The following is a 56182-nucleotide window of genomic DNA, read 5'->3' as shown; positions in this document are numbered from 1 at the left end:
AGAAATCAGTGGTGTAGGGGAAGCGAAAGTAACCTTTATCGCTAAGATTACAAAAGAAGATGCAGGTACCATTGAGAACGTGGCAATTGTAACGGATCCAAAGGATCCAGAGAATCCACATAAACCAAAAGTGCCAGTGGATGTGGAGCCTAAAGGTAAAATTGAAGCTGCGAAATTAGCGGATAAAAAAGTAGTACAACCAGGAGAGAAAGTAACGTATACAATCGTTGCGAGAAATGTAGTTGATAAGACTACAGTGAACAATGTAGTAATTGAAGATACGTTGCCAGAAGGTTTAGAGCTAGATGCATCAAGCATTCAGTTAGATGGCAAAAAGGTAGATGCAGAAGTAAACGGTAACTACTTTAAAGTAGTTGTTCCAGAAATCAGTGGTGTAGGGGAAGCGAAAGTAACCTTTATCGCTAAGATTACAAAAGAAGATGCAGGTACCATTGAGAACGTGGCAATTGTAGCGGATCCAAAGGATCCAGAGAATCCGCATAAACCAAAAGTACCAGTAGATGTGGAGCCGAAGGATCCAATTGAACCAAAAGATCCAATTGAACCAAAAGATCCAATTGAGCCAAAAGATCCAGTAGAACCAAAAGATCCAATTGAGCCAAAAGATCCAGTAGAACCAAAAGATCCAATTGAACCAAAAGATCCAGTAGAACCAAAAGATCCAATTGAGCCAAAAGATCCAGTAGAACCAAAAGATCCAGAAAATCAAAACCCAAGTCTTCCTAAAACAGGTGGTTTTAATGAAATAAATGGTTCGTTGACATCTTTAGGGATGATTTTAATTAGTTTAGGAGGAGCGCTCATATTTTTCAATAAACGCAAAAAGAAAAACAGTAAAAATCATATTTGATAATAAAAAATAATTATTTAAGAGTACGAGTGTACATGGGGATTTTTCATGAATTTCTAAGTGCATACGTACTCTTTCTATAATATCAGGAACTAGTACGTTTTTTTACTCGCTGCTTCTCCATCTTCTTTTTGCATTTATAATAGAGAACAATTTTATATAAAGTGCATACTTTTAGACTTTTCTATCAAGACGATGGCTACAAAAGTTATTTACTTGAAATACCCAAATGGTTTAGCAATGTATGTATTAATTCACCTTCGTTTTTAAACTGATTAAAAAGGAGAATAAGAAATGAAGAAATTTGAATATAGAATGATTGATTTTCAAAAATTATTAAAACCAGACGGTGTTGATATTGATGTCAGTAAATTAAATAATTTACTGTATGAGGGTTGGAATTTAGTAATGATAAATAGTGGAGAATGCGTATTTAGAAGAGAAGTTAGTTAGAAATAAAATTGAAGAGATGGTGGAGTTACTCCAAAGATAACAATGATTTTTTCTGCTTCCAATCAACTACGTAGTTGCCTCGATGAGGTATGGGCAATATTTTGGCTTAATCAAACACATAGAGAAACTAAAATCTTGTGCACGATATTTTCTTTGGACAGACTTAGCCTACTGACTAATCCACGGCATGTGGTGACATAAAAAAACGCTATTCTTTTCGTATCTTTTTACAAAAAGAATGGCGTTTTTTTCTTATATGGACACAAATTCTCTTTGACTTTATGGTGATGTAAAAATACCTCTACAAAATATTTTTAGCCACCAATTTAATATGTTCTGGGGCAATAATTTCTTGGATTGTCTCCTTTAAATCTTCAACTACCATTTCTTCTACGTGTTCCAAAGGAACTTCAAAACGCATACATTCTAAATTATTAATATTAATTAATGAGTAATTTTCACTTTTTTTTATAACTAAGTAGTGATTTTCCTTTGTTATTAATAAAGAACCTCGTTGAATTCCTAACATACGCTTGTCTTCGAATTTCATAGAATGATACCTCTTTATAAAATTTATTGAAACAACCCATATATCATATAAGATTATACAGTTTTATACAATAGCATAAATACAAGATTAAGATAACCGCTTCACCAGTAATTTTTACAAGTGAAATGTTATGCTTTTTCACAACTTCAGGAAGACATTTACCACAAGATCCTAAGGCTTTCGTGCATCCTTTAACTTCTTCAAAGTTGTCACTAGAAATATAGTCTAGAATAAATGGTGTTTTTAACGCAAGAAAATCCCTCAACAGAAAACCATTATTTTTAGTTAGTTTAAATTTTCATTGAAAATTCTAAGCTCTAGAAGTATCATATACATATTCAAACATTTGAAGATGTATATGATACTTTTCAAATTTAAAATACAAATAAATATTAGAGGTGTTTTAATGGGAACCGAAATGCAACAGTTTAAAGCAGATTTCTTTAAAGCTTTATCTCATCCTTTACGAATAGGTATTTTGGAAGTTCTATCAGAAGGTGAAAAAAGTGTAAATGAAATTCAAAGCATTCTTAAAAAAGAAGGTTCTGCTGTTTCTCAACAATTAAGTGTATTACGCGCTAAAAATATTGTTGTCGGCACTAAAGATGGAAAACGAGTATTATACTCCCTTCGAGATCCTATGATCATGAATTTATTAGTCGTTACACGAAAAATTTTCAATAATCATTTAATTGATACAATTTCAATGTTAGAAGAGTTAGATGAGGCAGAAAGTGAAGTAATGAAGGAGGGATAAATTGAGTCTCGAGGTTAAAAAAGAAGATGTCATCCAACATGGAATTGAGATATTTCACTCTATAGGAGCTTATCATGTTTGTAATGTTTGCATTAAAAGTGGATATTCTTGTTGTTTTTCATGTCAACATTTACAGGATGGTATTGGATGTCAAAAAAGGAATACAGCTTGCACAGCCTGGTTATGTGGCATTCAGAACTTTTTATTTGATCAAATTGGATTATTAGAAGAATGGAATCGTTTTTGGACTGATATTCCGGGACAGATGTTTCGTAGAGATATTACTCCAGATAAAGTAAAAATCACGTCGTTTATTGATACAAAGAAGCTAGATAGTCGGGCTGGAGAACTTCTAGCGGAAAGATTAAAGTTCCATGTACAACAAGGTGGAGATATAGGAAGATTAGAACGTCATTTAAGCAAAACTTATAGTAAGTATTAGGATGTCGTTCTCTTTTATAAAAATTAAATCCTCCTGTATAAGCGAATGCGAAACATATTTGTAATCTGGGTTTATTAAAAAGAGAAAAGAAGGGTTTGTAATGAGAGGTTTATTTACGGGAAGGTTTGAAGGATATTCATTAGGGCATTTTCAAAAAGATCTTCTTTCAGGACTGATTGTTGGAGTTGTTGCGATTCCTCTTGCTATGTCTTTTGCCATAGCTTCTGGTGTAAACCCAGAGTATGGAATTTATACAACGTGTATTGCCGGGATACTTATTTCTCTATTTGGTGGTTCAAGGTATCAAATTGGAGGACCTACAGGGGCTTTTGTTCCTATTCTTTTAGGAATTGTCATTACTTATGGGTATGAAAATTTACTGCTCGCTGGTTTGATGGCTGGAATTATCTTATGCCTTATGGGAATTTTTAAATTAGGTTCGTTAATTAAGTTCATACCACGTCCTGTAACAATTGGTTTTACTTCAGGTATAGCTGTTATTATATTCACTGGACAAATTGCTAGTTTTTTAGGTTTAACAGGTATTAAAAAACATGAGGACTTTTTAGCAAACTTGAAAGAAATATTTACTCATATCGGTACCACTAATTTTTATAATGTAGTAACTGCTTTGATTTGTTTTTTCGTTATACTCGTAACACCAAAAATTATGCCAAAAGTACCGGGTTCATTAGTAGGTGTTTTGATTTCAACTATAATTTCAACTATATTTTTCTCAGGTCATGTACCTACTATTGGTACAGCATATGGTACGATTCCAAATACACTACCTCAGTTTGATATTCCAGAGATCACAGTAGAGCGTATCCAACATTTAATTGGTCCTGCATTTGTTATTGCTATGTTAGGTGGTATTGAGTCTCTTTTATCTGCTGTCGTCGCGGATGGGATGACAAATAGTAAACATAACAGTAATAAAGAGCTTATTGGGCAAGGAATTGCTAATATTGTTACCCCGTTATTTGGAGGAATTCCGGCGACTGGAGCAATTGCTCGAACAGCAACTAATATCAAAAGTGGAGCTGTTACCCCCTTGTCCGGTGTGATTCACGGAGTATTTGTGTTATTTACACTTCTACTGTTAGCTCCATACGCTTCGCACATCCCACTTGCTAGTATGGCTCCTATTTTAATGGTGGTAGCGTGGAACATGAGTGAGCAACAGCATTTTGTTCATATACTTAAAATGAAGACCGGAGATTCTCTTGTATTATTAGTAACATTTTCCCTTACTGTATTTACAAGTTTGACAACGGCTGTGGAAATCGGTCTTATTTTAGCTATTATTTTGTTTACAACTCGTATGAGTAATATGCTTGTCATGTCAAAAGTTCTTCCTGATCATACAACAAAGAATGAAAAATTATTACCACATGTGGTAAATAAAGCTCATGATTGCCCACAAATTAGTATTTATACAATAGAAGGGCCCTTATTTTTTGGAGCTGCACAAACATTTGAACAAAATATTTTAGCGACAATTCATTATAAACCAAAAGTTTTAATTTTACGTATGGGTAAGGTTCCCTTTATTGACACAACAGGCGAGGCTTACTTTAGGAATATTATCCAACATTATAAAAATCAGGGTGGCGTCCTCCTTATTTCAGGGGCTCAATCAGATTTGAAAACAACTCTAACTAAAAATGGATTATACGCTGAGATTGGAATAGAGAACTTTTTTGAACATACAGGCGAAGCAATTAACTGTGCTCTAAAACACTTGAATAAGGGAAAATGTTTAGGTTGTAAGCATTTTGCTTTTCATGAATGTGCCCATCTCTCCCAGCAATGCCAGGAAGTTAATACAATAAAAAAGAAATCAAAGGCATTAGAATTTTAAAAAATATATTTCATATACAAAGTAAGTTCTCAAAACATTTATAAAAAAGTTTTAAAAGACTATATACAATAAATAACAACGCGTGGAGGAATTATAAATATGTCTAATTTACCTAATTGCCCAAAATGTAACTCAGAATACACCTACGAAGATGGAAATCTTTTTGTTTGCCCAGAATGTGCCCATGAGTGGACTCTAGAAGCAGAAATTGAAAATAGTGAAGATACAAAGACAATTAAAGATGCAAACGGGAATGTCTTAAAAGATGGTGATTCTATAACAGTAATTAAGGATCTTAAAGTAAAAGGAACGTCATCGGTAGTGAAAATTGGGACAAAAGTAAAAAATATCCGTTTAGTAGGTGGAGACCATGATATTGATTGTAAAATTGATGGGTTTGGAGCTATGAAATTAAAATCAGAATTTGTAAAAAAAGTTTAAACGTGGGATGTATACAATAAAACTAATTTTGGTTAATTGTTTTCGAGCAATAAATATACAATGTTTTTAAGATAATAATTGAATAACTTTAAAAATGGAAAGACCTCTCTCAAAAATATTTTTGTACAAGAAGTCTTTCTATTTTTATACTGACTCGAACTTATTCTTATATAACTAGTAGCTCTTTTTCATAAGAAGTAATTGCCGCATTTGAAACATAGTAGAAGACCAGAGTAGAATGGCAATTAGTTGCCCATACAAATGGCATTCCAATCTTTCTCGTTTTATCTTTTTGCAATGATGAATATGAAAGAATGATTTTCACGTATCAAATACAATTTCGATTTGATACGTGAAATATAAAATGTTACTTTTTTACAGTTTTTCATAAGAATTCAGCTCATCTTTTCTTCTTTGGAGTCTTTATTTTTCTTAAGTTGATGGATATGGGGTGACAACTTTGTAATCTTCTTGTAAGAAAAATAGATATTTGGAATTTTCTATCTATTGTATAGTGAAAGAGCACAATGTTAACTTTACCCCGTATTAACGAGCAGCAAGACGCACACTGATTATGTTTTTACTTAATTGTTGACTTTTTTTATTGGTAGAGAGGATAACTGTGTGGTTTGTATGAAACAGCAAGCATCTAAACAATATGAATAGAGGAGCAGAATATCTTATGAAAACACGTAGTCGAATTACATTTGCAAGTCTTGCCCTATTAATAGCTGGAAGTTCCCTGTTATACTCAACACCAACCTCAATTGTAAAAGCGGAGTCCACTCAAAATGTATCTAGTTCGTTACAAACAAGCACTCAACGAGATCGTAATTCTGTCAAACAAGCAATGCGGGATACATTACAACTTGGATACCCGGGGATACTTGCTAAAACTTCCGAAGGCGGGAAAACGTGGGGGTATGCCACTGGAATAGCGGATCTCAGAACCAAGAAACCAATGAGAACGGATTTTCGCTTTCGTATTGGCAGCGTGACAAAAACGTTTGTTGCAACAGTTCTACTTCAATTAGCTGGAGAGAATCGTTTGAATCTAGACGATTCCATTGAAAAATGGTTGCCTGGTGTCATTCGAGGGAACGGATATGATGGTAAACAGATTACCATCCGGCAAGTATTGAATCATACAAGTGGTATCGCTGATTACATACAATCAACAGACTTTGACATTATGGATACAAAAAAATCGTATACGGCTGAAGAATTTGTAAAGATGGGGATTTCTCTTCCCCCAGATTTTGCCCCAGGGAAGGGCTGGTCTTATTCAAATACAGGATATGTATTACTGGGTATTCTTATTGAAAAAGTAACCGGCAACAGCTATTCGGAAGAAATTGAAGACAGGATTATTGAGCCGCTTGAATTGTCGAATACATTTCTACCTGGTAATTCAAGCGTTATTCCAGGTACAAAGCATGCCCGTGGATATGTCCAGCCAGACAAAGCAAGTGAGCTAATAGACGTTACCTATTCTAACCCAGGTAGCTCGGATGGAGAAATGATTTCTACTGCTGATGATTTAAATAAATTTTTCTCTTATTTGCTCGGTGGTAAACTACTGAAAGAACAGCAACTAAAACAAATGCTTACTACAGTTCCTACAGGAAGAGATGGAATGGATGGATATGGTCTTGGAATCTTTGAAACCAAACTTCCAAACGGTGTCTCGATATGGGGACACACAGGTGGTGCTCTAGGGTTTACTACTCTTGTTGGAGCTAAACGTGGAGGTAAGCATACATTGGTAGTCAATTGGAACAGTTTGGGTAGAGCGGACAGCCCTAGTCCTTATAAAAATATTTTACTTGCTGAATTTAGTAAGTAAAAAGGGTGTGCAATTTCTGCGTGAATTTTTATTATATATGCGAAAAAAGCATGCACAATTTTTGTACATGCATAATAGAAAGCTATGTCTTGTCTATGTAAATATATGCTTGTTTTATACAAAATGTGAGTGTTTTAAATAAAAATTTAATGATAAATGTGTAGAGCGTCTAGAGAAGAAGACGCTCTGAAGGTGAATATACAGTAACGACTATTCATCTCAATATATGTAATTTATGGGAAATTGGGAACAACTTAAACAAAACGGCTTGTTTCGTAAAATGGACTAATACCCAGAAAATAATAAAGGGCTCCCTGGAAGGTGCCCCATGGTTAATACTGAGGTGACTATGCATATTGTATGTATCTTAGTAGATAAGGTGAATAAAAGGCTCACTTGTTGTTAAGTGTCCCTGAAAACAAGATGAATCTTGCTGGCAAAGAGTACACTATATTATATGTAAGCTTTTTGAGATACAAAACATGTTATAAAAAATCATTCTTTAAAAACGTCTGTTGTGAGGGTAGGTCTTCGGGGTAAAAAATTAATTGTAGAGTTTAAGTTGAGGTTACTTATAGGATACTAAGTACAATTCGTTAATTCTCTATGCTGAATGTTGAAAAAGAATTATGTGTACTAAAAAAGCACCTTACACAAGTGCTCTTTTTAAGGATAAGTGGAAATAAGCTATTTAAAAAGAAACGAGGAGTTAAAGTAAGTTAACTCCTCAATACAGAAAAGAGAAGATATAGTATGCGTTTACTATTTAGAATTATTCAGGTATGCCTCAATGAAAAAGAGGACCTTTGAACCGTACTTTTTCTAGGATTAAATAGTCAAACAAACTGATAAAGAGAAATATATTATAAAAATCCCTATACACAATCTTCTACTGTATATAAAAGGAACTCAATTTAAAAAGCAACTAGCAAAGCTAGTTGCTTTTCTAAAAGAAAATTTAAGAAGGAACTTTGTAAATTAAGTGGATATATAGTATGGACAAGATTTAAGAATCTATACAAAGAGGCATAGAGAATATCTACTAATTGGAACAGAAACAAAAGCGTTATTTTAACTAAAAGAGCATCCAGTCATTAGTTGGACGCTCCTTGAGCTTAATTTCAGATGTATCTCTAACTGAATAGTTTTCACTAAAATTTACAATAGCAGAAATTTTTTTCTTTTTATTATTTGCGACATGTCCGTATAAGTGGATTTCATGTGTTCTATATTCTTTTGATGGATTAATTTTGTCAACTACAATATCAAGATTCATATCTCTTTTAAAATAGCCAATAGTTACTAGTTCAGCAGTTTTTTTAACTTCTGGCCATTCTTCACTGTATTCTTTTGGAATGAAGTGAGATGAAACAAAGTGTATAAATAAAATGGGAATAGTAATAAAAGCTATAATCACGATGCCGTAACGTAATAAGTTTCTTTCCATAAAGTGTCACCTGCCGATGATGTTTTGTTTAATCAAGTTAACAATCTATATGTTAAACCAATATTAACCAGATTTTTATTCATTAAAGTGACACTAGCCTTACAAATTTGTAAGGTTTATTAGAAAGATTAGCTTAATGGAAAATCAAACAAAATCTTTATTTAGAATAAATTTATTTCTGAAAATAAAAAAGCCCCTTCAGAAAATAAAGGGACTCATATTATTTTACCTCTGATCGCTAATTACAGCACTGCTATTATTAGAAGATAAATTTGTTAATGGATCATATGGAGAACCTGATATAGTACCAACCAACAAGGCTATATCAACTGCATTAATTGGACTCCCCCACGAATTTCCGGAAAATTGGAAGACAGCCTGATCAACAACAAATCCTCGTGTATTGTACACGACATTATCAACAATATAACCAGTAGTATTTGGGTTTAAATAAGCAGGTTGGCGTAGAGAATAGAAAATATTATTTTGAGCTAATAAATTAGTCATATTGCTAATTTGAGTCACAAATCCTCGGTTTATAACCCAACCGGTAGAAGGACCAGCTTGCGGAGGGCCAAAGATAACATTGTTAATGATGCGATGATTAGTTCCGCCGATTTGAATGAATTCAACAGGATATGGATTATCACTAGTCATTGTTAAGCCATCAATAGTAACTCCATTACCGATTACTGTAAAAGGGATTGTTGAGGCTTGTAAGTTAATGAGTGTACCAGGATAGCCTTTTAGGGTGACACCTGCTTTGTTAATCAATATTGTTGTTAAAATTGAATATGTTCCTGGTAATACATGAACAGTTCCGGTCGGTGATACAGCTGCTATTCCCTGCTGGATTGTTCCAAATGGATTAGTTTGTGTGCCATCTCCACCAATCGCTCCTGATTGAACATATATTTCAAAAGGATTCGGTTGAATAGAACCAGTAGGACCTGTGTTGCCGGTAGGCCCTGTATCTCCGGTAGGCCCTGTGTCTCCGGTAGGCCCTGTGTCTCCAGTAGGGCCTGTATTGCCAGTAGGGCCAGTAGGGCCAGTAGGTCCAATCGGCCCGCCTGATGGTCCAGTTGCCCCAGTAGGTCCTGTGTCACCAGTAGATCCTGTATCTCCGGTAGGCCCTGTATCTCCAGTAGGGCCTGTATCTCCGGTAGGCCCTGTGTCTCCGGTAGATCCTGTATCTCCGGTAGGCCCTGTATCTCCGGTAGGCCCTGTATCTCCAGTAGGGCCTGTATCTCCGGTAGATCCTGTATCTCCGGTAGGCCCTGTATCTCCAGTAGGGCCTGTATCTCCGGTAGGCCCTGTGTCTCCGGTAGGCCCTGTGTCTCCGGTAGGCCCTGTGTCTCCGGTAGGCCCTGTGTCTCCGGTAAGACCTGTGTCTCCAGTAGGTCCTGTGTCTCCGGTAGGCCCTGTGTCACCACTAGGTCCTGTATTGCCAGTAGGTCCAATCGGCCCACCTGATGGTCCAGTTGCCCCAGTAGGTCCTGTACTACCAGTAGGTCCTGTACTACCAGTAGGTCCTGTACTACCAGTAGGTCCTGTACTACCAGTAGGTATTGTAAATGTCGGAGTAGGAGAGAAAGTAGGGCCAATTAGACTCGGGTCTAATGTAGATCCAGTTAAGGAGTCATCTGAATTAAATTGGTCTCCTTTTGACATAATCCACCTCCTATTATTAACTCTTTACTAATAGATGCGGATAGAAAATAGATTATGCAAATAAATAATTAATAATATGGAGGACTGCCTTTTTTCAATGATTCCATATGGTACTGTATATAATTTATAAGGAAGGTGTCGGGATCAAAGCTTAATCATTAAATAAGGGCGCAAGTACATAGCGCCCTTATTTAATGATTTGTATCTAATTGATTCGTTTTCAATACATAAATTTAAGCAGAACAACTCTTTCAAAAATAAAAAATGAATGATTTCTGAAAAGGTTATAGGATATAATCCTATTTTTATAATAAAATTGACAAACCCAGGTTATATAAGGAAGGACTGACTATATTTGTATGCAGAATTATTGAGAAAGTTATATTTAGGAGGATCAAATATTAGCGAATCATTGTGTAAATCATAAAGATTATAGCTGTAATATAGAACGTTGCACAAAGGAAGATTAAAAAACAATTAAATATCGCATTCATTTTAACACCGCTATAGTAGAAAAAATTGATTCTTAATGTGACATGTGAAGAACGATATCATTATACATGGAAAGAGCAGCCGAGAAAATTTGAACAGATAAATGAGTTCTAGCTTATCTCCTATGCATAATATTAGCGTAACATTCGAATTCTTCCGTCATTATAAAATAAAAAGAGCACCTTTAAACAGCGCTCTTCCTCGAAGTGATTAATCAAATGTACAGATAACAGAAAGCCCAATGGAGGTATATTGAAAAGTGTTCTATATATGATATGTATCTCTAAATAAAAAGGTGATGAAAGATAAAAGGGGCAGCTTGCAAAAGCTGGCTGCTCCAATAAGGGATGAAACTTTAAATGTAATTATAGTATGAGCGGAATATTGAATTTTATTCAGGGGAGTAGAGTTAAATAAATAAATTTAGGCTGTTCCAACTTGGTTTTGGTCTGCAACATCAGCATCAAATGTGTTTGTCGCGCTAACACCGTTAAAAGTATTTACGACAAATCCGACATTAGAAGAGCCAGATCCATTATAAGCTTTCGTATTTTCTTTCGGAGATACGTTATAAAAATCCCCTAGATTGAAAGCACCATTACTGTTTTGAACGACCAGATTTCCAACAATAGAAGGCATAGTATCCACCTGCTTTCCTAGAAGGTATTTAAATTAGCATATGGTGTATTCGTCTAGAGGTTCATTTGGTCTAAGATTTCAAAGTTATTGCTCGTGAAAATTTTAATAAAATAATCTTTTGCGCGACACGTTTCCTTATAGGTGTGTAAACAAAAAATGGAAGGGGCATCAATTTGATAACAACAACGGATTGAGTGAATGTAAGAATGAAAGCCGTCAGGTTGAGCTAGTGCCAATTGATTTATACCAAAGGGTACATTAAGAATAGTAAGTAGCTATTTTAAATGCCCCTCTCTGTTGGTGTGGGAATCTCACCATCCGTATCAGATTCTAAAATAAAGCAAAAGAGTAGTTTTATAAAAAAATGTTGTCTGATAATATAGGTAGATTATTATGTATTGATTTTTAAATTTATACATGTTAGTGTAAATATACACCTTTTCTTATTTATCTATGAGTAGTGTCTGTAGAACGAATAGAATAAATTAAAAAAATCCCCTTTTGCACCCAAATGCAGAAGGGGATTTTTGATAGAAGAATAAAAGAACTATAATATTGTAAAGAAAAATAAGACCTTCAATTATTTAGAAAGAAATGAAACTCTCTTTTCTTGAATCATTATTATAAAGTATTTCATTCGGAATATAAGAAAAACAGTTATCACGATTTTATCGACACGTTTCGATATAGAATTGGTCGTCAGAATCATAGTGATTTGAAATTATATCACTTTCTTAATGCAAATAGATGTTACATTGTTAAAACATATTAGAAAGGAAACCCAACGTATTTTATGAGATTTAGAGTTATTAAGTAGAAATCAAATTGAATAAATAGAAGGGAAACGACATCTACTGTTTCCCTTCTTGTTGAAAATATATTATTTAAGCAAAAAACCGAACAGAGGACCAATTAAATCTTTAGCTGATGAGCCAGTTGATAAGAGGATGTTAATTTTATCAATAATATTAAAGATATTTTTAACATTTTCATCATGGGCTACAGGAATAATGATTTCGTTATTTATAAATAGTGAACCAATTGATTGTTCAAGCGCAACTCTCATTCCTTCAGTGCCAGAAATTTTATAAGAATTTAGTGAAAATCTTATTGCATTTAGATTTTTTAATAATAATATTTTAACATCCTCTGCTAAAGTGGAATCAGTTATATTTTCTATTAAAATATCAATATCTTTAATTAAATTAGCAATCTCTATACTGTTAATTTCGCTCTCATGGAGGTTATATATAAAATTCATATGATCACTGATAAAGGATAGTGCAGTCAACGTTTCGCTATTAATATGACTTTTAAATGTGCTCATATCACCATCAAAGTTCATTGAAGAAAGGGCTTGTTCAATATTAGATAAGAAATTAAGATTTCTCTCATTATTTAATATTTCATTTGCCTTTATATACTCCTGTGTAGTTAAAAAAAGATTTAGCATGGAATTCATCGAAGTTAGTAGTGCAGACCTATCATTTGGGTCAATTTTAAACACTTTTGACCAGGTTTCCTTAAAAGAAGTATCAAAAGTTTTAATTGTTCTACAATCATCATAAGCTTCCTTTAAAAGCGTATGTAGTTTATTTGCTGGATTCTCCATTTAAAAATCCCCCTTGTTTAGTTTTTATTATTTTATTAGGACAAATAGGAAAAAGACCATTGAAATTAAGTTAATCATTATTTGTTCGACAGGCTGAAAGACTATCAGAAATCAAAAGAGAATATTGCATGCTTAGATTACAACTTAGACAAAACATAAAATGAATTCAATGTATGAGTTATTAAAATTAAAGGCGGAGAAAATAAAATGGGAAAAATGAAGTGTGTGGACGGAATAACATTAGAACAAATAGCTGAAGATATAAATTACAGTTCTGGTTATCCCTATAAGAAGCATGCTCAAATAATAATAATAAGAATAAAGTTCATTGAAGAACTTGCACCTTACTGTCACACGGTTTTATGAATGTTAACTCTTGAAATATGATTTATAGTAATAACATAAGAAATTGACGATAGATCAACCGTAGACCCGGCTGATCTTTTTGATTATTTAGTTAAAAGGTATTATATGATTTCTTTAATGTGTTTAGATTGCGGATGTGTATTAGTAGTTGTATTAACGAATGAAAACGGTAATTTTCATTTTCTAGATACCTATATCCAATAGAAAGTAATAATAATTTAGCCCTAATCAATCTTGGAATTGATTAGGGTACAAATACTGAATTTAATATGCCAGACTTATCAGCTATAACAAAGAAGACCACATGGAAATACACTTGCCCTAAATAGAGTGTCATCGTACAATCTACGAAACCCCACATTCATATTAAATGTAGGGACTGTAATCAAACATTAATCGATGAAGATGAATAATTATCTCCCTAAACCACCATTTTTTCTTTATTCTGATAATTATCATGATATACTATATATACGCGAGATTCATAACATTAATCAAAAAACGTACATTTTTAATTAAATGTACGTTTTTTGATTAAAAATCTTTTATACTATTTAAAAATAAGATGGAGGGAGAAAATGATGTCAAACTATACAAGTATTCCTCGAATTGATTTAGTAGAAAGATTTGATTTTATTACAATTGATTTGGAAAATAAATTTTTTTATATTCAAGTCCTTGATGTAAAAAGTAATAATATACTATTAAGAATAACTATGAATTTAGAGAAAGATACAACAAAAGTGGCCGGGAATGGACGTGTAAAGAAGTATACTGATGAAGAAATAAAACATCTACTAATAGGTTTGAAAATAACAGCACAGTCTTGTATAGATAATAATTCGTATAATGCTTATGAACTTAAAAAATATCTTCAAAGTTAAAAATATTAACAGAATAAGTAACCCACTGCGCCCCTGTAAAAAGACATGAAAGTAGGAACTAATTTTGGAGTGTAAAAAGATGAATTATCAACGGAAGGAATTCATTTAGTACCCATTTTCTTGTCCTCATATCAAGACAAGAAAATGGGTATTCTTTCAAACTAAGACACCAAAGTGGATACTTTCTAATTGAAATCAACACATTAATGATTCACCGGAAATACTTTGAGTAATCATATTTGTTATAAATTTTGATGTCACAAAATCATTAGGTGAATGGAAATAACAAATTTCTTGAATTGACTGTATGAAAGTAGATGTTTTCTTATTTGAAAAAGGTATTATTTTTTAGTTGTTGTTGTATATCTTGTTATGTATAGAAAAGATGAAAAATGAGCTCAAGGAAAGTATACTTATTACAAATAGAGAATTTGAAAATGCATGTATATAATCTATGAAAGAGGCCATTTCTAAAGTTGTTGTTAAACTAGTAGAGAATATGATGCTAATGCCTACAACCGCTAAAGAATTAGCCAAATACATAAAAGTTGTGAACAGTCCTGAGGCAACTCCAATATAATTTTGAGGAATTCTGCTTAAAATGGTGTTTGCTAAGGGTGTTGTAGCAAATCCCAGTGCAAGTCCGTAGACAAATAAAAGTACTATATATTCTACAGTAAATAAATTATGCGCATTAATTAAAAGCAATTTAATGAGTATAAATGTACAAATACTCATTATCAGTGCACCAACTTTTAATACCATTAAGCCAAATTGGTTCACTATTTTGGAAGATAAGAGTGAAGTAATGAAGAAACCTAGACCAATCGGCAAGAAAATCAAGCTCATATCTGTCGTATGATAATGTAGGCCAAAGTGTAAGAAGTAGTTAAGGATAAAGAAAAACGAAAACATACTCATATAAATTGTCAGTACTGAACTAATTCCAATTACAAATAACCAATTTTTAAATACAGATAAATCTATAAGCGGTGATCGCTCATTTTTTTGTTTATTTCTTTCAATAAGGATAAAGAAAGTAAAACCTAAAAATGATAGGATAAATATACTTAAAATCCAAGGATTCCAACCATGTTTTTGTAATTCAGATAATGGATAAATAAACAATAATATACTTATCATTAATGAAATTGCACCAGTCCAATCAATATGTTTGGATGGTTCTCCTTTAGATTCAGGAATAATAGGCAGTAGTAAAAGTACTAGGATCCCAAAGGGCACATTACATAAGAATACAGTACGCCAACTGCTATTAAAGAGGTTCCAGTCGACTAATAATCCACCTAATATTAATCCAAAGGTGAAAGCAATTCCAATGACAGCACCATATAGACCGAAAGCCAGATTCTTTTCTTTTGATGGAAAAATGATTTGAATGATTGACAAAATTTGCGGCTGGATAAAAGCCGCTGACAAACCTTGTATAATTCTAATAGTAATTAAAGACAATGGATGTGAGCTAATTCCACCAATAAAAGCTGTAAGTGTAAACATACATATACCAATCAATAATATTTTTCTTCTCCCGTATATATCACCAAGTTTACCACCAATTATTAGAGACGATGCCAGCCCAATCGAGTAGCCAGAAAATATTAATTGTGCTTGTGAGAAATTTATGTGCAGCTCGGATTGCATAATGGGTAGGGCAATCTGAATCATATAGGTATTTAAAGAGATTAGAAGTGTTGGAAGCAAGATAATTGCTAAATAAAACCATCTAAATGAAGAATACGTATTTGTTTTTTTTAAGCGAATTACATTCATAAATACAGCTCCTTTATATAGCTAATTTTTGCTTAATAAAAAACATTATTTTTATTTCCAAGTAGTAATTTGACTGACAACTAGTCAAATGATTAAATATATAGAAGGAGGGGGTATAAAATATGGCTAGAGTTACAAAAAGTGCATCAGAGAGACGAAATGAAATATTAGATGTTACAGAATCCCTTTTCAAACAAAAAGGTTATGAAAAAACTTCAACAACAGATATTACCCGAACACTAGGAGTAGCACAAGGCACATTGTATTATCATTTCAAATCAAAGGAAGCGTTAGGTAATGCATTGATTAATCGCCAACTAAAAAGTATAAAAAAACAATTTATTGAAGTGATTTATAATGATTCACTTTCTACTTACGAAAAAATTGCATGGATCTTTGTGTATGAACTTGATGATCCAACAGGGCATATTGAGATTTTTAAATATCTACAACACGATAATAATGCGATTCTTCGTCAAATATTACATATACAGACGATTTGTCAATTTACGCCAATTTTAACGGATTTAATTATCCAAGGTAATAGAGAGGAAGTTTTCCATGTTAATAATCCAACACTTACAGCAGAATTTTTCCTTTCAACGATTCACCATTGGGTAGATTCATCATTATTCAAATGGACTCCAGAAGAAAGAATTGCAAGAATTGTATCCATTCAACCAACTTTTGAACATTTATTTGGTGTTGCAAGTGGAAAATTTGACTTACAACTTTTAAGAGAAACCGTGCAAGCTAAGTTTAGTTATTGAATAGGAATAATGTAATTGATATTAATTATCATTTACATTATATATTTTTGACTGACAGTCTGTCAAAGTTTTTTATTTGTTAGGAAGTACGAAGATGAGCAATCTTATGGTTAATAAGATGTTTGTTTTTAGAAGGTATCATCCCACATAGTTATAGGAAACAAAATTCTTTATTGAATAATAAAATTGTTATAAAAAATCATTATAAATATGTACGCAGTAATTTATAAATTATTCTCTAATGTATTTAAATTATATATCTGAAGCAATCTCTTTATAAAAATCACCCGTTTTCTTACCCAATAACAATGCTAGATATAGTAGTATCCATTTTCACGTCCTTGTACAAAAGTAGAAAGACATGAAAGTAGGAACTATTTTTTTAGTATAAAATATTGAATTATCTAAAGCAACTGTTCATTTGGTACCCATATCAAAGTGGATACTTTTTAAGTACTTATAATTAAATGTAACAGATCGAACACAAGCGGCTGTAATGAAAATGCCAAAAAACGTTAAATAATATCTTCTTTATGTGGAAAAAATAAACCTTTAATATTCTGTCCCATATTTTAAAGAAAAGTTCAATTTGTCAACGTAATGAATACAAGTCACGAATGTGTTCTTTCTTTTCAAGTTCATTTGACAGCAACATTAGTAAAGTTCTATACTGAATAAACGTTTAAATGTTCGAATAGTCGAACGGGGAGGGTAATCATGAGCAAAAAAACAATAAACATATTAAGGGAATGTACTCCTATTTTCTCAATTTTACAGGATCTAAATCGTCAAGATATACTGGTATTACTTTATGATGAAGGAGAAATGTCGGTAAATCAAATAGTAGAACGACTTTCTTTATCTAGACCAGCTATTTCACACCACTTGAAGCATCTTTTAAATGCAAAGGTAGTTACTGTTCAAAAACGTGCAACTGAAAGGTATTATGCCCTTTCTCTTGAAAGCTCCATTGTATTGTTAAAACAACTAATTGAATCATTGGAATATGACAACGAATTTAGGGAGTGATTAGCAAGTTGATGTGCACAATGATAAAAGTAGTATTTTAAAATACTACTTTTTCTAAAAAGGAATTAAAAAATATTTATTGACAAAAATAAAAGTGTCGAATAATATTTTATTTACAAAGCGTTCGGATGTTCGAACGTTCGAACATAAAGATTTTCGAAAAATTTTTTAACATGATCAGGAGGAATCGAAATGAAATACAGTGAACAAAGTGAATGGCGTGAAATACAAAATTATTTACCTAAGAAATTTCACTTTACAGGAAAGTATCATCCAACAGAAGAATGGTGGAACTGGAAAGGGCACGAGGTACATTTAGATTGTTTTCGGAATAAAACAGCACCTGTTAAAGTTATTTTATTACATGGAGTAGGTACAAACGGTAGACAGATGTCTATGATTTTAGGTGGTCCGCTTTCAAAAGATGGTTTTGAAACAATTGCTATTGACATGCCTACTTATGGAGTTACAAAGGTGAAAAAAGGATCAGTAGTAAAATATGATGACTGGGTTAATTTAGCATGTGATTATATTGATTATGAATTACAACGTGATGATAGACCCATCGTACTATATGGATTGAGTGCAGGAGGAATGGAAACTTACCATGTTGCTGCGAAGAATAAGAAAGTAAAAGGAATTATTGGCATGACATTCTTAGATCAAAGAAATCAACAAGTTCGTGACGAAACATCTAAAAATCTTTTTATGAGTCGTGTTGGAATACCAATGGCAGGAATTTCATGTAAAATAGGGCTTGAAAACATTAAAATGAAAATGAGCACAGCTTCTAAAATGAGTGCTTTATGTAATGATGAAAGAGTGATGGAAGTATTTAATCGTGATAAAACATCTGCTGCAAATAAAGCAAGCATGAAATTCCTAGACAGTTATGGTAATTACCAACCAGCAATGGAACCAGAAGAGTTTGATGTATGCCCTATTCTTTTAACACAACCAGATCAAGATAGATGGACACCATTGCATTTGAGTACACCTTTTTTAAATAGTATTAAAAAAGTAGATGCAGAAATTGTACATTTAGAAAATGGAGGTCACTATCCAGTAGAACAACCTGCGTTAGATCAAATGCATGATGCTATCGTGGAATTTATTAATAAAGTTATAAAACGTTGCAATTGAAAATATATTAGTGATAGAACTCCCTTGAGCAATAGGGAGTTTTTGTATTCTCGGTATACAATATCATCTATATTTAAGGTTTACATAGCGTCTTTTATAAGCAATAAATATAGCCATTAATGCTATATTTATTAAGAATTAGAATTTTTTCTCTTTCAAAAGTTATATGCAAAACTATATACATCCTTTTAATATTGGCGATAAAGTAAAAGTTCATACCGGTAATGCTGTTAGAGTGGTTTCTCTAAGTGATTTTGTAGTACTTGGTGAGATTTAAAAAAGTAAATAATTCAAAAAATCACCTCTATAGCAATCATTTAAACTTTAAATCTATTAATCAATTTTTTTGTACCAAACATTCTAATTTTAAACACGAAAAATGCATATGTAAAAAATTGCGAGTTGATTTATCGCCAACCTGTAACTATAATGGTTACAGGTTGGTGATAAAAAAATAAAACGCCACTCTAATTTTTAAGATGAATGGAGAGGTTATGACGTGAATATGAAAAAAGTCGTTTTAGCAGGTGCATTAGGGTTTGCAGCTTTGGCAGGTACAAACTTACCAGGATTAGAAATAACAAAAGCGAGTGCTGCAGTTCAAGAGATGCATTCTACAATCGAAGGAAAAGTAATGGAAGTAGGTAAGAGCTCTTTTGTTTTAGAAACTGAACATGGGGACCAATCGGTAACCGTACATCATGATTTCCAATCGGATGTAAAAGTTGGAGAATATGTGAGAGTAAAGGGCAATGGACCAATGTTACAAAATGCATTCCACATTTTTGCTACAGCGGATTCTATTGAACATATTACACTAGCACCTGGTGTACATAAAGGTTTTGTAGTAGGACATGTTAGTAAAATATATCCTTTAGAAGCTAATGGGAATTCTGGTGTAGATGTTGAATTTCCTACAGAGGAAGGAGAGATAGGTCTTGTGTTTGTTGAATTAACGCAAGGGCAGTCATTTCAAATGAATGATATTGTTCAAGTTGAAGATGGTTGGTTTAAGACGAACCCTCCATTTACTTATGATGGAATTGAAAAAGTAAAATCAAAAATTGATTTTGCAAAAAAACAAGTGGAACAAAAACAATGGGCATGGTCTTAATGTAAATTCATTTTTAAGATAAATGATGAAATACTATTCTTCTGTCAAAAAATATATTATTTCCAATGTTAATATCGATACAGAAATAAAATAATTCAATCTTGTTTATGATGTCATCCAAAAGTATACATGTTTTAGTAGATATTCATGATTCTCGTAATCATGAACAAAACGCTAGCTTTTCATACATATTGAAAATGCTAGCGTTTTAAATGTGTAAATTTAGTATTTGATTATCTGAAAACGTGTATAGATCCGCCTTATTACTATTCCTCAAGCTCTATCCATTCTCGAGACCATACTTCAATTCCACGAATAATGGATTCTAAAGCAATTCCCTTTTGAGTTAATGAATATTCTATTCGAACTGGTGTCTCAGGGAAGACTGTACGCTGAACGATCCCTTCTAGTTCTAATTCCTTTAATCTTTCTGAAAGTAATCTCCCGCTGATAGGAAGAGAGGATTCGAGCGTACAAAAACGTTGTGGTCCAGAAAAAAGTTGGTAAATAATTAGTGCTGTCCATCTTTGACTAAAAAATTTCATTCCTTTTTCAAAGCGAGGGCATAATGTCGAAACATTCATTTCCTTCACCTCCTAAAAGGAATTATACACTAACTTGTAAATAGTAACAAACAAACTTTTTTATAATCAATTACTTGACGTACCTTAATAATAAATATATACTCACTTACATAAAGTAACTAAGTTATTTTGTGTAACTGTTTTTGTTGGCTAAAGATGTAAGGCTACATATTACATATAGGCTATGAAAAAGAACATCATATCTCAAAGTACTTACGTTTTGTAAGTTGAAGAATAAAAGAATAAAAAATATAAAAATGGAAGAGAACTTTTTAGAAATTCTCTATATAGGAGGTACCTTATGGTTACTACAGATACAATTCATATGTTAGAAGATAAAATTCAATTTATACATCAAGATGGAAAAGAGATTTATCTTGTTGGGCCTATCAAATTACCAATCAATTTATATGGAGAAACAAAAATTTTTCAATGGTATTCTTGGCTACAATCTAATGAAGTTACGGATGGTATAGAAGGAATTATCGAGAAACTACCATCTCTTAATTTAGCAGATATGCAACAATCCAGTGTACTTGTGTACGGAGATTTTGAAAATAGTGAAGATGCACTGATTCGTATGCATAGTATTTGTCATACGGGTGATATCTTTGGTAGTAAACGTTGTGATTGTGGGTTCCAATTAAAGCAATCTTTACAAATGATTACGGAAAACGGAGCTGGCGCTCTATTTTATCTAGCAAACCATGAAGGAAGAGGAATTGGATTATTCAGTAAAGCAATGACGTATATCCTACAAGAAAATGGCTTAGACACGGTTGAAGCTAATCTAAATTTAGGCTTTGCTGATGACGTTCGAAATTACGAGGACACTATTGAGGTATTAAAGGCACTACGTTCAAAACCTGTAAAACTAATTACAAATAACCCAAAAAAACTTGAAGCATTGCAAAAAGCAGGGCTAAATGTTACGAGCCGTGAACCTTTATGGGGAGATGTCTCAGAATTCAATGAGAAATACTTACAAACGAAGATTCAGCGTTCTGGTCATTTTGAAGGAGGACATTTACATGGGTGAGCATGAGCAATATATGAAATTAGCCCTTGAAAACGCTAAGGCTATGAAGGGACAGACTACTCCTAATCCACTGGTTGGGTCTGTAATTGTAAATGATAATCGAATTGTAGGAATCGGAGCACATATGAAGGCAGGGGAACCACATGCCGAAATACATGCGATACGTATGGCGGGAGAACAAGCACAGGGTGGTACTATATATGTCACTTTAGAACCCTGTTCTCATCATGGAAGAACAGGCCCTTGTGCCGAAGCAATTGTGCAGGCAGGAATTAAGAGGGTTGTAGTTGCGACACTTGACCCAAATCCAATTGTTTCTGGCAGAGGAATTAAAATTCTACAAGATGCTGGTATTGAAGTAATTGTAGGAGTGTGTGAAGAAGAAGCGAGACAGATGAATGAAGTCTTTAACAAATATATTATGACAAAACGCCCATTTGTAACGGTTAAATCTGGTGTTACATTAGATGGGAAAATTGCTACATCTACATCGGATAGCAAGTGGATTACATCTGAAGAAGCAAGACAGGACGTACATCAAATACGAAATGAAAATGCAGCTATTTTAGTGGGGGCTAATACGGTACAAAAAGATAACCCTTCATTAACAACTCGTATTCCAAATGGACGAAATCCAATTCGGGTGATAGTAGATTCTACATTACGTATACCATTGGAAGCGAAAGTTGTAACTGATGGGGAAGCCCCTACATGGATTTTTACAACAAATAATTATGATGCAGCGAAAAAGCAAGCATTAGAACATGCAGGTGTCAAAGTATTTGTTACTAATGGAGAAAAACACATAAACTTACATGAAATGCTTGATATTTTAGGAAAAAAAAGGGTTTCTTCTCTTCTTATTGAAGGTGGGGGAGAGGTGAATGCATCGTTTGTTGAAAATAAATTGATGGATAAACTTGTATTATATATTGCACCTAAGATTATTGGCGGTAGAATGGCACCTAGCTTTGTAGAAGGTACTGGTATTACTAAAATGCAAGATGCGATTGAATTTAAGGACATGTCATTTACGCAGATTGGAAAAGACTATAAATTTATTGGTTACCCTTTATATCGTAAAGATGTGGAATAGTAAAATATATAATTCACTTATATTCTCCGTATATAAAAAGCTGAAAGGAGCGATGAAGAGTGAAGTTTGGATTTGATATTGATGACACATTGATTGATTTAAGACAACATGCTTTTCAACTATATAATAAAAAGTTAAACAAAGAAGTAGGATTAAATGTATTTCATTCTTTAAAAACCATTGAAATACATGAAGCATTTGGCATGACCTCGGAGGTAGGTGGCCAAATGTGGAACAGTTTACTTGATGAAATCTACTATACTTCTTGTTCACCGTTTCCCAATGCAGTAGAAACGTTACAAGAATTAGTAAGTCAAGGACATGAAGTCTATTATATAACTGCACGACCTAAAGAACATGGGGAACAAACAAAAAAATGGTTATTGGAAAAGGGGTTTCCGGTACACAAGGATCGCTTTTTCTATGGAATGAAGGATGAAGAAAAAATACACTTCATACAAGAAATAAAATTAGACTATTTCTTTGATGATAAGCCAACTGTCTTAGAAACTTTAATAGACAAGTCAATTAAGGTGTATGCAAAGAACACTTCGTATAATCAACATCTTAATATACCACGTATTACAAATTGGACAGAATTAGGAGAAATCATAAAGGAAGATATACATTCATCTTAATGAATAGATTTGAAATAACGCTAAGTAAGAAACAATTTTAATATTTCTTAAAAAATATAGGAAGTATAGCTATCAATTTATTGTGTAATGTACTAGGGCTGTACTTTTAATACGGAGCAAATAGGACGATGAAAAAATAAGAGAAAGATTATTGAGTCAATCTTATATGCAAGTGTCTTCTATATATCAATGATGGGTTCTCCTGGTGCTACAATACTTGCAGAGCAGAAATGAAAGAATTAATGAAAAACCTTGCAGATAAATTCTGCAAGGTTTTTCATTAAGGAGATAAGACGGCCCAAAATTCACAGTACCATGTCTACACTTTTTTCATTAATTATTTCGGTAGCTTTTGCTATAGTAGGGGCGTATGTGACTTTTAGCTACAAATGGACTCCTAGGTATCCATTTGTAGAAAATTTAAGATTCTAGTGCAGTAATTAATTGCTGACGTTCTTTATCTCTAAAAATTTTAATTTCATGTTTAAACTCGTAATTTCCTGCTTCAAATCTTGCCCATTCCTTGCTTGTCCAATATATAACATCTACATTTGCTTCTAAGATTACAGAACATACTTCTACTAATTCTTCTTCGTAAAATGGAGCTTCTTTCGCTAGTTCAAAAGCTATTACTTTCGGATCTTTACTATTAATTTGAAGTTCCCTTGAAGTTTGCCCTAAATACTGCCATGGAGAATCCAGAGATTGCACATGGCCATTTCGAATTTCTTTAAACTTTGATGGAGAATGTATTGTAGCAGCAAATGTAGATTTACTTACTCCAATTGTTGCTCCTAAAATAATAGAACCAATAATAAGTTTTTTAATCATTTTTTCAGCCCCTTTAATTATTTTGGATATGCTTCATTTTTATACTACGTTCTTGTTCGTGTAAATAAAGATAATTTGACATGGTTCTTCATTTTTCTTAAAAACTGTATATTAATTGAATGACATAAATTTACCTGAACCAAAAAAGTTTACCTAAGTAAACTTTTTTGGTTCAGGTATTCATTTTTTGTATAAAAATTAACTTTAAAAATATTCACTTATTTATTGATAAAGTTAAAATATACAATTTTTAACATTTCATTTTCCTCTTCCAATCGTTTAATTTTAGTTTTAGGATCTTCAGGTTGCATCCTTATTTCACCTATATTCGGCACTCTCGATTTAAAACGATTTTATCATCCACTATCAGAATGTAGTAATACAAACATAAAAGGTAGGTGTATTAAAAAAAGTGTTGATACACCATAAAGATCTATTGTTAAACCATATGCGTCGCATAGTGTTCTATATAAAATTTAATTAATTTAGATTCAATACTACATATTAGTCACCGTATTTTTTGGGGAGTGATATGTTCTATTGACAATTATCTTTATTTTAATTTATATATATGCATAATTACATGTTATTGACGATTGATATCCAGTTATATTGTAACTATAATAATTACACCGGTGTATAAAATCGATTGACTATAGTTAAAAGTTTTATCTATGATTTAAATTCTAAATAATATTTATTTAACTTAATAATAAGATCATAAAGGAGTAAGAATATGAAGAATTTCGTAAAGGTAGGTTTGACTACAGGAGTGGTGTTATCGACAATTATGCCTTATGCAGGAGTCCATGCGGCAACAGAAGAGTTAAAAGTGGAAACAAAGGAAGATACGTTCCGAACAGGTAATTTAACAGCACCTTCTCAAAATTCGGCAGAAAATGTAGCAAAGGATGCGCTAAAAGGAAAAACAGAACAAGCATTATCATCAAAGCAAGTTAATACTGAATCCAAAGTTAATTATAATGTTACGCAAAGTCGTAAATCTTATGATGGCACTACATTGGTACGTCTTCAACAAACATATGAAGGACGTGATGTATACGGATATCAATTAACAGCACATATTAATGATGATGGCGTACTTACGAGTGTTTCAGGGGATAGCGCCCAAGATCTACAACAACAGGAAGATTTGAAACAACCTATTACTCTATCAGAAGAAGATGCAAAGAAACAGCTTTTTAACATCTATGGGAATGATCTCACATTTATTGAAGAACCAGAAATTAAACAAGTGGTATATGTAGATGAGAATACAAATAAAGCTGCAAATGCATATCAAATTACTTTTAGTGCATCTACACCTGAATATGTATCTGGTACAGTATTAATTGATGCTTTTGGAGGTAATCTATTAAAAGAACTCGTTCAAAAGTTGGGGATACAAGTAGATAGTAGTATTGTCCAATCCGCGACATCAAATAAATCACAAGATTCCTCAAAATTAACAGGTACAGGAAAAGATGACTTAGGTATTAATCGTACATTTGGAATTACACAACGAAGTGATGGAACGTACATGCTTGCAGATTATTCTCGTGGTAAGGGAATAGAAACGTATACTGCGAATTATAAAGATTATAATAATTATAGAAGAAATGTATGGGGTTATCTGGATGATTTAGTAACAAGTAATTCTACAAATTTTACAGATCCTAAAGCCGTTAGTGCCCATTATTTAGCAACGAAAGTATATGATTTTTATCAAGAAAAATATGGTCGTGACAGCTTTGATAATAATGGACAAAAAGTAATTTCTGTCGTTCATGGCTGGAACACAAATGGCACGAATAAAGGCAATCCTAAGCAATGGTTTAATGCATTTAGTAATGGGGCTATGCTAGTATATGGGGATCCAATTGTTAGGGCATTTGATGTGGCAGGACATGAGTTTACACATGCTGTTACAAGAAATGAGTCTGGACTTGAGTACGCAGGGGAAGCTGGTGCAATTAATGAGGCTTTATCTGATATTTTAGGTGTAGCTGTTGAAAAGTATGCAAATAATGGGGTATTTAATTGGACGGTGGGAGAACAATCAGGTCGAATTTTTAGAGATATGAAAAACCCCTCATCAATATCTTCTAGATATCCGGAGGACTATAGACATTATAATAACTTACCTATTGATGCTGACCACGATCATGGTGGCGTGCATACAAACTCTAGTATTATTAATAAGGTAGCTTACCTGATAGCTAGCGGCGGTAATCATAATAGCGTAAATGTCCAAGGTATTGGAGAAGATAAGATGTTTGATATCTTCTATTATGTGAATACGGATGAATTAAATATGACTTCTGACTTTAAAGAATTAAAAGAAGGTTGTATTCGTGTAGCAACAAATTTATATGGTAAAGATTCATCTGAAGTACAAACTGTCCAACAAGCTTTTGAAGCGGCATATATTTAATAATACATTATAATTTTTTTCCTGATTATAAATCGTTATTTTTGGATAAGTATATAATGACTAATATAAGTTATATAAAACAAAAAACCTTGTAAAAATTCTACAAGGTTTTTTGTTAAAAATACGAGCCGTATCAAAAATCTACAGTACTACGTCTAATCTTGTTTCATTATTTAATTCGATAGTATTAGTAGCATCCGTTGGAGAATCATTGTTAGCTTGGCTTGACTCCTTCTCCTTATCAGCACGGAACTTGTTTAACATCTCCATAATAATCCATAAAGGTACACCTTTATCTTTTAACATCTTCCATAAATCCATTTCAGTGAATTTTGGACTTGTTTGTTTCACATCTTTGTCTGATGACCGAATATCAAATTTTATAGCGACACCATTAGCATCTTTTTTCCCCTGTGAAGAAGGGGAGTCTTTAGTGTTTTTTAATGTATCCAAGTTTGAATACATTGTAAATTGATTTACCCTATGTGTATTTGTACTAATTTCCATTCTTTACACCTATTTTCTTTATATTTTTACATATAAATATTATGGGTTGAAGGAGGTTTTGTAAATACAAATTTATGAAACTACTACTATCTAAAATTATTAAAATATAAACTTTTAATAGATATTCTTATAAGTATTTTAGTAGTTGAATAATTTCTTTTTTAAACTCTGGACTTGCTAATTTTAATAGCTTAGGGACTTCTCTAAAGTGTTTTACAAGGGCTTTATTGATTTTATTAGAGTATTGCTTTTTGTCACCTGTAAGCAGGTCTACAATGTCGTTTTTTAACGAAGTACTCACTTTCCCCCATAAAAATTCTGATTCCGTCTTGTGTTTATCAATAAATATTTTTACTTGATTAATAAAAGGATCATTTTTATGCTGAATAGCATCTTGTAACTGTGTAATTGTTATCACTTCTGCTTGAAGGGATTGGTTCATAGGAGCTGGATTAGCATTTTCGGCAGCACTTACATTTGTTGCGAAAACTCCAATACCACTACATCCAATCATACTAGCCAAAGCAATTCCTGTACATTGTTTTACAAATGATTTTGGTTTTCTTGCGTTCATAATAAATCTGCCTCCTATATTAATATTTTATCTTACAGGTAAATGTTACCATGTATAGCGATGAGCTGTGCATGAAGAATGTTACAGTATAGTTAAATATTAAAATTAATAATTTTATAATGCTATGCTCAAAACATAATCCGTTATAGAAGTAATTGGATTTAGTAGTATTAAAGTTAAGCTACTTCATATCCAAAAGTGAGTAGCGTATATTTAAACATAAAATTTAAATCTTAATTTAAATTTTATGTTTAAATATACATCATTCTATGTTTTAATAATATGGATAATAACTTTCAATATTAAATAGGAGGTACGACGGTTACATAGGGTAGGGAAAATTATTATTGATATTTCAATAATTTAACAGATTAGAATAATAAACTATTATGTTTTCTTTATAAAATAAATAACATATAAAGAATATAAAGAATGAGTACTAATAAGTGTATTATTTTAAAAGTTTACTAGAAGGAGTCGCTTATTATATGAAAAAAGTAAATAAGGTAGCAAAATGTTTTGTTGTTGCTTCTGTACTTATGTCAGGGGCATTTAGTGTAGAGTCTTCCTCTGCATTTGCGGAATCTAAAGGGACTGTTGAGGACCTTAAAAATGGTGGTAAAGTGTATAATAGTTTTAGTACGACTTATAACGCTAAGCAGAACATAAAAAATTCTATTAAAGTTTCCTTTATTGAAGATCCATATGCAGATAAGAAAATTGCAATTGTCACAACGGATGGTAGTAATATTGATGCGAAATATGAAATCAATGGCGAATATTATAATGCAGGGCTTAAATGGCCATCTGCCTATCATACAGAAGTAGAAATAACGAGTGATGATAGCGCTCAATTCCATAAAGCGGCTCCAGTTAACACAATGACTTCCGCAAAAGTTACTTCTGAAGTCGGGTATACATTGGGTGGTACTGTTAAGCTAGGGGTAAATGATAAAGGACCAAATGCTGATGCGAGTATCACAGGTAGCTTTGCTTGGAAAGAAAGTGTATCTTATGATCAAGCAGATTATAAAACTGTTTTAGAAACACTTACGGACAAAAAGTTGAATTGGAAAGTAGGGTTCCAATCCTTTAATTATCCAAGCTGGGGTATCTATAATCGCGATTCATACAATACCTTATACGGTAATCAATTATTTATGAAATCACGTAGCTATAATGAAGGTATCCAGAACTTTGTTTCAAAAGACACTGTACCAGCTCTAACAGGTTATGGGTTCTCCCCAAATGTAATAGCTGTTATCACGGCTGATGAATCAGAAGCTACCTCAGATTTGAAAATTACAAATCGTAGAGTATCTGATCAATATAATATCGAATGGGTAAGCTCAAAGTGGTGGGGAACAAACAATAAGGATGTACACAATGAATTTTTCACTAATTACTATAAATTGGACTGGAAAAATCATAAAGTACTTCTTGATAGCCAAGCTGCTACTGAAGAGCAACTGAAAGGGTTTAAAGATGTAAACAGTAAGCTTAACAAAGGTCAAGGGATTTTATCTTTTTCACTAGCTGATAATCAGTTGAAAGCTACAACTAACAATGCTGGATATGGGGTTAGTTATGAAGATATTAATTGGGGTATCTTTGTAAATGGGGAGAAGGTCCATACTTTTAATGAAAAAAATACTGTGAGTGATATTGCTAACACAATTAATAATCTGAAAATAAAAGGGCCATATATTCAGATTAAGAAAATATAATATCCATTAATTTTTAATTATGTCGATAAAAGACTAGAGATTCACTATTTTAAATAGATAATCTCTAGTCCTTTTTTATTAGTGAAGAGAAAATGTTCTTATAAAACGCAATTAATATCTGATCAGTTGTTAAATCGCTATTTTAAATATATAATTAAATGTCTTGAAAAAATTGTGATATAAAACACATATATCATTTTTTGAAGTTTATTAATTATAATTTGAGGTGTATACATGGGGAAATCTCGCGAACAAACAATTGAAAATATTTTAGAAGCGGCTAAGAAAAAATTTGGAGAGCGCGGCTATGATGGGACAAGCATTCAAGAAATTGCAAAAGAAGCAAAGGTGAATGTAGCTATGGCCTCGTATTACTTTAACGGAAAAGAGAACCTTTACTTGGAGGTATTTAAAAAATATGGTTTTGCAAAAAAAATACCAAATTTTCTTGAAGAAACGCAACATAACCCTAAAACTGCTTTAAGACAATATTTAACTTTCTTTATTACACATATAAAAGAACATCCTGAAATTGGAACGCTTGCATATGAGGAAATTATCAAAGAAAGCTCACGACTAGAAAAAATTAAACCATATATTATGGGGAATTTTGAACAATTAAAAGAAATCTTATTGGAAGGGAAAGAACAAGGAGTTTTTCATTTCTTTTCGACAAACCATGCGATTTATTGGATTACCTCCATTGTCTTATTTCCGAAATTCAAAAAATTTATCGATTCGATGAATCAAAAAGACTCCGACGATATGCAAATAGAGTGGATAACAGATGATCTTGTAAACAGAATTATTTCTTCATTAATACATAATCCTACACTATAAAATATTCCTTCATTAAAAATGAAACTACAACTGAATCATTTTCACGATTTATAAAATTAATAAAAGGTATTCATAGTTATATTCACTGTCATTCTTCACCTAGTTAATTATTTAAGGGTGAATAATTAAAAAAACTGCTAGTGCCATATGTATGTGTTGAAAAGCATTAGTTACGTAATAATTTGTAAGTTTATAAATTACATAAAGAAGAGATTTAAAATATTTCACATTTCTAAAAAAGCCCAAAATCAACACCTACAGAAGTATTTGTGAGTGTTGATTTGTTATTTTTCAGAGTAAGTTACCAAGATTCATATATCACAGGAGGACTCTTAATACAGCATGCACATTATAAAATTCATGTATATAAACATACGCTAAACTAAAAAAAGACAGTAATTCAGTAATGTTACTCATGAAATTAAATCATCTATAAATTCGTGTAATACAATATGAAATATTACATATACAGATAATAAACGTTCATAAAATGTTATATTCTTTGATGGAATATATAATTGGAGGAAACATCATGAACAAGAATTTAAAATTTACTCAACTGATACTTGGTATTAGTACAATGGCATTATCATTTGGAAGTATTCAAACACAAGTATCAGCAGAGGAAACAGCACCGTATAATGCGTTACAAATAAAACCAATTGGGACAGAAACATTAAAAGATGACATTGCACATGCTACAAAAGCGGAGGAGACATTGACTTTTGAAGAGCGTTTAAAAGTAGGCGATTTTTCACAACGACCTACACCGGTTATGAAACGTGATGAAAGACAATTAAATAAAAGCTATACTTTGGCAGAACTAAATAAAATGCCTGATAGTGAACTCATGAATACACTATCCAGAATTTCTTGGAATCAAATTACAGATTTATTCCAATCCACTCCAGATACAAAAGCTTTTTATCAAAATAAGGAACGCATGAACGTTATCATTGACGAATTGGGAAAACAAGGGGAGATTTTTACAAAAGAGGATTCAAAGGGAATTGAGACATTTGTTGAAATATTACGTTCTGCTTTTTATGTGGGGTATTATAATAATGAGCTAACCTACTTAAAAGACCGAAGCTTCCATGACAAGTGTTTACCAGCATTAAAAGCAATTGCAAAAAATCCGAATTTCACATTGGGTACAGCTGAGCAAAATAGAGTAGTTGCATCGTACGGAAAGTTAATTAGTAATGCTTCTAGTGATATTGAAACGGTGCAGTATGCGGCAAAGATTTTAAAACAGTATAATGATAACCTACCTACGTATGTAAGTGATTATGCAAAAGGACAAGCTGTATATGAAATTGTGAAAGGCATTGATTATGATATACAGTCTTATTTACAGGATACGAATAAGAAACCTAATGAAACAATGTGGTATGGAAAGATTGATAACTTTATAAATGAGATTAGTAGAATTGCTCTCGTGGGGAATATAACAAATGAAAATAGTTGGTTAATTAATAATGGCATTTATTATGCAGGACGTTTAGGGAAATTTCATAGTAATCCAAACAAGGGGTTAGAAGTTATTACACAAGCAATGAGTATGTATCCTCGTCTAAGTGAAGCCTATTTTGTAGCGGTAGAGCAAGTTAAAACAAACTATGGTGGAAAAGATTATAGTGGAAATGTGGTAGATTTACAGAAAATACGTGAAGAAGGAAAACAAAAATATTTACCTAAAACATATACATTTGATGACGGGGCTATTGTCTTTAAAACTGGTGATAAAGTAACAGAGGAAAAAATCAAGAGATTGTATTGGGCAGCCAAAGAAGTAAAGGCACAATATCATCGTGTAATTGGAAATGATAAAGCATTAGAACCAGGGAACGCTGATGATGTACTAACAATAGTAATTTATAATAATCCAGATGAATATCAATTAAATAGACAATTATATGGATATGAAACAAACAACGGTGGAATTTATATTGAAGAGAAGGGGACCTTTTTTACATATGAGCGTACACCAAAACAGAGTATTTATAGTTTAGAAGAGTTATTCCGTCATGAATTCACTCATTATTTACAAGGTAGATATGAGGTTCCAGGTTTATTTGGAAGCGGAGAAATATATCAAAATGAACGATTAACTTGGTTCCAGGAAGGGAATGCAGAATTTTTTGCAGGATCTACACGTACAAATAATGTTGTTCCACGTAAAAGTATTATAAGTGGATTATCATCTGATCCAGCAAGTCGTTATACAGCTAAGCAGACTTTGTTTGCAAAATATGGATCATGGGACTTTTATAAGTATTCATTTGCACTACAGTCTTATTTGTATAATCATCAATTTGACACATTTGATAAGATTCAAGATTTAATCCGCGCAAACGATGTGAAAAATTATGACGCATATCGTGAATCATTAAGCAAAAATACACAATTGAATGCAGAATATCAAACGTATATGCAGCAGTTGATTGATAATCAACATAAATACAATGTACCTCAAGTAACAAATGATTATTTAATACAACACGCACCAAAGCCGTTAGCTGAAGTGAAAAAAGAAATTGAAGATGTAGCAAATATAAAAGATGCAAAAATTACAAAACATGATTCGCAATTCTTTAACACATTTAGCGTGGAAGGCACGTACACTGGTGGGATATCAAAAGGTGAGTCTGAAGATTGGAAGACGATGAGTAAACAAGTAAATCAAACTTTAGACCAATTATCCCAAAAAGGGTGGAGCGGCTATAAAACAGTTACAGCCTATTTTGTAAACTATCGTGTGAATGCAGCTAATCAGTTTGAATATGATATTGTTTTCCATGGTGTTGCGACAGAGGAAAAAGAAAAATCGACTACTATAGTAAATATGAATGGACCATATAGCGGGATAATAAATGAAGAAATTCAGTTCCATAGTGATGGTACAGAAAGTGAAGACGGAAAAATTATTTCTTATCTATGGAACTTTGGAGATGGCACAAGAAGTACAGAAGCCAATCCTATCCATGTATATGGAGAAAAAGGAACATATACTGTAGAACTAAGTGTTAAAAATAGTATAGGACAAGAAAGTAAAGAACAAACAAAAGTTACTGTAAAACAAGATCCGCAAACAGGTGGATCCCTCGAAGAGGAGAAGGTACTCCCATTTAATACCCTTGTAAAAGGAAATCTAATTACTCCTGATCAGACAGATGTTTATACGTTCAATGTTACAAATCCAAAAGAAGTAGATATTTCTGTAATAAATGAACAAAATATTGGGATGACGTGGGTACTTTATCATGAATCAGACATGCAAAATTACGTAGTTTGTGGTGAAGATGAAGGAAATGTTATAAAGGGGAACTATACAGCAAAACCAGGGAAATATTATTTGAATGTGTATAAATTTGATGATAAAAATGGTGAATATTCATTAGTAGTAAAATAATTATATTTCCTATATTAAAAAGGGTCTGTTATGAAAAAAACAGGCCCTTTTCAACAAATTACTATGAGGAAATTCAATGTCACTAATATCGTATCAATAAATGAGAAATAACTCCATGTACTACGTATTGAGAAATAAAAAACACTTTTGTGTAACAAGTGGTCAATCTAATTAGCCAACCACTTGTTACACAAAAGAAAATTAGACCCTACAAGTAATAGATGGGTAACTTAAATAGAATAAGTAAATGTCTTGTTTTAATACAAGTTTTTAATTAAAACAATACCAGTATGCTTATATTGATATATCTAATATTTCTTAATGTAATAATTTTAGATATTACAGAAGCGATTGTTTATAAAACAGTATATGTATCCACCTTCTTGTCTAAAAAGTAACCATTTTCATGTCTTTCTACAATACCTGTAGAAAGACGTGAATCTCTAAAATAATATCGCATGAAAAATCATTGATAAATAGCCATTATCTTAAATTTTGTTTAGACTTTTCGAATTCGAGACAAGAAAATCTAAACTACTTAGCCAATAATAATACATGTTTCATAAAATATATTGGTTTTAAAAGTATGCACTATTATAAAAACATATTGAAAATAAATCAAAGCATCCCTAATTAGTCTGCGTTATAGGGGGGATAACATGCGACATCCATTTCTAGATACAAATTGAATATATAGCTACATTGTAAAAAAGAACTCTTGTTAATAAGGGTTCTTTTTTACAATGTAGCTATTTTTCTTAAGAAAAAATTAAGAAGCTTTCTCACATTTTATTAAGAATTTCTATTTATATTTAAACATGTGTTAGAGAGATGTCCGTTCTTATTGAAATCTAAAGGAATAAATAAGTTCACATATAATCGCACAGAAAAGAAAGGTGGAAAAGAAAGATGAAAAAAACATGGATTGCAATAACGGGATTAGTTGTTGTGGGTGGCGGATTATTAACTTATGCGGGAGGAGACACAATAGACCGATTTAATCCGTTAGTAAAAGAAAAAGATGTGTATGCTCTTCCAAAAGAATCGGCAAAACCTGATCCTGCACACGATGGAAAGAGATATTTCTACATGTTAAATGGAGTAGATGAATCCGGTAATGAAAACACCATTAAAGTAGGGGCTTCTGGTAAAGATGACTATGTAAATTCTTATTTAAAGCTCCATATAAAAGGAAAATATGTTTATGAATTTGAGGCTATAAAAGAGAATGAAGTTCCTGAAAAAATAAAAGAAAAACTAAAAAATAACTAACAAATGTACCGACCTAAGGAGAATATTATGAATAATTCAGTTGTAAATGTAAAAAGCATTCAAAAAATATACGGTAAAAAAAGGGGGAATCAGTCACATGCTTTAAGAGATGTTTCGTTCTCGATTCAAGAGGGGGAGTTTGTTGGAATCATGGGACCTTCAGGTTCAGGAAAAACAACATTATTAAATGTAATTTCAACATTAGATGCGGCAACGGATGGCATTGTTGAAATTGATGGTATCGATATCATAAAAATGAAACAAGGAGAACTTTCTGACTTCCGTTCTCAAAAATTAGGGTTTATTTTTCAGGATTTTAATTTACTTGAAAATTTATCAGTTTACGAAAATATTGCTTTGCCACTATCGCTGCAAGGTGTTCCGTCAAAACAAATTGGCCCAAAAGTCAAAAGAGTGGCAGAAATGTTAGGGATTTCAGAAATTCTTTCAAAATATCCTTCTGAAGTATCTGGTGGACAAAAACAACGTTCTGCTGCAGCACGTGCACTTGTACATGAACCTGCTATTATTTTAGGGGACGAGCCAACAGGAGCATTAGATTCGAAAAATGCTACAAGTCTTTTAGAAGCAATGAAAAACTTAAATGAAGAACAAGATGTTTCTATTATGATGGTTACACATGATCCATATAGTGCGAGTTATTGTAAACGTATTTTATTCATTCAAGATGGTGAGTTGTTTAAAGAAATTCACCGCGATGGTACACGTGAAGCATTCTATAAAGACATTTTAGATGTACTTGCAGATTTAGGTACACAAAAAGGATAAGAGGAAGGAAAACTATCATGATTTTTAAACTTTCTATGTCAGGACTAAAAAGTAAGCTGAACGATTATATTGTCTTACTAGTTGGACTTGTTATGTCAATTTCAATTTTTTATATGTTTCAAACGTTAGCATTAAATGAAGCATTTGTTAATAATAATGGTCCCATTCGTTCAACTGGTATGATTTTTCAAGTGGGATCATATCTACTTGGGATCATTACATTTTTCTATGTTCTTTATGCCAATTCTTTCTTAATGTCCCTCCGCCAAAAAGAATTTGGGATGTACATGATGTTAGGCGCAAAAAAACAAAAGATTACATTTCTTATGTTTGTAGAAACACTTATTATTGGGGCAGTATCTTTAGTAGTTGGAATTACGGTAGGAATAGGGCTTTCACAAGGAATTGGTAAACTTCTTATGAAGCAACTGGATTTTACCGCGAGTGGTTATCAAGCTTTTTATGTACCATCGATGTTAGTTACTTGTATGTTCTTCTTGGTATTATTTATGTTATCTGCCATTATGAATAGTGTGAAATTATCACGTATCTCCGTTCTACAACTTGTACATGCAGACGCTTCAGCGGAACGTACAATGATTAAAGGTAAGTGGACTGGAATTGTTTCATTTCTAGCTATCATTTTATTAGGAAGTGGCTATACTTCCATGATTTATATGAACAAATTAAAAGAGCAGGGACCTTTAATTGCGATGCTCACAACTACGGCAGGAACCTATATGTTATTTACTTCTTTCCTTCCACTTATTATAAAAAAATTGAAAAGTAATAAAAGGTATAGTGAGAAAGGTCTTAATGCTTTTACCTTTGCACAATTAAACTTTCGTATTAATAGTTTATCAAAAGTACTCGGAACTGTAGCTATGCTGGTGGCACTTGGTGCAGGAGCAATTTCTGGTGGAATGGCCTTCAAAAATAACGTAATAAAATCAACTAATAACCTTGAAATATACGATACAGTCATTCATAATCCAACAGCAGATGAAATGAATATTCTAAATGGTATTTCATTTAACGAGAAGAATGAATACCGTTATAAAGTAGACGATAAATATATTTACTACTTAAAAGAAGATCTAGAGAAAAAACGCCCGCTTGTGCAAGCAAAGGATAAGGGGAAAGTAAAAAGAGTGTCTCAAAATCTTCCTGTAGGAGCAACTACAAAAAAAGATGGAGAGAATGCAATTCTTATTCCGAATGAGTGGGGGATAGCTTTGGTCCCTCTTCAACCAACCTATTTAAATAACATGAGAAAAATTATAAAAATAGTAGATCAAAGAATGTACGATAAAATCCCAGAACAAGAAAACACCGTTGTAATTGGAAAAACGGATGATTTTATAAAGTATTTAGATACATGGAAAAAGATTGACGAGCTACAGCTAGTAAAATATAAGGATATCACGGATGAAGATATCTTTAGTAAATATAAGATATATGCTAATATTCACGCCGGTGCCAGCGGAACAGTATTTATGGGGTTCTTCTTAGGTATTGCTTTCCTTGCGATGATGGCAAGTTGCTTAATGTTTAAGATTCTTTCCGGTTCATCAAAAGATATTGTACGCTATGAAATGCTTAGTAAAATTGGAGTACGTCATGAATTATTAGCAAAATCCATTTATAAAGAGTTATTTTTAGTGTTTTTATTCCCAGGGATAATAGGTATGATACATGTGTTATTGGGTATGAAGATTTTTGGTTTCATCTTAATTGATCCATATTTCCGTATTTGGTTACCAATCTTGATTTTCCTAGTTATCTATTCTGTCTATTACTTTATTACAGTTCAATTATATAAAAGAATTGTTCTTCCGAAACAAAAGCAATAAGAATATATTCGCTAACTATAGATCACTTAATATCGAAGAATTAGTATGAAAAGTCTTTTATAAAGACCTAAAACAAATTGTTAATGTTTTGCGTCTTTGTTATTTAAAGGTATTGACTTCATTCTAGTTTAATTAAATTAAATGATGAAAATTTTAATTTAGAATGTTAGGTCTCAAATATTAACCAAAATTAAAAGTTTAGACTTTCATGTCTTTGTACAAACAACAAGTGACAGGGGAGGTCTACTTCACATTTTTGAAGTGTTCGTTAAAAGTATATTTAACGTAAACAACACTTGTGGTAATCTAAAATTTTCATTTATATCCATCAAGAGATAGTCCTTATATACCAATTATAGAAGGATTCAAATTATGTATTTTTTACATAATAAAATGGAATTCAAACGAATAATAAATAGAGTTTAAGTCCATAAGTCTGTAAAAGAATAAAAGTTCAGCAATACAAAATTGCTGAACTTTTATTCTTTATTCTTTCCTATTCTACCTAAACTATCTTTAATAGTTGTTTCCCCAAGTTGTGTATATAGCAAAGCTGTATCTTGACTCGTGTGCCCAAGTTGCTGCATCACTTGTAGCGAGTCTTTTTCTTCCATGTATAATTTATTTGCTAATGTATGTCTTAATTTATGAGGAGACATTTTTTTACCATAAGCTTTAGTATATTTTTCTACTATATCCTGGATAGCTCTAACCGAAAGAGGCTGTGCAGTATGTTTATATTTCGACAGAAACACATTTTTTAATTCTTTCCCAGGAGCATATTTATTATCTCTAACTTCCATATACTTTTCAAGATCATTCAATGCCATTGGAGTAATCCATACAGAATCTTCTTTATTTCCTTTACGGATTACATCAATTAGTCTTTCTTTTAAGTTTATATCTTCCATACGAAGATCGGCCAATTCACTTACACGAATACCGCTACCAAGAAAGAGTGAGAGGATAGCTACATCCCGATCTTTATCCCTTAGGAAATAGAACAACTGATGTTTTGTTAAAGATTTTTCATGTTCGAACTTAATGTAATTCAAAAACTCTTGATCATCATCATTATGGAATATTTTTGATCTCATACGTTTTGCACGAGCATTTAATGTTTCTTTATCTTTATGTATTTCAATTTTAGCCATTACATTTCTATAAAAATAGCATTCTCCATCTTCATTCTCTGATAGGGAGGTGAGGTACTTAAATAAAGACTTTAAGGCCGAAATTTTTCTGTTAACAGAGGAATTCTGCATGTTTTGTTGTAGTTTTAGAAACCTCATAAAGTTCTCAACATTTTTTTTCTTTAAATTCTCTAAATCAGAGAAGGATATGTCTTTAATGGGCTTTAATTCAATAATTTGTTCAGATAATAGCCAATTAAAGAAGACTCTAAAATCATATACATAATTCAGTAGGGTGGAGGGAGAGGCATCATGCAATTCTTTGTACTCCACAAATTCTTCTATGTAAAAGGGCATTTCATTTAGATTTTCGTATAATTTTTTACGATGTACGGATTTTTGACGTTGTTTGCTGTAGTCCATAAAAATCACCTCATATATACTATAACAGAAAATAGATACGAACACAAGTTCGCGTTAAATTCAATTTTTACACAAACTTATTTACATAATTAAATTATGAGATACTAAAATATAATCATTAATGAAAGGAATAATGTATTTACTCAAATAAAAATTATAGATAATTAAGTGAGAAATTTGTATTTAACCAAAAAAAATGGTGGAAAAACTACATATAAATGTATTTAAAATAAAACAAATTATATATGTAAATTCATGCAAAAAATGAATATATGAAAACAGTTTAAAATTCGTTATCTAACATGTATTAGTTAATTTAATCATGATTTTGAGGAATTAATTAGATTAACATAAGAAAAAATCCTATATATTAATAGGTAATTTACTATGAAATTTTTCAATGAATAGTTCAGTATTTAATAATTTCTATATAAAGTATGGATTACATAGCCACATACCAATACACAAAGATTAATGCAATTGACCTCGAAATCCCTAAATACGGTATTAGATTTTTATTTAACTATCTTATTATTCGTAAAATTGGTATTTCGTGCGAAGTTATAGTGTGTTTTTATATCCACCTTCCTTTTTTATTCATGCAAACAGAGTTTATTATCTCTTTTCATCAGCAAGTAAATATTTAGTAGTAGATACGTTTACGTTTGCTTGTCGGCGTGGATTATGCAGTTACTAACCAAGGCACAATCAGCATAAAAAACCTTCTCCAATCATCATTATTAATTTATTGTACTGTCTGATATTTTCCTAATTTGGAACGTTGATGGGTTTCGCATACTTAATAAATACCAAAAAGCAAGTCTGCTGGAGCAAACTTGCTTTTTGGTAAAGCTTTGACAACTCAAAAATCATTTGTCTATATTAATCACTAATAAAAATTTATGTGAATTATTACGAACACTTAATATGTAAATTAAAATCATAAACCCTTACATATTGCTTTTAATGATTACTATAATTAATCGTAAACATTAAAACAATACTACCTCTTAAGGTACTTATTCAAAATTCCCCTTAATTTACGAAGGTTGTATTTTTGACTTTCCAGTCTTCAAGTTTAATGCTAACCCAAAAACCATAGATACCTAGTGTAATAACTGTAAGAACTAGCCATTTAATCCAGTTACCAAACAAACCAACTGCCGAACCGTTAAATTTCATTCTATGCCCATCAACCACCGTATGGTTAATTTTCCAGCCATAAACCATACATAACGCCCACGGATAGCAAATACCAAACGTGAACACTGTAATAAGTGTTCCCAAGATACTCCAACCAATGAAGCTCAAAAGTCCACCATCAAAGAAAGACTGACGTCCCCATTTTGATTCTGGTCCATAGCTACTTCCTGCATTAACATTTATGTTAATATTTTCTGTCATAATACACACTCCTTTGCCAGTTTATCGTGATTAGCGCACTTATTTTATACAATATAGCCTTGCATATTTTACCACGAAAATGTAACTTTCTTAAACTTTTTAAACGTTTAGTTATTTCATTCATACCAATAAGTTCAAAAACTACACTCAATGCTGCTAAGGTCTAAGAAAACAACTAGAATGTTAACTGTGATTCTGTTCCTCTCATTGTCAGATATATTAAGTAATTCATCTATTTCTTCCCACTTTAATTTCATTCCACTATAACAAACATACGTTTCATATATATAAACTAGTTTGCATACAATTCGTTTTTACATGATAAATTGTATTTTATTTCTTTTAGAATTGGAATATTGGGTACTTTCATGTATGTGCGCTGCTTCAACAGGGAGAAATCCGTTCCCATGTAAAATTGCATTTGGAATCATTGATACTAAATTTCATGTAGAATTCAAGTGAAAAAGGAGCAAATTAAATTGCTCCTTTTATCGTTATAAGATTTTTAACTTCTATCCTTAAACACACTATCTAGGGTTCTATCTTAGGATCTGAACTTATATCTTAAATCCACCAATTAATTCTTGAAGTTCTTCGGCCATCTGTGCTAATTGTACTGCTGAAGAATTTATCTCCTCCATAGAAGCATGTTGCTCCTCAGATGAGCCGGCTATCGTTTGCATACTTGAAGAATTCTCCTTCACAGCCATAGATATTTGATTAATTGATGTATCGACTTTCATTGCATCACTTGTCATTTTATTTGATAATTCTACCATACCATGTACTTTTGACACGATATCATTTGCAGATTTTGAAATTTCATAAAAACTTTGTTTTGTATCATTTGCAACCTGAATTCCCGACTGCACTTCAACTCCTACTTCATTCATAGCTTTTACAGTCTCATGTACATCTGCTTGTATTTCATTAATTAAGCTTCCAATTTCCATTGAAGATTCGGATGATTGCTCCGCTAACTTCCTGACTTCATCGGCAACAATGGCAAATCCACGCCCCTGTTCTCCTGCCCTTGCCGCTTCAATCGCTGCATTCAATGCTAATAAATTTGTTTGTTCTGCAATAGTTTGAATTGCTTCTAATATACTTCCAATTTGCTGCGATTTCTTATCTAATAATTTAATTACATTATCGGATTGAGAAACGGAATGATGGATAGACTGCATTTGCGTTACAGTTTGTTCTACTAATTGTTCGCCCTCATTGGCTTTTTGTTTTGTGTATAAGGATGAGGCCGATACTTCAGAAGCATTATCAGCTACGCATTGAATGTTACGCGTTACCTCACCAATTAATTTCGCTCCAGACGCCACTTCATTATTTTGAACTTCTGCACTATTCGATATGTCTTCCATTTCTTTTGTAATTTGTTCTGTCGCAATACTTGCTTGCTCTACGCTGGCAGTTAGTTCCTCAGACGAAGCAGCCACATGTCCTGCAGATGTGTTAATTTGAGAAATAATATTACGTAACGACTCTGCCATTGTATTGAAACTACCACCTAATTGACCAAGTTCATCCTTTGAACGAATATTTATTTTCTCAGTTAAATCTCCATGACTAATTCTTTGAGCTGAAATAACTAATTGTCTTAATGGATTAATAATAGATTTAAGAATGAAGAAAATTACAATTCCACCTAACAACAATGAAGCCCCTATTATAGTGAGTGTTTTATAAAAAATAGGATTGGTAGCTTCCTCAATTTCTTTAATAGGCATTACACCAGCTATTTTCCAACCTGTTTTTTTGTTTGTTTTAAAGCTTATGTTTCGATCCTCACCATTAAGGCTATAAGTAATTACTCCATCTTCTTTCTTGTATAGTTCATCTGCTAATGATTTCTCTAATTTCTCACCTGGCTTAAGTGTAGGATGAACAACTATAGTCTTATCTTGACTTACTATAGATACAAAGCCTTGTTTTCCTATTTTGATCATTTTAGAAGTTTTTACGATATCATCAATATTCAAGTCCACACCAATGACACCACTTTTATCAGCATTTTGCTTTGCAATTGCTATTACCATATTTCCTGTAGCTTTTGATTTATAGGGAGACGAAACAATAATCTCTCCATTAGCTTTTACTGCATCCTTATACCAACTACTTTCTAACGGGTTAAATCCTTCAGGTATTTTTCCAACGGGTGCATGAATAAATTGATTATTACTGGATGTAGTATAAATTGTCTCTATCTCTGGATGTAACTGTATATATTGATCAAATTTACCTTGCATATTTTGCAATTGGTCAGCGTTATAATCACCTTGTGTAAGTATCTTTGCAAAATGAGTTACATCTACATGTTTATTTTCTAATTCATCATCAACTATCTTATTTAAAATACTCACATTATCTTTCGCAGTTTGTAGAATTGTTTCATTTAGATCTGTTTTTGCTTTATCATAAGACGATACTCCTACAATAAGACTTGGTATAATTAATATTGCAATAAATGCCATAGACAACTTCGTTTTAAGCTTCATTTGTTCCAATCTTTCTTTTATATTAAACACTAGATGCTTCTCCCTTTCATTTTTACTACTGATATAGTTTATTTAAATTTTTCTCCTTTATTTTTTCCACATTCATTTATGGTACCTTTCGAAATGAAACCATAATTACATCCTATTATCTGTACTTTCTTATTTTGCGATTTATATTTCACAGTCAGCGTTTTATCTATCCTCCTTTCGAATATGTTATCTTTTCATTTTCAGCAATTCTAAAGCTACGAGTTGTTCCCAATAAAATAGATGAAACATAACCTTCATTTAATTTAGTGCTATTCCAATCGGATGAAATCCTTACCATTATAAATTCTCTAAAACTTAACTACGTAAATTTATTCTTTACATGATTATGTTTAACAGCCTTTGAACCCTTCGAAATGCATCACTCTATTCATGAATCATTCACTACGGTCGATTTTGTTGTAAGGGATAACTAAACCATAAATTCTAAATAGAAGAATAAAATAAATTGGAGGACTTCATTGTAACACGTATACACAAGTTTTAAATATTAAAATTAAGAAATATTTTTTATCAATCTTTACAAAAAAACACCCAAGAATTAACAAAGATATTGTTTCGTCTGTTTAATCTCTTACAGAAAAACGGACGAAAATCCCATAGGTATGAGAAGAAAACAGTCTTTGATATCTTAGGCGTCGTATATAATTTTTCTATGCCCCACAATCATGTAGCGTAATCAAAAATCTGAAGCCCGTTAGGGTTTATTTAGGATGCAAATTTTTAAAGAACTTACACTGGATCTTTAGAAAAAAGAAAAAATATTATATGAAATTAAACTTATATAATATTAGCTTGATGAGCATGGTGCACCATCCACATTTTAATGATTTTATAGACCAAGCGATTTTCAAAAACCGATAGCACAATTTAAATTGTAATTTTGATTTAAATAATGCGCTCTGAAAAACTACTCTTCTTCTAAAATAGCGTAATAATATTCATCCCACCATTCATTTCCATGGGGTATACACTTCTTGAAATAGCCTTCTCTCCTCATTCCAATTTTCTCCATCACTCGATATGATGAGGTATTTTCTGGCTGACATGTAGCTATAATTCTATGTAATTTCATTTCCTTAAACCCATATTTCAATGTAGCTTGTGCTGCTTCAGAAGCATATCCTTTATTGAAATATTTAGGATTGAATACCCAACCAATCTCATAAGTATGTTCACCAAAATATTTATGAAAAACAATATGACCAATGAGGATATTTTCATCTATTAGTATCACAGGAAAGTTCTTAGCATTTTCACCCATATTTTTATTTACAAAGTTTCTTGTATCTTCTTCAGTAAAAACCCCTTCAGGTATGTATTTCATAACATTGCTATCTGATGTATACTCATGAACAGCTTCCCAATCCTTGAATTCAAATTTTCGTATTAGTAATCTTTTTGCTTCTATAAACATTTACTTTTCTCCCCTCAAAAAATCGTTACTTTATTTCAGATTCACATTTAATCCTTAAAAAAAGAACTTGCAGGAATCTCTACAAGTTTTTTTATATCACGTGAATATATGGGACAAACAAACTATCTTACCGATTCATCATAGAAACTACAGGGGTAGTACTTTGACAACTATATTGTATAACAAATATTAACATCCGCAGATTTTATTTTCGAAAATTATGTTAATTAATAAAAAAATTATCCTTTTCCTTAACTATTCTAACTTTTATTCACTTAAATAAGCGTGTAGTTCAAAATAAATCTAATACTGGGAATATGAATACTAAATTTACTCTCAAAAACAGAAACCTAACGGCATATCTGCTGAAAATAATTATAAGAAAAACGTTCTACTCCATATGAGTAGAACGTCTTCTCACTTTAATTCATATATATTTTTTTGACTTATTTGTTTTGTGGCGTATTTAAAAAATTAATAAATTCATCTTCATTTACAGGCTTACTGTAGTAATACCCTTGAATTAGATAACATGCATTTTGTTGTAACACTGTTAATTGCTCCTTCGTTTCTACCCCTTCTGCTATTACTTTCATATTTAAAGTATGAGCTAACGAAATAATAGTTTGTATAATTCCATCTCCATCATTTGAAGTTCCAATCCTATTCACAAATTCTCTTGGAATTTTCAAAGTATCAATTGGATACAAAGGTAGATACGCTAATGAAGAATATCCTGTACCAAAATCATCAATTGATAAATGTACACCATATGATTTTAATGCTTTTAACTTCGATAAAGTTTCTTTTTCATCTACCATGGCAATACGCTCTGTTAATTCCAAATCAATCGAGTTAGCTGATACCCCTACTTCTTCTATAATAGATATGACTGTTTGAACAAAGCCCTTCTGTTCAAACTCTATAGCTGATAAATTTATCCCCATCTTTAAATTTGAATAGCCCGCAGAATGCCATACTTTCAGTTGCCGACACGCTTCCTGTAATGTCCATTTCCCAATTGAAATAATCTGCGACGTTTCTTCCGCGATAGGTATAAACTCAAAAGGTGAAATTAGCCCAAGCTCTGGATGTTGCCAACGTATTAAAGCCTCTGCACCAATAACCTTACCTGCCTTACTATCAACTTGTGGTTGATACAATAAAAACAACTCATTATTTTCAATTGCATTCGATAAATCCTGTTCTAATTGTAATCGTCTTGTTATTTTTCGAGATAATGTCTCATCGTACATACAAACAGCATTGTTACCTTTTTCCTTTGCGCTATACATAGCGATATCAGCGTGTTGTAAAAGTGTAGTAGTATTTATTCCTCCAAATGGATACACTGCTATTCCTATACTAAGAGATAAGTAAAAACTATGATGATTTACTACAAATGGTTCTTCGGTTATACGAAATAGAAGGTTACACAAATCCAATAGCTGTTGCTCTGTTTGGTTATGGACAATGATTGCAAACTCATCTCCCCCTATTCTCGCTAGAGGAATAGACGGTGACAGACATGTCCTAAAACGTTTAGCAACTTCTTTTAAAACACTGTCACCAATTGAATGTCCCATTGTATCATTGATGGTCTTAAAACGATTTAAATCTATATACAAGAGTCCAAATTCACCTTGCGTTTTTTGTGCACGCTTAATGGATTTTTCTAATTCTTGTTGGAAGAATATTCGATTTCCAATCTCCGTCACTATATCATGGAATGCTAGATAGTTTATCTTATCTTGTTGTTGCTTCATCCTTGTTATGTCTTTTACCATTACATAACTCCCAAAAGTTTGTCCTGCTATCATAATAGGAACAATGGTGACATACCAAAAATGTACATCCTTCTCATTATTATTTTTCACACGTAACTGTAATGAAGACGAACTACATCGTTTCCCCTTCTTTAGAGCTGCTTCCAATTCAAGTTTATCTTCATCTAAAAAAATAGAGAAGCACTCTTTTCCTATTAATGCACCACTATCTTTTCCTAATAATATACTTCCAGACTTGTTTATATTTAATACGATACCATTTGGATCAATTGTTAATATAGGATCTGGATGATACTCATATAAGGACTTAAACCTCTCTTGATTTTTTACCAAATCATTAGATTTTTTTATTAAATCTGCTGTTCTTTGAGATACTTTTTGCTCTAATTGATTATTAAACACTTTTAATGTTTCGGTTAAATCTTTGTTTTGCATTCGTACAATTGTATGACGAATCAGTACAAATACAAAGGCAATACAATTGCCCATAATCAGTGTAGCTGAAGAAGTTTGCTCTTTTAAAGTAAAACCAATTAAGATTGCAACTGCAAGATACGGAAATATGACAAGAAGTTTCTTTCCAAATGTCGGATTAATAATAAAATAATTTCTTCTAGAAGATGCACTCCTTGGGATAGTAGCGGCAATGGCAATAAATAATAGAAAAACTCTATACAAACACCTTAATAATATGAGTGAACGATATGATAAATCATCTTGTAAATAGAAATATAAATAGTCCGTAATAGACAATCCAGTTAATACTAAGATGAAAATAAATAATTTACTTTTCGCATTAAAAATTGCTGGTCGAAAGATAAGGCTAACTCCTAGTAAAAGAAGCAATAGATCTATAATTGGGAAAATAAATGAAAGAAAAACATCTCCAATTGATAAGAATAAAATATTTGCAGAAGGTTTATTAAATAGGTACCACTCTAAGGTGAAAATAGCAGTAACAACAATACATAAATCACAAATCAAATACGCCTTTTCCCATTTGTTACATTCCATCATGATTTTATAAAAGAACGCAAAGAGAAAGAAGAATAAGAAAAACAACAAAAATACATCAGAGATATTAAAATTTTGTATTGGTAATTCTATATTAAGTACTTGAAAAGCAGATAAAAAATTCCCTATCAAGAAACAACCTATTGCAATAGTAATACAAACCCAAAACACTCCTAACTTAACTTTTCTGGATACTATAGAATAGAGTAATGAAATAAGTACAATAGTTTCAACAACTAAAGATGAGAGTCGTATATTAAAATCTGATACAAAATACTGATTCGGAAAAACAAATAAAAATATAAAGCAAAAGCTTAAATAAGCTATTAGAGCCAATATCAATACATAAAATTGCACATGTGAATGTTTACGCAATATATTCACCTTCTTAAGTCTTTCATCATTTTTTATTAAATTTGTTTCTAATTATTATTCCTATTATGACCATTTCAAAAGATTTCTTTCAAAATAAAGTAACCTCAAATTACACCTGTTAATATTCAACAATTATAGAATGTTTCTAACCGTATAAAACGAAAGGAATCTTCTGTCGGAAAATGATAAATCACCATAATTCTCTGCATCTTTTTTTCATAAAAACCACAAATATGTCTAGTACTCTAGCATGCTTTCAAATGGATTGGACAATGCTAACATCATGATTCCAAAATTAATAGATTACAGAAAGGCTTATACTGATTAGATGCATTAAATATTATCAACAAAAAAAGTTTTTATATCTCTATAAAAAAATTCCACGAAATTAAGTGTATGTATAGACTTTCCAGTCAAAAGAATATAAACAGGACAATCATTATATAAACATGTATCTCTGAGAAATTATATAAATGTAACATATACCCAATTGATGGAGCAATTATAGTTACTTATATGAATGAGTGTCCACGACAGAAATATGACATTTTTGCAAGCAGCTAATAAAAATGAAACAGAAGATAATGTTTTAAAGTAACTAATTCAAAAAAGCCTTGTAACATATTACAAGACTTTTTGAATTGGTATATACATTATAGATAGATAATTTTATTTTATTAAAATCAAGACCAAACCCATTGCTCTTTATTTGTATTCTGTTTAATTTTATCGTTAATTTTCTGGATATGGTCATACGTTGTTTTATCCATTCCATGGAAATTAGATCCATCATGAAAATCTACTCGAACCATATCACCTATATTAAATTGTTGACCTTGTGTTAAGTCCACATAAACAACATCATTTTTCCCATTTTTAGAAGGGTACTTGACAGCTACATAATCGGTATAATCTTTGTCTATTTTTGTAATTTCACCGATTACAAAATTAGGTTGACCATCTTCTTTTTCATACATTCCTGGTTTCAATGTTGTACCTTCTTTTTCTAAAGACTTAGTACTAGTACTATAATCATTAATTTGCGTTTTAACTTTTTCTACTTTTGCATTTACAGCTATAGGTGGTATGGATCTCGCCCAAAAATCACTTTCTACTTTCACTAAGTCATTAACTTTAAAGTTATGAGTATTTTTTAGAGGCACACGAAGATCCTCTGGATTTCCGTTATTATCTATATATGTAACTAATAACTCATTAGAAGAAACTTCACTTACATGCCCTACTGTATATTTCTCATAGTTTCCAGGAGCTAATTCAAAATGCTCAACAGAATTAGCCGTTAAGCTTGTAGTAAATGCGTTTTGAAGTAATGGACCATTACTATTTACTTTTACATATTCACCTAGTTTTGCATTTGCTTGAAAATCAGTATAAATAGTTACACTTTCATTTAATTCTTTACTTTCAATGATAAAATACTTTGACTGTACTTCTATTACTTTCCCCTCAACTGTAGTGTTGAACTCTTGTACAGCTGCACTTGCTGTTAGTGAATCTACTCCTGGTATATTACTTCCCGTTAATGCTGCAAATCCTAATGCACCAGCTAAGATGACTTTTTTCATATTCTAAAACATATCCAATCATATCTATTCACTAACTGATTTCCATTATCAATTAGCGTGTAATCATTATAGTTACAACTTTTAAAGAACGTCAACAAAAAGATCATTACACTTTTGTAAGGTAATAAGGTTAATAATATATCAAGTAACTTTTTCACGAAGTAAGTTTTTTTATCTAGAGAGCCCTCTCACTACATAGGATTAAAAATAAATTTATTCATCCTTATAGCTATTATAATGAGTAATTATTCACCTTATATAATAATTACTTACTATATTATTAACATGGTTATCTTACAAAAATGTAATTCTTTTTTAATTGACACTCGTACATATAAGTAACTATACTGGTTACACGATCTTGGTAAATATATCAAATAGTCCTTATTATAAGTGTATTTCTATAGATTTTTTTCGAAATAATAGTTTAAATTAACTAATTATTATTTACCTGTATTATAGTGAATTTGCCAACCTACTCTATTCTTTAAACTAAGTCATATTACTTATAAGATTCACTATAAATGATAGATTTACCCAGCTGTAATATTATTTTAGGAGTGTTACATTTTGAAATACAAATTAATTGCTACAGGAATTCTTGCTGGAAGTCTACTATCCTACTCATCTAGTGCATTTGCAAATACTCATAAATTTCCAGATGTCCCAAATTGGGCAAGCCCTTCTGTAAATTACCTAGTTGAAAAAGGCGCATTACATGGAAAACCCGATGGTACTTTTGCCCCGCTGAAACAATTGACCGCGGTTCAGCTGCCAAAATAATGGCTATAATGCTTGGATTAGAAATTAATAAGAATGCTAAACCATCTTTCCAAGATGCTCAAAACCACTGGGCAGCACCATACATTGCAGCTGTTGAAAAAGCAGGTGTTATTAAAGGAGATGGAAATGGTAACTTCCTTCCAACAGGTTTGATTAATCGTGCATCCATGGCTTCAATGGTGGCAAATGCTTATAAATTAGAAAATAAAGTTACTAAAAATAGTATAACTACATTTGAGGATTTAAAAGGACATTGGGGAGAAAGATATGCAAATATCTTAATACAAACAGAAATTTCTAAGGGCACTGAAGATGGAGAAAACTGGTCCCCTAATAGACCAATTACCCGTGCAGAGGCTGCACAATTTATTGCAAAGTCTGATCAAATCGACCACAAAACAAAGAAAGAAGAAAATGCTGTAGTTGGTGTAATAAATAATACAGACTCTTATTATGTGACTGTTGCATATAAAGATGCTAATGGCAATAGTCAAGAAGTTACTATAGACTTCCCGAATGGTAGTAACTCTAACTTTAAAAACGGAGACAAAGTTAAAGTTGCTAACAAAGATCAATGGAAACATCAAAAAATCTATGGGCAAACTGTATTTTACACTGATGTAAGTTCTATTTCTAAAATAAACGAAGAATCTAACAAACAACAAGAAAACCATGTAATGAGTAAAGATAAAGAACAAAAACTCTTAGCACAACTAAAAAAACGTTCTGGTACAGTGGCAAAAAAATCCGAAGATAGCTTAGAAATTTCAAGTGAAAATCAAACCATTCGTGCCCATGTTAATCCAAAAGTATTACCAAACATTCAGATAGGCGATACAGTAAATGTTTATGCTCAGGCATTTGAAATGGCCCCTATTCTTCTAATGGACTTACCTTTCGAGGCAAGAAACGCGATTATTCAAAAGGGAAATGAACAAAATATTTTAGAGAATCAATACAAAAAAATCAATGGAAATGTTACAGGGAAATCTGATAATTCAATCTTAGTTTCAAGTAACAACATAACTTATGAAGTTGAAACTTCAACCGAAGTATTACAAGATATTGTAATTGGTGATACGGTGAACATTTATGCTGCATCTTTTGAGTTTAGCCCTATTTTACTTGCTGGTGTTCCTGCGAAGGCTATTTCTCCTATTGTTGAAAAAACAAACTAATGTTCCACATTCTATAAATTTGTTGACTTCATCCGAAAAGAACTCCTAAGTAACATAGGAGTTCTTTTTATGAAGTTATATATTTTTTATCGTGCTCGTAAGACCTAGTATATTAATCGTAATTTACTATCTGTCCAACAGTAACTATCTTATTTTCATCGTTTTCCGACAGAAGACTCCTTCCTCAAAAATGTGAAGGGTAAAACACCAATTTTAGGTGGGAGATGAATGTCGGTTGGCATAAGACAACATGTTTGCTACCATATACTTGTACAGATTACTCTTTGAAAACTGAAGATATGAGGTTGGTTGCAGAAAAACGTTGCAACCGTAACAGCTTTAACATTAGGATGTGGATTTACTTTTGGATTAACACCGGCATTTGCAGATTCTAATAAGGCGTCTGTAAGCACTGCACCTATTTATTCTATTCATAAACAAGAACAAGATCCTTTTACTGGATATGTCATTTCAGTAGAAAACAATTATTTAGTGGTTGCTTCTACATCTACAAAAGATGAAGCTCTCGCTTACCAAAATGATTGGTGGGAGTTAGTAAATCAAAATAAGATTTTAAGGGTTCCTATTTCAGATGGTGAAAGTTACACTTTAGGTGAACAGTTAAATGTTTATGCTGCTGCATGGACCAAATCTTTACCACCAATTGCTGTAATGCCTAAAATTGAAAGAGTAATTCAATAGATTATGCTAAAAATAACAGGGCATTATTCTAATTAGAATGATGCCCTGTTATTTAGTAAAAAATTGAATACGTAATCTTTATATTCTTTTTCGTTGCTTTCTGACTTCTATCATATATTAACCTAATGCTTATCATTCTGCACCTGACGCAAGATCCTACATCTCACATTACTGTAAAGATATTACTCGCCATCTTTCATCTCTAAAATAGTAGTATCGTTTACAATCCCATGACATACCCTTTAAGAGAATTAAGAAATACCTTGTTTCATACCCCTATCTTTTACACTCTTACTGCTATCGCTAGCAAATTTAATTCTTTAATTCTATTTTCACAGATTCATATATTCTTCTAAAGTCAGTTTTTTCTTATATATACTTTCAGCAATATCTCCTACATAGCGAATATGCCACGGTTCATAAGCATATCCAGTAATACCCTCTTTACCTTTTGGATAACGAATAATAAAACCTGCACGATGCGCATTTTCTTTCAGCCATTTTCCTTCTTTCGTATTCGCAAAAGTTAGCTCTAGCTCATTATTTGCACTTTTAGAAGAAACATCCATCGTTAATCCCGTTTGATGTTCACTATGTCCAGGCTTTGCCGAGAAGCGATCCGTATGCTCTTGCCCTTTCTTTTTAACATTGTTGGCATACAGGCCTTTTTGATACTCATAGGAACGAAATCCTGAAACAGCATTCAACTGGATTCCATCCTGCTTAGCTAAAAGGAATAGTTTTTCTAACGCTTCCGCTGCTTCTTTACGAAGATGACTCTTTTCTACCGTTCCACTAAATGAAAACGGTACATTTGGGACAACTAAATCCTCTGGCATATAGTCTTCGGGTAAACCATATTCCTTATTTACTACAGCCTGTACACTAGCAAAAGAACTTGCTATCTTATTTGAAGTCCCATTTTGCTTACTATTTTTTTCTTTATTTATGGAGTTTTCACTAGTTTCATGGTTTGTCTTATATGGTTCTTTACCAATAGATATATTGGTGTAAATGATAAAGATACCTAACATTACTACTATACAAGTTAAGGTTGCTACTAATTTAAGTCTCATCATTCATTTCCTTCCTGCAACTCCTACTGTTACTCATTCATCATACTTCAACCATATCAAATCCATATTAATTCCCTGTGAACTTTTCTTCATAACGTGTTCCTTAATAGATTGATAGTATATCTTCCCGTTCTTTTGACACCCTTAAAATATCAGTTCTATTCATACATGTAGAAAAATAATCTAAAAATTTTTATAATAAGATAAGAAGTGTAGCATTCTATTATAGAAAGGTCTTGGTATAATGCTAGGTATTGATGTCAAAAAAACAAAAGAAGAGTTAATTATTTCATGGCAATTTGCGGAGGTCACGATTCCATTACGTGATGTGATTGAGGTTACCGAAGATGCTACCTATGCGGGTGTTGAAGAACCAAGTGCAATCCGTATCGGAACTGCATATGCGACAACTGATCGTATATTAATTAGAACTGTAAAACAAAATTATGTATTATTTACTACAAACAAAGTGTCGATTTTAAAAGCTATACTTGGTTAAAGATGGTCATATAAATAGATTCAAACAAAGTTCGAATAAAGCAAAAGAGAGAAGTCATAGAAATTTCCTTATTTTATTAAATTCATTAGTATGGCTGCTAACACTTTTGAATTCTTCAAAACGAAAATTATTATCTTGGTCACCTTTTGCTATATTTGAGGGTAACATGTAATTGATGCTGCAGAAGTTTGGATGCAAAATTGCATCTTTAATTCAGATATATTGATGTATAATGAAGATGAACTGCTCAACATTTTTCTTTTAAGTTAGTATGTCAAACCCTAACTACCTAAAGAACTAAGGTAAACGTATATTATGTCATTTTAATATTTTATGTTTTAGAGTTCCTCTATTTGAATCGTAAAATGTGGTTTGAATTTCACTTCAATTGTTTTGTTTCCTACGCCACCTTGGACATACAATGAATCATTGCGGGTATAGATTCGTTTAGCCAAATCCATATTGGTTTCAAATATACAATTATTTTCATAACACATTTTTAATTCAACAGTTTCCTCGTAATAACACATAATCATTACTAATTCAAATCCCAGTTTGTCTATTTTACTATATCTATATGCACCTGCACCAGGAATAAAATAATCTTCTGGTTCACTCTCGAAAATTTCCAATAATTCGTATTCATCATATTTAATATTCAACTTGAGTATTCCTAACTTATTTTATAGGTAGTGTATTTATAGTTTCATACGATGTTTATTTTGCACCGTATGAAACTAGTATATTTACTATATGAAGTAGTGACTATTATTCTGGACATAAATCAAGTACATCATGAAACATAGCGTATTCTACAGTCACCTGAGGTCCAAAAATTGTTACCCCCTCTGGGAATTTGAGGTTCATTACAACCTCATTTACTTCTGCATAGGATAGTTGTGTATAATTCTTCGATGTTAAAGATTGAATAACTTGTTGGTCAAATTCCAATTGCCGACTCGTATAGGGCTGTATGTCATATCCATCTAAAGTTGACATGAGTGACGTATCGCCAGGACAGTCAACTGAAAATTCATGCTGTAAGTAAAATACAGGTGCCAATTTTGAAATTAATAAAGTACTGCTGTAGTAAATATTTAAATTCTCTTTCTTATATGTTTTAAAATCGAATACATATTTTTCTGCTGGCCAAATATCATCAATGTTGACAGGTGTTGTTTGAATGTGTGCATTATGAATAAATACAGTTAATTCTTTAGGTAATTCAATTTTATTTTCACACCTAAGTAAATATTCATTTACAGCTCCATTTACATAAAAATGTTGTATTGCTTTTTTTACTAATTCATTCATATATGAATCCTTTCTTAACCCATTTTCAAATCATGTCCCGCAGGTTTCGTTGAGTTTAAATTAAAGTCTACTTCTCCCTGATGTTTCCCCTTTTTATTAAGTACTTCAAATCTACCATGTTGTGTATCTAAAGCATAAAGATTATTGGATTTTGAATCAACATATACGTCCCTTTTATTTACTCTGCTCAGTTTTGAGTCTTTTTTCCAACCATTTTGCTCAGCAATGCCTTTTGAGGCTATTTTTATTTCAGCGGCTTTTTCATTTATATTCATTTTTGCGATTTTTTTATCAAAGGCTGCTACATCGAAAGAACCTGTTGATACATTTTTTGTTACATTACCAAGTTTGTGTGCATTTTTCTCCAGATCGCCTAGTTTACCAAAGGTACGACCAATTACTTTTGTGGTACCACCAGTAACTGCAGTAAGTGTTCCCCATACAAAGTCACTTGGCGCATATTTATCATGAGTAAACATTTCCTCGCCCGTAAAGAGCTGTATACCTTGTTTTACTTCTCCAATTCCAGGAGCTAAATCAAGGAATAATGAAGTTTGTTTAGCGGAACGTTTTTGTTCTTCTAAATATTCCAGCTGAAGCAACCTCCATTCATGGTATTACTAATAAAACTGTCCACGATGCACCATCGTGGACAGTAATGTATAAAAAATTATGTGAAGTTACTGCAGGAAAAACTCTACTTATTTATTGTATAATAGTAATAATAATAAAGTTATTGAATTTTGATTATTAAAAGCTAAGAGCCTTACTACATTCTACGTAATAAGGCTCTTTAAAGTTGTTTCAAATTACATCCATCTGTTTATATAATACTTAAAAAATGAATAATAAAGTTGTTTACTTCTTATTGAACTAACGCATCTGTTCGTTTAAGTGTAACTCTTCACAATTACTTGATATTATATAGGTGAATAGAAAGATAAATTAAAATTTAGTTTCGTAGTTGTAAAAGGAGGTTATTTATATTATTCTCTTATAATTTTCCAAAAAGGAGAGTTTATGAAAAAGATTATTGTTTTTGTGTTAACGATATTTATATTATCCTCAGGATTCGCAACACAAAGTTATGCGTTGTCAGATTCGCAATCTGCGGCAATACAAGCGTTGCTAGATGATGCCTGTCGTATATCAGGT

Annotated in this window: 45 protein-coding genes and 4 pseudogenes; 28 read left to right on the top strand and 21 right to left on the bottom strand. The window is 31.9% G+C overall.

All coding sequences use genetic code 11. From position 1 onward, the window contains the following. Positions 1–871: isopeptide-forming domain-containing fimbrial protein (locus MR115_RS26515; protein ID WP_242243269.1), on the top strand; the 871-nt coding region annotated here is incomplete at its 5' end. Positions 872–1165: 294 nt separating this feature from the next. Beyond that, entirely contained in the window at positions 1166–1324 is a 159-nt protein-coding gene (locus MR115_RS26510; protein WP_242243268.1) for a DUF4177 domain-containing protein, read from the top strand. A 301-nt stretch (positions 1325–1625) separates the two neighbouring features. Here the strand turns inward: MR115_RS26510 and MR115_RS26505 are convergent, their stop codons facing one another. Beyond that, positions 1626–1874: a hypothetical protein gene (locus MR115_RS26505; RefSeq protein WP_242243267.1), complete on the bottom strand. Its 249-nt coding sequence runs from the start codon at positions 1872–1874 to the stop codon at positions 1626–1628. 406 nt (positions 1875–2280) lie between these two features. On the opposite strand from MR115_RS26505, the gene MR115_RS26500 reads away from it, so the two are divergent. From MR115_RS26500 to MR115_RS26485, 4 genes are all read left to right on the top strand, one after another. Further along, positions 2281–2631: an ArsR/SmtB family transcription factor gene (locus MR115_RS26500; RefSeq protein ID WP_097817197.1), complete on the top strand. Its 351-nt coding sequence runs from the start codon at positions 2281–2283 to the stop codon at positions 2629–2631. A 1-nt stretch (position 2632) separates the two neighbouring features. Beyond that, on the top strand, positions 2633–3073 hold the full coding sequence (locus MR115_RS26495) for a DNA mismatch repair protein (RefSeq protein WP_242243266.1): 441 nt from the start codon (positions 2633–2635) through the stop codon (positions 3071–3073). Between the two features lie 100 nt (positions 3074–3173). Then, the gene (locus MR115_RS26490) at positions 3174–4937 is read left to right on the top strand and encodes a SulP family inorganic anion transporter (RefSeq protein ID WP_242243265.1); all 1764 of its coding nucleotides are present in this window, start codon (positions 3174–3176) and stop codon (positions 4935–4937) included. Positions 4938–5036: 99 nt separating this feature from the next. Beyond that, positions 5037–5378: a zinc ribbon domain-containing protein YjdM gene (locus MR115_RS26485; protein WP_242243264.1), complete on the top strand. Its 342-nt coding sequence runs from the start codon at positions 5037–5039 to the stop codon at positions 5376–5378. A 183-nt stretch (positions 5379–5561) separates the two neighbouring features. On the opposite strand, the pseudogene MR115_RS26480 reads toward MR115_RS26485, so the two are convergent. Then, positions 5562–5729, bottom strand: a pseudogene (locus tag MR115_RS26480) (transposase); the annotation flags it as partial. A gap of 331 nt (positions 5730–6060) precedes the next feature. Here MR115_RS26480 and MR115_RS26475 point away from each other — a divergent pair. Further along, a complete protein-coding gene (locus MR115_RS26475) occupies positions 6061–7224 on the top strand; it encodes a serine hydrolase domain-containing protein (RefSeq protein WP_242243263.1) in 1164 nt (387 codons plus the stop codon). Positions 7225–8299: 1075 nt separating this feature from the next. Here the strand turns inward: MR115_RS26475 and MR115_RS26470 are convergent. The 4 genes from MR115_RS26470 to MR115_RS26455 form a co-directional block, all read right to left on the bottom strand. Further along, positions 8300–8671, bottom strand: a complete 372-nt coding sequence (locus MR115_RS26470; protein WP_242243262.1) for a phosphoglycolate phosphatase — start codon at positions 8669–8671, stop codon at positions 8300–8302. Between the two features lie 225 nt (positions 8672–8896). After that, the gene (locus MR115_RS26465; RefSeq protein WP_242243261.1) at positions 8897–10342 is read right to left on the bottom strand and encodes an exosporium leader peptide-containing protein; all 1446 of its coding nucleotides are present in this window, start codon (positions 10340–10342) and stop codon (positions 8897–8899) included. A 915-nt stretch (positions 10343–11257) separates the two neighbouring features. Beyond that, positions 11258–11473 carry a spore germination protein gene (locus MR115_RS26460; protein ID WP_016081485.1) on the bottom strand — a complete coding sequence of 72 codons (216 nt, stop codon included), beginning with the start codon at positions 11471–11473 and terminating at the stop codon, positions 11258–11260. An 880-nt stretch (positions 11474–12353) separates the two neighbouring features. Further along, positions 12354–13085 (bottom strand): hypothetical protein, encoded by a 732-nt coding sequence (locus MR115_RS26455; RefSeq protein ID WP_242243260.1) that lies wholly within the window; start codon positions 13083–13085, stop codon positions 12354–12356. Between the two features lie 207 nt (positions 13086–13292). Between MR115_RS26455 and MR115_RS30275 the strand changes: the two genes are divergently transcribed. Next, entirely contained in the window at positions 13293–13451 is a 159-nt protein-coding gene (locus MR115_RS30275; protein WP_375337826.1) for a hypothetical protein, read from the top strand. 581 nt (positions 13452–14032) lie between these two features. Then, the gene (dhp61, locus tag MR115_RS26445) at positions 14033–14335 is read left to right on the top strand and encodes a protein Dhp61 (protein ID WP_242243259.1); all 303 of its coding nucleotides are present in this window, start codon (positions 14033–14035) and stop codon (positions 14333–14335) included. 348 nt (positions 14336–14683) lie between these two features. On the opposite strand, the gene MR115_RS26440 is transcribed toward dhp61, so the two are convergent. Continuing rightward, on the bottom strand, positions 14684–16123 hold the full coding sequence (locus tag MR115_RS26440) for an MFS transporter (RefSeq protein ID WP_242243258.1): 1440 nt from the start codon (positions 16121–16123) through the stop codon (positions 14684–14686). 122 nt (positions 16124–16245) lie between these two features. Between MR115_RS26440 and MR115_RS26435 the strand changes: the two genes are divergently transcribed. The 4 genes from MR115_RS26435 (at position 16246) to MR115_RS26420 (ending at position 20179) form a co-directional block, all read left to right on the top strand. After that, positions 16246–16893 (top strand): TetR/AcrR family transcriptional regulator, encoded by a 648-nt coding sequence (locus MR115_RS26435; RefSeq protein WP_242243257.1) that lies wholly within the window; start codon positions 16246–16248, stop codon positions 16891–16893. A gap of 717 nt (positions 16894–17610) precedes the next feature. Continuing rightward, complete coding sequence (locus MR115_RS26430) at positions 17611–17922, top strand: ArsR/SmtB family transcription factor (protein WP_242243256.1); 312 nt, start codon at positions 17611–17613, stop codon at positions 17920–17922. A 192-nt stretch (positions 17923–18114) separates the two neighbouring features. Then, entirely contained in the window at positions 18115–19065 is a 951-nt protein-coding gene (locus tag MR115_RS26425) for an alpha/beta hydrolase (RefSeq protein ID WP_242243255.1), read from the top strand. Between the two features lie 505 nt (positions 19066–19570). Further along, positions 19571–20179, top strand: coding sequence for a hypothetical protein (locus MR115_RS26420; protein WP_242243272.1), 609 nt, complete (start codon positions 19571–19573; stop codon positions 20177–20179). A 266-nt stretch (positions 20180–20445) separates the two neighbouring features. Here MR115_RS26420 and MR115_RS26415 read toward each other — a convergent pair whose 3' ends face one another. Beyond that, complete coding sequence (locus tag MR115_RS26415) at positions 20446–20763, bottom strand: winged helix-turn-helix transcriptional regulator (protein ID WP_242243254.1); 318 nt, start codon at positions 20761–20763, stop codon at positions 20446–20448. 301 nt (positions 20764–21064) lie between these two features. Between MR115_RS26415 and MR115_RS26410 the strand changes: the two genes are divergently transcribed. The 3 genes from MR115_RS26410 to MR115_RS26400 are packed head-to-tail and all read left to right on the top strand — an operon-like array spanning position 21065 to position 23536. Further along, positions 21065–21802, top strand: a complete 738-nt coding sequence (locus MR115_RS26410) for a GTP cyclohydrolase II (protein ID WP_242243253.1) — start codon at positions 21065–21067, stop codon at positions 21800–21802. After that, on the top strand, positions 21795–22898 hold the full coding sequence (gene ribD / locus MR115_RS26405; protein WP_242243252.1) for a bifunctional diaminohydroxyphosphoribosylaminopyrimidine deaminase/5-amino-6-(5-phosphoribosylamino)uracil reductase RibD: 1104 nt from the start codon (positions 21795–21797) through the stop codon (positions 22896–22898). Before MR115_RS26410 ends, ribD begins: the two co-directional genes overlap by 8 nt. 59 nt (positions 22899–22957) lie before the next feature. Beyond that, a complete protein-coding gene (locus tag MR115_RS26400; RefSeq protein WP_242243251.1) occupies positions 22958–23536 on the top strand; it encodes a 5' nucleotidase, NT5C type in 579 nt (192 codons plus the stop codon). Between the two features lie 420 nt (positions 23537–23956). On the opposite strand, the gene MR115_RS26395 is transcribed toward MR115_RS26400, so the two are convergent. After that, positions 23957–24367, bottom strand: a complete 411-nt coding sequence (locus MR115_RS26395) for a hypothetical protein (RefSeq protein WP_242243250.1) — start codon at positions 24365–24367, stop codon at positions 23957–23959. Between the two features lie 736 nt (positions 24368–25103). On the opposite strand from MR115_RS26395, the gene MR115_RS26390 reads away from it, so the two are divergent. Next, positions 25104–26801, top strand: a complete 1698-nt coding sequence (locus tag MR115_RS26390) for a M4 family metallopeptidase (protein WP_242243249.1) — start codon at positions 25104–25106, stop codon at positions 26799–26801. A 141-nt stretch (positions 26802–26942) separates the two neighbouring features. On the opposite strand, the gene MR115_RS26385 is transcribed toward MR115_RS26390, so the two are convergent. Beyond that, positions 26943–27308, bottom strand: coding sequence for a DUF3914 domain-containing protein (locus tag MR115_RS26385; RefSeq protein WP_242243248.1), 366 nt, complete (start codon positions 27306–27308; stop codon positions 26943–26945). A gap of 127 nt (positions 27309–27435) precedes the next feature. Continuing rightward, on the bottom strand, positions 27436–27882 hold the full coding sequence (locus MR115_RS26380) for a hypothetical protein (protein ID WP_242243247.1): 447 nt from the start codon (positions 27880–27882) through the stop codon (positions 27436–27438). 488 nt (positions 27883–28370) lie between these two features. Here MR115_RS26380 and MR115_RS26375 point away from each other — a divergent pair, with 488 nt between their 5' ends. The 6 genes from MR115_RS26375 (at position 28371) to MR115_RS26350 (ending at position 37778) form a co-directional block, all read left to right on the top strand. Beyond that, a complete protein-coding gene (locus MR115_RS26375) occupies positions 28371–29609 on the top strand; it encodes a beta-channel forming cytolysin (protein WP_242243271.1) in 1239 nt (412 codons plus the stop codon). 234 nt (positions 29610–29843) lie between these two features. After that, positions 29844–30449, top strand: coding sequence for a TetR/AcrR family transcriptional regulator (locus MR115_RS26370; protein WP_242243246.1), 606 nt, complete (start codon positions 29844–29846; stop codon positions 30447–30449). A gap of 532 nt (positions 30450–30981) precedes the next feature. Further along, entirely contained in the window at positions 30982–33864 is a 2883-nt protein-coding gene (gene colA, locus MR115_RS26365; RefSeq protein ID WP_242243245.1) for a collagenase ColA, read from the top strand. Positions 33865–34773: 909 nt separating this feature from the next. Then, positions 34774–35136: a YxeA family protein gene (locus MR115_RS26360; protein ID WP_242243244.1), complete on the top strand. Its 363-nt coding sequence runs from the start codon at positions 34774–34776 to the stop codon at positions 35134–35136. A 27-nt stretch (positions 35137–35163) separates the two neighbouring features. Beyond that, entirely contained in the window at positions 35164–35925 is a 762-nt protein-coding gene (locus tag MR115_RS26355) for an ABC transporter ATP-binding protein (RefSeq protein WP_242243243.1), read from the top strand. Between the two features lie 17 nt (positions 35926–35942). Continuing rightward, positions 35943–37778, top strand: coding sequence for an FtsX-like permease family protein (locus MR115_RS26350; RefSeq protein WP_242243242.1), 1836 nt, complete (start codon positions 35943–35945; stop codon positions 37776–37778). A 479-nt stretch (positions 37779–38257) separates the two neighbouring features. On the opposite strand, the gene xerS is transcribed toward MR115_RS26350, so the two are convergent. The 3 genes from xerS to MR115_RS26335 all read right to left on the bottom strand — a co-directional run bounded on the left by xerS (position 38258) and on the right by MR115_RS26335 (position 43278). Beyond that, entirely contained in the window at positions 38258–39334 is a 1077-nt protein-coding gene (xerS, locus tag MR115_RS26345) for a tyrosine recombinase XerS (RefSeq protein WP_242243241.1), read from the bottom strand. A 1035-nt stretch (positions 39335–40369) separates the two neighbouring features. Then, on the bottom strand, positions 40370–40738 hold the full coding sequence (locus MR115_RS26340; protein WP_097996460.1) for a DUF898 family protein: 369 nt from the start codon (positions 40736–40738) through the stop codon (positions 40370–40372). A gap of 557 nt (positions 40739–41295) precedes the next feature. After that, positions 41296–43278: a methyl-accepting chemotaxis protein gene (locus tag MR115_RS26335; protein WP_242243240.1), complete on the bottom strand. Its 1983-nt coding sequence runs from the start codon at positions 43276–43278 to the stop codon at positions 41296–41298. A gap of 523 nt (positions 43279–43801) precedes the next feature. On the opposite strand from MR115_RS26335, the pseudogene MR115_RS26330 reads away from it, so the two are divergent. Next, positions 43802–43975: pseudogene (locus MR115_RS26330) on the top strand (IS4 family transposase); the annotation flags it as partial. A 231-nt stretch (positions 43976–44206) separates the two neighbouring features. Here the strand turns inward: MR115_RS26330 and MR115_RS26325 are convergent. From MR115_RS26325 to MR115_RS26315, 3 genes are all read right to left on the bottom strand, one after another. Beyond that, a complete protein-coding gene (locus MR115_RS26325) occupies positions 44207–44713 on the bottom strand; it encodes a GNAT family N-acetyltransferase (protein WP_000469442.1) in 507 nt (168 codons plus the stop codon). Positions 44714–45159: 446 nt separating this feature from the next. Continuing rightward, positions 45160–47889, bottom strand: a complete 2730-nt coding sequence (locus MR115_RS26320; protein ID WP_242243239.1) for a sensor domain-containing protein — start codon at positions 47887–47889, stop codon at positions 45160–45162. Positions 47890–48572: 683 nt separating this feature from the next. Further along, the gene (locus tag MR115_RS26315) at positions 48573–49475 is read right to left on the bottom strand and encodes a hypothetical protein (protein ID WP_070806055.1); all 903 of its coding nucleotides are present in this window, start codon (positions 49473–49475) and stop codon (positions 48573–48575) included. Between the two features lie 570 nt (positions 49476–50045). On the opposite strand from MR115_RS26315, the pseudogene MR115_RS26310 reads away from it, so the two are divergent. Together MR115_RS26310 and MR115_RS26305 are read left to right on the top strand one after the other, a co-directional pair. After that, a pseudogene (locus tag MR115_RS26310) lies at positions 50046–51436 on the top strand (S-layer homology domain-containing protein). A 309-nt stretch (positions 51437–51745) separates the two neighbouring features. Then, a complete protein-coding gene (locus MR115_RS26305) occupies positions 51746–52138 on the top strand; it encodes a DUF3221 domain-containing protein (protein ID WP_242243238.1) in 393 nt (130 codons plus the stop codon). A 332-nt stretch (positions 52139–52470) separates the two neighbouring features. Here the strand turns inward: MR115_RS26305 and MR115_RS26300 are convergent, their stop codons facing one another. Further along, entirely contained in the window at positions 52471–53214 is a 744-nt protein-coding gene (locus MR115_RS26300; protein ID WP_242243270.1) for a M15 family metallopeptidase, read from the bottom strand. A 244-nt stretch (positions 53215–53458) separates the two neighbouring features. On the opposite strand from MR115_RS26300, the gene MR115_RS26295 reads away from it, so the two are divergent. Next, on the top strand, positions 53459–53713 hold the full coding sequence (locus MR115_RS26295) for a SunI/YnzG family protein (protein WP_242243237.1): 255 nt from the start codon (positions 53459–53461) through the stop codon (positions 53711–53713). A 338-nt stretch (positions 53714–54051) separates the two neighbouring features. On the opposite strand, the gene MR115_RS26290 is transcribed toward MR115_RS26295, so the two are convergent. The 3 genes from MR115_RS26290 to MR115_RS26280 form a co-directional block, all read right to left on the bottom strand. Further along, positions 54052–54375, bottom strand: coding sequence for a hypothetical protein (locus MR115_RS26290; RefSeq protein ID WP_242243236.1), 324 nt, complete (start codon positions 54373–54375; stop codon positions 54052–54054). 106 nt (positions 54376–54481) lie between these two features. Continuing rightward, on the bottom strand, positions 54482–55027 hold the full coding sequence (locus MR115_RS26285; RefSeq protein WP_242243235.1) for a hypothetical protein: 546 nt from the start codon (positions 55025–55027) through the stop codon (positions 54482–54484). A gap of 14 nt (positions 55028–55041) precedes the next feature. Next, the gene (locus tag MR115_RS26280) at positions 55042–55629 is read right to left on the bottom strand and encodes a colicin E3/pyocin S6 family cytotoxin (protein ID WP_242243234.1); all 588 of its coding nucleotides are present in this window, start codon (positions 55627–55629) and stop codon (positions 55042–55044) included. On the opposite strand from MR115_RS26280, the pseudogene MR115_RS30375 reads away from it, so the two are divergent. Continuing rightward, positions 55608–55736 (top strand): annotated as a pseudogene (locus MR115_RS30375) (3'-5' exonuclease); the annotation flags it as partial. The gene MR115_RS26280 and the pseudogene MR115_RS30375 sit on opposite strands and share 22 nt — an antisense overlap. Positions 55737–56182 lie beyond the last annotated feature (446 nt).

The organism is Bacillus cereus group sp. BfR-BA-01309, assembly GCF_022664315.1.
GTDB lineage: Bacteria > Bacillota > Bacilli > Bacillales > Bacillaceae_G > Bacillus_A > Bacillus_A mobilis.
This window is presented reverse-complemented; position numbering and strand designations above follow the sequence as displayed.

Excerpts from the sequence above, each read along its gene's own strand:
- MR115_RS26315 (WP_070806055.1), bottom strand. The coding sequence starts at position 49,475 with ATGAAAAAAGTCATCTTAGCTGGTGCATTAGGATTTGCAGCATTAACG.
- MR115_RS26460 (WP_016081485.1), bottom strand. The coding sequence starts at position 11,473 with ATGCCTTCTATTGTTGGAAATCTGGTCGTTCAAAACAGTAATGGTGCT.
- colA (WP_242243245.1), top strand. The coding sequence starts at position 30,982 with ATGAACAAGAATTTAAAATTTACTCAACTGATACTTGGTATTAGTACA.
- MR115_RS26510 (WP_242243268.1), top strand. The coding sequence starts at position 1,166 with ATGAAGAAATTTGAATATAGAATGATTGATTTTCAAAAATTATTAAAA.
- MR115_RS26455 (WP_242243260.1), bottom strand. The coding sequence starts at position 13,085 with ATGGAGAATCCAGCAAATAAACTACATACGCTTTTAAAGGAAGCTTAT.
- MR115_RS26395 (WP_242243250.1), bottom strand. The coding sequence starts at position 24,367 with ATGATTAAAAAACTTATTATTGGTTCTATTATTTTAGGAGCAACAATT.
- MR115_RS26420 (WP_242243272.1), top strand. The coding sequence starts at position 19,571 with ATGAAAAAAGTCGTTTTAGCAGGTGCATTAGGGTTTGCAGCTTTGGCA.
- MR115_RS26415 (WP_242243254.1), bottom strand. The coding sequence starts at position 20,763 with ATGAATGTTTCGACATTATGCCCTCGCTTTGAAAAAGGAATGAAATTT.
- MR115_RS26435 (WP_242243257.1), top strand. The coding sequence starts at position 16,246 with ATGGCTAGAGTTACAAAAAGTGCATCAGAGAGACGAAATGAAATATTA.
- dhp61 (WP_242243259.1), top strand. The coding sequence starts at position 14,033 with ATGTCAAACTATACAAGTATTCCTCGAATTGATTTAGTAGAAAGATTT.
- MR115_RS26360 (WP_242243244.1), top strand. The coding sequence starts at position 34,774 with ATGAAAAAAACATGGATTGCAATAACGGGATTAGTTGTTGTGGGTGGC.
- MR115_RS26465 (WP_242243261.1), bottom strand. The coding sequence starts at position 10,342 with ATGTCAAAAGGAGACCAATTTAATTCAGATGACTCCTTAACTGGATCT.
- MR115_RS26285 (WP_242243235.1), bottom strand. The coding sequence starts at position 55,027 with ATGAATGAATTAGTAAAAAAAGCAATACAACATTTTTATGTAAATGGA.
- MR115_RS26385 (WP_242243248.1), bottom strand. The coding sequence starts at position 27,308 with ATGGAAATTAGTACAAATACACATAGGGTAAATCAATTTACAATGTAT.
- MR115_RS26340 (WP_097996460.1), bottom strand. The coding sequence starts at position 40,738 with ATGACAGAAAATATTAACATAAATGTTAATGCAGGAAGTAGCTATGGA.
- MR115_RS26430 (WP_242243256.1), top strand. The coding sequence starts at position 17,611 with ATGAGCAAAAAAACAATAAACATATTAAGGGAATGTACTCCTATTTTC.
- MR115_RS26490 (WP_242243265.1), top strand. The coding sequence starts at position 3,174 with ATGAGAGGTTTATTTACGGGAAGGTTTGAAGGATATTCATTAGGGCAT.
- MR115_RS26410 (WP_242243253.1), top strand. The coding sequence starts at position 21,065 with ATGGTTACTACAGATACAATTCATATGTTAGAAGATAAAATTCAATTT.
- MR115_RS26370 (WP_242243246.1), top strand. The coding sequence starts at position 29,844 with ATGGGGAAATCTCGCGAACAAACAATTGAAAATATTTTAGAAGCGGCT.
- MR115_RS26300 (WP_242243270.1), bottom strand. The coding sequence starts at position 53,214 with ATGAGACTTAAATTAGTAGCAACCTTAACTTGTATAGTAGTAATGTTA.
- MR115_RS26325 (WP_000469442.1), bottom strand. The coding sequence starts at position 44,713 with ATGTTTATAGAAGCAAAAAGATTACTAATACGAAAATTTGAATTCAAG.
- MR115_RS26500 (WP_097817197.1), top strand. The coding sequence starts at position 2,281 with ATGGGAACCGAAATGCAACAGTTTAAAGCAGATTTCTTTAAAGCTTTA.
- MR115_RS26475 (WP_242243263.1), top strand. The coding sequence starts at position 6,061 with ATGAAAACACGTAGTCGAATTACATTTGCAAGTCTTGCCCTATTAATA.
- MR115_RS26375 (WP_242243271.1), top strand. The coding sequence starts at position 28,371 with ATGAAAAAAGTAAATAAGGTAGCAAAATGTTTTGTTGTTGCTTCTGTA.
- ribD (WP_242243252.1), top strand. The coding sequence starts at position 21,795 with ATGGGTGAGCATGAGCAATATATGAAATTAGCCCTTGAAAACGCTAAG.
- MR115_RS26470 (WP_242243262.1), bottom strand. The coding sequence starts at position 8,671 with ATGGAAAGAAACTTATTACGTTACGGCATCGTGATTATAGCTTTTATT.
- xerS (WP_242243241.1), bottom strand. The coding sequence starts at position 39,334 with ATGGACTACAGCAAACAACGTCAAAAATCCGTACATCGTAAAAAATTA.
- MR115_RS30275 (WP_375337826.1), top strand. The coding sequence starts at position 13,293 with ATGGGAAAAATGAAGTGTGTGGACGGAATAACATTAGAACAAATAGCT.
- MR115_RS26295 (WP_242243237.1), top strand. The coding sequence starts at position 53,459 with ATGCTAGGTATTGATGTCAAAAAAACAAAAGAAGAGTTAATTATTTCA.
- MR115_RS26485 (WP_242243264.1), top strand. The coding sequence starts at position 5,037 with ATGTCTAATTTACCTAATTGCCCAAAATGTAACTCAGAATACACCTAC.
- MR115_RS26355 (WP_242243243.1), top strand. The coding sequence starts at position 35,164 with ATGAATAATTCAGTTGTAAATGTAAAAAGCATTCAAAAAATATACGGT.
- MR115_RS26350 (WP_242243242.1), top strand. The coding sequence starts at position 35,943 with ATGATTTTTAAACTTTCTATGTCAGGACTAAAAAGTAAGCTGAACGAT.
- MR115_RS26440 (WP_242243258.1), bottom strand. The coding sequence starts at position 16,123 with ATGAATGTAATTCGCTTAAAAAAAACAAATACGTATTCTTCATTTAGA.
- MR115_RS26380 (WP_242243247.1), bottom strand. The coding sequence starts at position 27,882 with ATGAACGCAAGAAAACCAAAATCATTTGTAAAACAATGTACAGGAATT.
- MR115_RS26425 (WP_242243255.1), top strand. The coding sequence starts at position 18,115 with ATGAAATACAGTGAACAAAGTGAATGGCGTGAAATACAAAATTATTTA.
- MR115_RS26390 (WP_242243249.1), top strand. The coding sequence starts at position 25,104 with ATGAAGAATTTCGTAAAGGTAGGTTTGACTACAGGAGTGGTGTTATCG.
- MR115_RS26505 (WP_242243267.1), bottom strand. The coding sequence starts at position 1,874 with ATGAAATTCGAAGACAAGCGTATGTTAGGAATTCAACGAGGTTCTTTA.